The 55613-nt window shown below is 57.4% G+C and carries 61 protein-coding genes and 1 pseudogene (1 of these 62 running past the window's edge); 21 read left to right on the forward strand and 41 right to left on the reverse strand.

Going from position 1 to position 55613, the window contains the following annotated elements; translation table 11 throughout:
• Nucleotides 1–225: 225 nt before the first annotated feature.
• Entirely contained in the window at nucleotides 226–1425 is a 1200-nt protein-coding gene (gene tyrS, locus Q6A51_RS24710; RefSeq protein WP_201020393.1) for a tyrosine--tRNA ligase, read from the reverse strand.
• A gap of 202 nt (nucleotides 1426–1627) precedes the next feature.
• Here tyrS and Q6A51_RS24715 point away from each other — a divergent pair, with 202 nt between their 5' ends.
• Together Q6A51_RS24715 and Q6A51_RS24720 are read left to right on the forward strand one after the other, a co-directional pair.
• The gene (locus tag Q6A51_RS24715; RefSeq protein ID WP_201020392.1) at nucleotides 1628–3049 is read left to right on the forward strand and encodes a peptidoglycan DD-metalloendopeptidase family protein; all 1422 of its coding nucleotides are present in this window, start codon (nucleotides 1628–1630) and stop codon (nucleotides 3047–3049) included.
• 3 nt (nucleotides 3050–3052) lie between these two features.
• Entirely contained in the window at nucleotides 3053–4147 is a 1095-nt protein-coding gene (locus tag Q6A51_RS24720; RefSeq protein WP_201020391.1) for an anhydro-N-acetylmuramic acid kinase, read from the forward strand.
• Nucleotides 4148–4211: 64 nt separating this feature from the next.
• On the opposite strand, the gene erpA is transcribed toward Q6A51_RS24720, so the two are convergent.
• Entirely contained in the window at nucleotides 4212–4562 is a 351-nt protein-coding gene (gene erpA, locus Q6A51_RS24725; protein WP_025262070.1) for an iron-sulfur cluster insertion protein ErpA, read from the reverse strand.
• A gap of 184 nt (nucleotides 4563–4746) precedes the next feature.
• Entirely contained in the window at nucleotides 4747–5781 is a 1035-nt protein-coding gene (argC, locus tag Q6A51_RS24730; protein WP_201004840.1) for an N-acetyl-gamma-glutamyl-phosphate reductase, read from the reverse strand.
• A 134-nt stretch (nucleotides 5782–5915) separates the two neighbouring features.
• Here argC and hemJ point away from each other — a divergent pair, with 134 nt between their 5' ends.
• The 5 genes from hemJ to coq7 all read left to right on the forward strand — a co-directional run bounded on the left by hemJ (nucleotide 5916) and on the right by coq7 (nucleotide 9382).
• Entirely contained in the window at nucleotides 5916–6344 is a 429-nt protein-coding gene (hemJ, locus tag Q6A51_RS24735) for a protoporphyrinogen oxidase HemJ (protein ID WP_201004842.1), read from the forward strand.
• A gap of 71 nt (nucleotides 6345–6415) precedes the next feature.
• A complete protein-coding gene (locus Q6A51_RS24740) occupies nucleotides 6416–7321 on the forward strand; it encodes a DUF805 domain-containing protein (RefSeq protein WP_304575956.1) in 906 nt (301 codons plus the stop codon).
• Between the two features lie 81 nt (nucleotides 7322–7402).
• Nucleotides 7403–8179 carry an SDR family NAD(P)-dependent oxidoreductase gene (locus Q6A51_RS24745; protein WP_201020388.1) on the forward strand — a complete coding sequence of 259 codons (777 nt, stop codon included), beginning with the start codon at nucleotides 7403–7405 and terminating at the stop codon, nucleotides 8177–8179.
• 92 nt (nucleotides 8180–8271) lie between these two features.
• Nucleotides 8272–8610 (forward strand): histidine triad nucleotide-binding protein, encoded by a 339-nt coding sequence (locus Q6A51_RS24750; protein ID WP_201004848.1) that lies wholly within the window; start codon nucleotides 8272–8274, stop codon nucleotides 8608–8610.
• Between the two features lie 124 nt (nucleotides 8611–8734).
• The gene (gene coq7, locus Q6A51_RS24755) at nucleotides 8735–9382 is read left to right on the forward strand and encodes a 2-polyprenyl-3-methyl-6-methoxy-1,4-benzoquinone monooxygenase (RefSeq protein ID WP_201004850.1); all 648 of its coding nucleotides are present in this window, start codon (nucleotides 8735–8737) and stop codon (nucleotides 9380–9382) included.
• A 58-nt stretch (nucleotides 9383–9440) separates the two neighbouring features.
• Here the strand turns inward: coq7 and speD are convergent, their stop codons facing one another.
• Both speD and Q6A51_RS24765 read right to left on the reverse strand, forming a co-directional pair.
• Nucleotides 9441–10235 carry an adenosylmethionine decarboxylase gene (gene speD, locus Q6A51_RS24760; RefSeq protein ID WP_201004852.1) on the reverse strand — a complete coding sequence of 265 codons (795 nt, stop codon included), beginning with the start codon at nucleotides 10233–10235 and terminating at the stop codon, nucleotides 9441–9443.
• A gap of 240 nt (nucleotides 10236–10475) precedes the next feature.
• Nucleotides 10476–10898, reverse strand: a complete 423-nt coding sequence (locus tag Q6A51_RS24765) for an OsmC family protein (RefSeq protein ID WP_304575957.1) — start codon at nucleotides 10896–10898, stop codon at nucleotides 10476–10478.
• Nucleotides 10899–11108: 210 nt separating this feature from the next.
• Between Q6A51_RS24765 and crp the strand changes: the two genes are divergently transcribed.
• Nucleotides 11109–11753 (forward strand): cAMP-activated global transcriptional regulator CRP, encoded by a 645-nt coding sequence (gene crp / locus Q6A51_RS24770; protein ID WP_201004860.1) that lies wholly within the window; start codon nucleotides 11109–11111, stop codon nucleotides 11751–11753.
• A 12-nt stretch (nucleotides 11754–11765) separates the two neighbouring features.
• On the opposite strand, the gene Q6A51_RS24775 is transcribed toward crp, so the two are convergent.
• From Q6A51_RS24775 to Q6A51_RS24885, 23 genes are all read right to left on the reverse strand, one after another.
• On the reverse strand, nucleotides 11766–12461 hold the full coding sequence (locus Q6A51_RS24775) for a lipoate--protein ligase family protein (RefSeq protein ID WP_201020387.1): 696 nt from the start codon (nucleotides 12459–12461) through the stop codon (nucleotides 11766–11768).
• A 10-nt stretch (nucleotides 12462–12471) separates the two neighbouring features.
• Nucleotides 12472–13308 (reverse strand): indole-3-glycerol phosphate synthase TrpC, encoded by an 837-nt coding sequence (trpC, locus tag Q6A51_RS24780; RefSeq protein WP_201004863.1) that lies wholly within the window; start codon nucleotides 13306–13308, stop codon nucleotides 12472–12474.
• Entirely contained in the window at nucleotides 13305–14354 is a 1050-nt protein-coding gene (gene trpD / locus Q6A51_RS24785; RefSeq protein ID WP_201005188.1) for an anthranilate phosphoribosyltransferase, read from the reverse strand. Before trpD ends, trpC begins: the two co-directional genes overlap by 4 nt.
• Nucleotides 14355–14362: 8 nt before the next feature.
• The gene (locus Q6A51_RS24790) at nucleotides 14363–14971 is read right to left on the reverse strand and encodes an aminodeoxychorismate/anthranilate synthase component II (RefSeq protein ID WP_201004865.1); all 609 of its coding nucleotides are present in this window, start codon (nucleotides 14969–14971) and stop codon (nucleotides 14363–14365) included.
• 536 nt (nucleotides 14972–15507) lie between these two features.
• Nucleotides 15508–16017: a lysis system i-spanin subunit Rz gene (locus tag Q6A51_RS24795; RefSeq protein WP_304575958.1), complete on the reverse strand. Its 510-nt coding sequence runs from the start codon at nucleotides 16015–16017 to the stop codon at nucleotides 15508–15510.
• The gene (locus tag Q6A51_RS24800) at nucleotides 16014–16559 is read right to left on the reverse strand and encodes a glycoside hydrolase family 19 protein (RefSeq protein ID WP_201004869.1); all 546 of its coding nucleotides are present in this window, start codon (nucleotides 16557–16559) and stop codon (nucleotides 16014–16016) included. Before Q6A51_RS24800 ends, Q6A51_RS24795 begins: the two co-directional genes overlap by 4 nt.
• Before the next feature lie 141 nt (nucleotides 16560–16700).
• Nucleotides 16701–17123: a tail fiber assembly protein gene (locus Q6A51_RS24805; RefSeq protein WP_095068313.1), complete on the reverse strand. Its 423-nt coding sequence runs from the start codon at nucleotides 17121–17123 to the stop codon at nucleotides 16701–16703.
• Nucleotides 17124–17125: 2 nt separating this feature from the next.
• Nucleotides 17126–18382 (reverse strand): phage tail protein, encoded by a 1257-nt coding sequence (locus Q6A51_RS24810; protein WP_095068312.1) that lies wholly within the window; start codon nucleotides 18380–18382, stop codon nucleotides 17126–17128.
• An 11-nt stretch (nucleotides 18383–18393) separates the two neighbouring features.
• Nucleotides 18394–18993 carry a YmfQ family protein gene (locus tag Q6A51_RS24815; RefSeq protein ID WP_304575959.1) on the reverse strand — a complete coding sequence of 200 codons (600 nt, stop codon included), beginning with the start codon at nucleotides 18991–18993 and terminating at the stop codon, nucleotides 18394–18396.
• Nucleotides 18981–20021, reverse strand: coding sequence for a baseplate J/gp47 family protein (locus tag Q6A51_RS24820; protein ID WP_304575960.1), 1041 nt, complete (start codon nucleotides 20019–20021; stop codon nucleotides 18981–18983). The genes Q6A51_RS24815 and Q6A51_RS24820 overlap by 13 nt, the downstream gene beginning before the upstream one ends.
• Nucleotides 20011–20409 (reverse strand): phage GP46 family protein, encoded by a 399-nt coding sequence (locus tag Q6A51_RS24825; RefSeq protein WP_304575961.1) that lies wholly within the window; start codon nucleotides 20407–20409, stop codon nucleotides 20011–20013. The genes Q6A51_RS24820 and Q6A51_RS24825 overlap by 11 nt, the downstream gene beginning before the upstream one ends.
• Nucleotides 20409–20918, reverse strand: a complete 510-nt coding sequence (locus Q6A51_RS24830) for a phage baseplate assembly protein V (RefSeq protein WP_201020386.1) — start codon at nucleotides 20916–20918, stop codon at nucleotides 20409–20411. Before Q6A51_RS24830 ends, Q6A51_RS24825 begins: the two co-directional genes overlap by 1 nt.
• A 44-nt stretch (nucleotides 20919–20962) precedes the next feature.
• Nucleotides 20963–22012 carry a phage baseplate assembly protein gene (locus Q6A51_RS24835; protein ID WP_201020385.1) on the reverse strand — a complete coding sequence of 350 codons (1050 nt, stop codon included), beginning with the start codon at nucleotides 22010–22012 and terminating at the stop codon, nucleotides 20963–20965.
• Nucleotides 22013–22016: 4 nt separating this feature from the next.
• Nucleotides 22017–23414, reverse strand: a complete 1398-nt coding sequence (locus tag Q6A51_RS24840; RefSeq protein ID WP_201020384.1) for a DNA circularization protein — start codon at nucleotides 23412–23414, stop codon at nucleotides 22017–22019.
• A complete protein-coding gene (locus Q6A51_RS24845; RefSeq protein ID WP_201020383.1) occupies nucleotides 23398–25563 on the reverse strand; it encodes a phage tail tape measure protein in 2166 nt (721 codons plus the stop codon). Before Q6A51_RS24845 ends, Q6A51_RS24840 begins: the two co-directional genes overlap by 17 nt.
• Nucleotides 25564–25693: 130 nt before the next feature.
• The gene (locus Q6A51_RS24850; protein WP_201020382.1) at nucleotides 25694–25990 is read right to left on the reverse strand and encodes a phage tail assembly protein; all 297 of its coding nucleotides are present in this window, start codon (nucleotides 25988–25990) and stop codon (nucleotides 25694–25696) included.
• A complete protein-coding gene (locus Q6A51_RS24855; RefSeq protein ID WP_201020381.1) occupies nucleotides 25987–26334 on the reverse strand; it encodes a phage tail tube protein in 348 nt (115 codons plus the stop codon). The genes Q6A51_RS24850 and Q6A51_RS24855 overlap by 4 nt, the downstream gene beginning before the upstream one ends.
• Nucleotides 26335–26394: 60 nt before the next feature.
• Nucleotides 26395–27891 carry a phage tail sheath subtilisin-like domain-containing protein gene (locus tag Q6A51_RS24860; RefSeq protein ID WP_304575962.1) on the reverse strand — a complete coding sequence of 499 codons (1497 nt, stop codon included), beginning with the start codon at nucleotides 27889–27891 and terminating at the stop codon, nucleotides 26395–26397.
• Nucleotides 27892–27909: 18 nt separating this feature from the next.
• Nucleotides 27910–28095, reverse strand: coding sequence for a DUF2635 domain-containing protein (locus tag Q6A51_RS24865; RefSeq protein ID WP_095068307.1), 186 nt, complete (start codon nucleotides 28093–28095; stop codon nucleotides 27910–27912).
• Nucleotides 28092–28682 carry a phage tail terminator protein gene (locus tag Q6A51_RS24870; RefSeq protein ID WP_304575963.1) on the reverse strand — a complete coding sequence of 197 codons (591 nt, stop codon included), beginning with the start codon at nucleotides 28680–28682 and terminating at the stop codon, nucleotides 28092–28094. The genes Q6A51_RS24865 and Q6A51_RS24870 overlap by 4 nt, the downstream gene beginning before the upstream one ends.
• A gap of 33 nt (nucleotides 28683–28715) precedes the next feature.
• A complete protein-coding gene (locus Q6A51_RS24875; RefSeq protein WP_025262100.1) occupies nucleotides 28716–29054 on the reverse strand; it encodes a hypothetical protein in 339 nt (112 codons plus the stop codon).
• Nucleotides 29035–29424, reverse strand: a complete 390-nt coding sequence (locus tag Q6A51_RS24880) for a DUF3450 domain-containing protein (RefSeq protein ID WP_201004889.1) — start codon at nucleotides 29422–29424, stop codon at nucleotides 29035–29037. The genes Q6A51_RS24875 and Q6A51_RS24880 overlap by 20 nt, the downstream gene beginning before the upstream one ends.
• 492 nt (nucleotides 29425–29916) lie before the next feature.
• Nucleotides 29917–30375 (reverse strand): hypothetical protein, encoded by a 459-nt coding sequence (locus Q6A51_RS24885; RefSeq protein ID WP_304575964.1) that lies wholly within the window; start codon nucleotides 30373–30375, stop codon nucleotides 29917–29919.
• A 169-nt stretch (nucleotides 30376–30544) separates the two neighbouring features.
• On the opposite strand from Q6A51_RS24885, the gene Q6A51_RS24890 reads away from it, so the two are divergent.
• The 3 genes from Q6A51_RS24890 (at nucleotide 30545) to Q6A51_RS24900 (ending at nucleotide 31990) form a co-directional block, all read left to right on the forward strand.
• Nucleotides 30545–31156: a LexA family protein gene (locus tag Q6A51_RS24890; protein ID WP_183143743.1), complete on the forward strand. Its 612-nt coding sequence runs from the start codon at nucleotides 30545–30547 to the stop codon at nucleotides 31154–31156.
• A gap of 156 nt (nucleotides 31157–31312) precedes the next feature.
• The gene (locus Q6A51_RS24895) at nucleotides 31313–31585 is read left to right on the forward strand and encodes a DUF1654 domain-containing protein (RefSeq protein ID WP_201004891.1); all 273 of its coding nucleotides are present in this window, start codon (nucleotides 31313–31315) and stop codon (nucleotides 31583–31585) included.
• Nucleotides 31586–31747: 162 nt separating this feature from the next.
• The gene (locus Q6A51_RS24900) at nucleotides 31748–31990 is read left to right on the forward strand and encodes a pyocin activator PrtN family protein (RefSeq protein ID WP_198727696.1); all 243 of its coding nucleotides are present in this window, start codon (nucleotides 31748–31750) and stop codon (nucleotides 31988–31990) included.
• Nucleotides 31991–32096: 106 nt separating this feature from the next.
• On the opposite strand, the gene Q6A51_RS24905 is transcribed toward Q6A51_RS24900, so the two are convergent.
• Complete coding sequence (locus Q6A51_RS24905) at nucleotides 32097–32507, reverse strand: hypothetical protein (protein ID WP_304575965.1); 411 nt, start codon at nucleotides 32505–32507, stop codon at nucleotides 32097–32099.
• Nucleotides 32508–32635: 128 nt separating this feature from the next.
• Nucleotides 32636–33322, reverse strand: a pseudogene (locus tag Q6A51_RS24910) (lipid II-degrading bacteriocin); the annotation flags it as partial.
• 468 nt (nucleotides 33323–33790) lie between these two features.
• Between Q6A51_RS24910 and estP the strand changes: the two are divergent.
• Entirely contained in the window at nucleotides 33791–35719 is a 1929-nt protein-coding gene (gene estP / locus Q6A51_RS24915) for an esterase EstP (protein ID WP_304575966.1), read from the forward strand.
• 127 nt (nucleotides 35720–35846) lie between these two features.
• Here the strand turns inward: estP and Q6A51_RS24920 are convergent, their stop codons facing one another.
• Nucleotides 35847–37124, reverse strand: a complete 1278-nt coding sequence (locus Q6A51_RS24920; protein ID WP_122320504.1) for an acetyl-CoA C-acetyltransferase — start codon at nucleotides 37122–37124, stop codon at nucleotides 35847–35849.
• Between the two features lie 120 nt (nucleotides 37125–37244).
• Here Q6A51_RS24920 and Q6A51_RS24925 point away from each other — a divergent pair, with 120 nt between their 5' ends.
• From Q6A51_RS24925 to Q6A51_RS24955, 7 genes are all read left to right on the forward strand, one after another.
• The gene (locus tag Q6A51_RS24925; RefSeq protein WP_122320503.1) at nucleotides 37245–38600 is read left to right on the forward strand and encodes a 3-oxoacyl-ACP reductase; all 1356 of its coding nucleotides are present in this window, start codon (nucleotides 37245–37247) and stop codon (nucleotides 38598–38600) included.
• 27 nt (nucleotides 38601–38627) lie between these two features.
• Nucleotides 38628–39479, forward strand: a complete 852-nt coding sequence (locus Q6A51_RS24930; RefSeq protein WP_304575967.1) for a MaoC family dehydratase — start codon at nucleotides 38628–38630, stop codon at nucleotides 39477–39479.
• Between the two features lie 71 nt (nucleotides 39480–39550).
• On the forward strand, nucleotides 39551–39856 hold the full coding sequence (locus Q6A51_RS24935; RefSeq protein ID WP_201004898.1) for a MazG-like family protein: 306 nt from the start codon (nucleotides 39551–39553) through the stop codon (nucleotides 39854–39856).
• Nucleotides 39853–40602, forward strand: a complete 750-nt coding sequence (locus Q6A51_RS24940; protein WP_122320500.1) for a methyltransferase — start codon at nucleotides 39853–39855, stop codon at nucleotides 40600–40602. The genes Q6A51_RS24935 and Q6A51_RS24940 overlap by 4 nt, the downstream gene beginning before the upstream one ends.
• A gap of 18 nt (nucleotides 40603–40620) precedes the next feature.
• Nucleotides 40621–41247 carry a DUF4136 domain-containing protein gene (locus Q6A51_RS24945; RefSeq protein WP_201020370.1) on the forward strand — a complete coding sequence of 209 codons (627 nt, stop codon included), beginning with the start codon at nucleotides 40621–40623 and terminating at the stop codon, nucleotides 41245–41247.
• 18 nt (nucleotides 41248–41265) lie between these two features.
• Nucleotides 41266–41829, forward strand: a complete 564-nt coding sequence (locus Q6A51_RS24950) for a DUF4136 domain-containing protein (protein WP_304575968.1) — start codon at nucleotides 41266–41268, stop codon at nucleotides 41827–41829.
• Between the two features lie 116 nt (nucleotides 41830–41945).
• A complete protein-coding gene (locus Q6A51_RS24955) occupies nucleotides 41946–43991 on the forward strand; it encodes a pilus assembly protein TadG-related protein (RefSeq protein WP_304575969.1) in 2046 nt (681 codons plus the stop codon).
• Here the strand turns inward: Q6A51_RS24955 and Q6A51_RS24960 are convergent.
• Both Q6A51_RS24960 and Q6A51_RS24965 read right to left on the reverse strand, forming a co-directional pair.
• Complete coding sequence (locus Q6A51_RS24960; protein WP_201020367.1) at nucleotides 43988–46756, reverse strand: PAS domain-containing sensor histidine kinase; 2769 nt, start codon at nucleotides 46754–46756, stop codon at nucleotides 43988–43990. The genes Q6A51_RS24955 and Q6A51_RS24960 overlap by 4 nt on opposite strands.
• Nucleotides 46746–47201: a TadE/TadG family type IV pilus assembly protein gene (locus tag Q6A51_RS24965; protein WP_201020366.1), complete on the reverse strand. Its 456-nt coding sequence runs from the start codon at nucleotides 47199–47201 to the stop codon at nucleotides 46746–46748. The genes Q6A51_RS24960 and Q6A51_RS24965 overlap by 11 nt, the downstream gene beginning before the upstream one ends.
• Nucleotides 47202–47277: 76 nt before the next feature.
• Between Q6A51_RS24965 and Q6A51_RS24970 the strand changes: the two genes are divergently transcribed.
• Nucleotides 47278–47748, forward strand: coding sequence for a prepilin peptidase (locus Q6A51_RS24970; RefSeq protein ID WP_304575970.1), 471 nt, complete (start codon nucleotides 47278–47280; stop codon nucleotides 47746–47748).
• A 125-nt stretch (nucleotides 47749–47873) separates the two neighbouring features.
• Nucleotides 47874–48614 (forward strand): response regulator transcription factor, encoded by a 741-nt coding sequence (locus Q6A51_RS24975; RefSeq protein WP_304575971.1) that lies wholly within the window; start codon nucleotides 47874–47876, stop codon nucleotides 48612–48614.
• Nucleotides 48615–48663: 49 nt separating this feature from the next.
• On the opposite strand, the gene Q6A51_RS24980 is transcribed toward Q6A51_RS24975, so the two are convergent.
• The 8 genes in view from Q6A51_RS24980 to cpaB are tightly spaced (at most 28 nt apart) and all read right to left on the reverse strand, a layout consistent with a single transcriptional unit that may run on beyond the window.
• Nucleotides 48664–48936: a DUF3613 domain-containing protein gene (locus tag Q6A51_RS24980; protein ID WP_304575972.1), complete on the reverse strand. Its 273-nt coding sequence runs from the start codon at nucleotides 48934–48936 to the stop codon at nucleotides 48664–48666.
• Nucleotides 48933–49658: a tetratricopeptide repeat protein gene (locus Q6A51_RS24985; protein ID WP_304575973.1), complete on the reverse strand. Its 726-nt coding sequence runs from the start codon at nucleotides 49656–49658 to the stop codon at nucleotides 48933–48935. Before Q6A51_RS24985 ends, Q6A51_RS24980 begins: the two co-directional genes overlap by 4 nt.
• 28 nt (nucleotides 49659–49686) lie before the next feature.
• Complete coding sequence (locus Q6A51_RS24990) at nucleotides 49687–50574, reverse strand: type II secretion system F family protein (protein ID WP_304575974.1); 888 nt, start codon at nucleotides 50572–50574, stop codon at nucleotides 49687–49689.
• 1 nt (nucleotide 50575) lies between these two features.
• Nucleotides 50576–51460, reverse strand: a complete 885-nt coding sequence (locus tag Q6A51_RS24995; protein WP_201020360.1) for a type II secretion system F family protein — start codon at nucleotides 51458–51460, stop codon at nucleotides 50576–50578.
• A gap of 21 nt (nucleotides 51461–51481) precedes the next feature.
• Complete coding sequence (locus Q6A51_RS25000; protein WP_201004984.1) at nucleotides 51482–52738, reverse strand: CpaF family protein; 1257 nt, start codon at nucleotides 52736–52738, stop codon at nucleotides 51482–51484.
• Entirely contained in the window at nucleotides 52738–53928 is a 1191-nt protein-coding gene (locus Q6A51_RS25005; RefSeq protein WP_201004986.1) for a pilus assembly protein, read from the reverse strand. The genes Q6A51_RS25000 and Q6A51_RS25005 overlap by 1 nt, the downstream gene beginning before the upstream one ends.
• Nucleotides 53925–55178 carry a type II and III secretion system protein family protein gene (locus Q6A51_RS25010; RefSeq protein WP_201004988.1) on the reverse strand — a complete coding sequence of 418 codons (1254 nt, stop codon included), beginning with the start codon at nucleotides 55176–55178 and terminating at the stop codon, nucleotides 53925–53927. Before Q6A51_RS25010 ends, Q6A51_RS25005 begins: the two co-directional genes overlap by 4 nt.
• Nucleotides 55179–55197: 19 nt before the next feature.
• Nucleotides 55198–55613, reverse strand: the final stretch of a protein-coding gene (cpaB, locus tag Q6A51_RS25015; RefSeq protein WP_304575975.1) for a Flp pilus assembly protein CpaB. Its footprint extends 535 nt past the window's final position; the window shows 416 of its 951 coding nt (coding positions 536–951); its start codon lies off the right edge, out of view; its stop codon occupies nucleotides 55198–55200.

Raw genomic sequence — 55613 nt, forward strand, 5'->3', positions numbered from 1 at the left:
GTTGCTCGTTAGCGGGAGGCGAATTCTACAGCACCCGAAGGCAGTGTCAAACTCTTTCTCGAACCGCTATCGATCAGGCTGCGACCGAAGCACTTCCGAAGCCACTCCAGAACCTGATAAACACTTGTAAACTATTGATATACAAGGCTTTTTCAGTTCCGTCTGCGCCGGAAGTGGGGCGAATTATAGAGACATTAAATCGCCCGTCAACCGTTAATTTAAGTTTTATTCCAGATTAAGGGTAATACGCCCGAAAGCCTTCTTCCCGGCCTGGCAGACATGAGTAGCGCCTACCTTGAAGATAAAGCTGCGATCAACAACCTCACCATCTATACGCACACCACCGGAAGCCAGCAAATCGCGAGCGACTGCTGAGTTCTTCACGAGGCCTGCCTTATTAAGGACGGCTGCCACAGGCATATCTTCAGTCGCGCCGACAGAAATTTCCGGCAAGTCGTCTGGCAGCTCACCGTCTTTCATACGGTTACCCGCAGAGCGATGAGCAGTCGCCGCAGCTTCTTCACCATGGAAGCGAGCCACAATCTCTTCGGCGAGCTTGATCTTGATGTCACGAGGGTTTGCCCCCGCCTCGCACGCCGCCTTGAACTCATTGATCTCTTCCATGGAGCGGAAGCTCAGCAATTCGAAGTAGCGCCACATCAAGGCATCAGGAATGGAAACCAGCTTGCTATAGATGACACCCGGCGCTTCCTGGATCCCCACATAGTTACCCAGCGACTTGGACATCTTCTTGACGCCGTCCAGCCCTTCCAGCAAAGGCATGGTCAGAATGCACTGCGTTTCCTGGCCATAGGCACGTTGAAGCTCGCGCCCCATCAACAGGTTGAATTTCTGGTCGGTACCACCAAGCTCGACATCCGCACGCAACGCGACAGAGTCGTAGCCTTGCACCAACGGATACAGGAACTCATGAATGGCGATCGGCTGATTGCTCTTGTAACGCTTGTCGAAGTCGTCACGCTCCAGCATCCGCGCCACGGTGTACTGCGAAGACAGACGAATGAAGTCAGCCGGGCTGAGCTTGTCCATCCATGTGGAGTTGAACGCGACTTCGGTCTTGGCCGGATCGAGGATCTTGAAGACCTGGGCCTTGTAGGTCTCGGCGTAATCCAGAACCTGCTCGCGCGTCAGCGGAGGACGAGTCGCACTTTTGCCGCTCGGGTCGCCAATCATCCCGGTGAAGTCGCCGATCAGAAAAATGACCTGATGCCCCAGATCCTGGAACTGGCGAAGCTTGTTAATAAGGACGGTATGACCCAGGTGCAGGTCGGGCGCCGTAGGATCGAAGCCCGCCTTGATTCGCAGCGGCTGACCGCGCTTGAGTTTGGCGACCAGTTCGGCCTCGACCAGGAGTTCATCCGCGCCACGCTTTATAAGCGCAAGCTGCTCTTCAACCGACTTCATATCAGCCCCCAATTTAAAGGGAACCAACCATACAAGATCAGAGCCCAATTACAAGTTTTTGCCCGGCATACGGCCACGAATCGGAGACCGATACGTAAGCAGGGTTGCTTCGGGCTGGATTTGGTTATATTTTATACAGTTATTTCATCTTCATCATGTCATTCATCTTTTCCATTTCACCTTTTTCAAAGTCAAATTACTTATGATCGACACGCCACCGCCTAAAGCGCCCCCGCTTTATCCGAAGAGCCACCTGCTCGCTGCAAGCGGCATTGCTGCATTGCTGAGCCTGGCCCTTCTGGTATTTCCTTCCAGCGAAGTTGAAGCGAAACGAACCAATCTGGTTCTTGATCTGGAAACACCTGCTGATCAAACCGCACAAGACCAAGACGCTCAGCAAGACACCCAAGCCACACCTGAAGGCACTGTTTCACCATTTGCCCAGATCGATAACGGTGAGAATCAGTCCCGGGAAAACGCTTCTGCTCAGCCGCAATCCCCCGCTACAGACGTAAAAGGCCCCAACCACAGGGAAGTCGTAGTCGCCAAGGGCGATACCTTGTCCACCCTGTTTGAAAAGGTCGGGCTGCCCGCCACGACGGTGCATGAAGTGATGGCCAGCGACAAACAGGCCAAGCAGTTCAGCAAATTGCAGAACGGTCAGGTTCTCCAGTTCGAGCTTTCATCTGACGGCCAGCTCAACCAGTTGCATAGCAAGCTCAGCGAACTGGAGACCATCAGCCTCTCCAGAACGGATGCAGGCTTCACGTTCAACCGCGAAGTCAGCAAGCCGACAGTCCGTGACACCTATGCTCACGCTGTCATCAACAGCTCGCTGTCCTTGTCGGCCCAGCGCGCCGGCCTGTCCCACAGCATGACCATGGATATGGCCAATATTTTTGGCTACGACATCGACTTCGCCCAGGACATTCGCAAGGGCGACGAATTCGATGTGGTTTATGAGCAAAAAGTAATCAATGGCAAGACTGTCGGCACCGGCAATATCCTCTCTGCCCGCTTCACGAATCGTGGCAAGACCTACACCGCCATTCGCTACACCAACAAGCAAGGCAATACCAATTACTACACCGCTGACGGCAACAGCATGCGCAAGGCCTTCATCCGCACACCGGTAGACTTCGCACGCATCAGCTCGATGTTCTCCATGGGCCGCAAGCACCCGATCCTGAACAAGATCCGCGCTCACAAAGGCGTCGACTATGCCGCGCCACGCGGTACGCCCATCAAGGCGACTGGCGATGGCAAGGTCCTTCTGGCCGGACGTCGCGGCGGGTACGGCAATACCGTCATCATTCAGCACGGCGAGACTTACCGCACGCTGTACGGACACATGCAAGGCTTCGCCAAAGGCGTACAAACCGGCGGAACAGTCAAGCAAGGTCAGGTGATCGGCTATATTGGAACAACCGGCTTGTCGACAGGCCCGCACCTGCACTATGAGTTCCAGGTCAATGGTGTCCACGTCGATCCGCTGGGTCAGAAACTTCCGATGGCGGACCCGATCGCCAAATCCGAAAAACAGCGGTTCATGCAGCAAAGCCAACCGTTGATGGCGCGCATGGACCAGGAAAAGGCCACTACACTGGCCTCTAATAAAAGGTAATCCATGGCCTTCTTCTATATAGGTGTGATGTCCGGCAGCAGCCTCGATGGGATAGATATCGCCCTATTGGAGCAGGATGATCGTCCAAGACTCCTGGCGACTCATTACATTCCGATGCCGGAAGATCTGTATGCCGAATTGCTCGGCCTTTGCTCAAGCGGCGCGGATGAACTTGCACGCGCTGCCATTGCCGAGCAGAAATGGGTAAAGCTGGTAGCACAAGGCGTCGCGACCCTGCTGGAAGAGCAGAACATGGTTGCCGGCCAGATACGCGCTATCGGCAGCCATGGCCAGACCATTCGTCATGAACCGGGACGCGGCTTCAGCATTCAGATCGGTAACCCTGCTCTACTTGCCGAGCTGACTGAAATTACCGTGGTCAGTGACTTCCGCCGTCGTGATATCGCTGCTGGTGGTCAGGGCGCGCCATTGGTTCCCGCCTTCCATGAAGCATTGTTCGACGACAATAAAGATCGCCGCGCCGTGCTGAACATCGGCGGTTTCAGCAACCTGAGCATCATTGAGTCAGATCGCCCGGTTTCTGGTTTCGATTGCGGGCCAGGCAACGTGTTGCTGGATGCCTGGATACAGTCGCAGCGTAACCAGAGCTTCGATAAAGATGGCGCATGGGCCGCCAGCGGTCAGGTCGAGCCTGCACTGCTAAAAGGCCTGCTGAGCGATCAGTTCTTCCTGACCAAAGGTCCGAAGAGCACTGGTCGTGAAGTCTTCAACCTCGGCTGGCTGCATCATCACCTGTTCCAGTTGCCGAGCATTGCGCCGGAAAACGTACAGGCGACACTGCTTGAGCTGACCGCACTGACCATCACCGAGTCGTTGCAATCGGCACAATCCAGTACCAGCGAGCTTCTGGTGTGTGGCGGCGGTGCCCATAACGTGGCGCTGATGAACCGACTGGCAGCGCTGTTGCCGGAGACGAAAGTCAGCAGCACCGCAAAATTCGGTGTTGATCCTGACTGGGTCGAAGCCATGGCGTTTGCCTGGCTGGCGCATTGCTGCCTGGAAAGCGTACCGGCCAACCGGCCAACGGTAACCGGAGCCAGAGGGCTGCGGGTACTGGGCGCCATCTATCCCGCCTGACGGGATGGCAGAATGAAAAACGCCGCGCATATGCGCGGCGTTTTCATATGAAGCGATACACGGATCAGATCGAGAACGAAGAACCACAACCACAAGTGGTAGAGGCGTTCGGATTCTTGATCACGAAACGCGAGCCTTCCAGACCTTCCTGATAGTCCACTTCAGCACCAGCCAGATACTGGAAGCTCATTGGATCGACAACCAGGCTAACGCCTTCACGCTCGACGACGGTATCGTCATCCGCAACATCTTCATCGAAGGTGAAGCCATACTGAAAACCGGAACAACCACCGCCCGTCACGAAAACGCGCAGTTTCAGGCGATCATTGCCCTCTTCATCGACCAGGGTTTTCACCTTGTGCGCGGCTCCTGGGGTGAACTCCAGAGCTGTAGGAGTAAAGGATTCGACGCTCATGTCAGATATCTCCCGGCGTTAAGCCGTCATAATGCGTAATGACGGGCATTATCCGCTTCTCCTAGAAAACTGGTCAACTATTGAAGTGAAGAGCAGTAGCAAGCGGTCAAGCTACAAGCCGCAAGTGCTTGTAGCTTGTAGCTTGTAGCTTGTAGCTTGTAGCTTGTAGCTTGTAGCTTGTAGCTCAAGGCATCATTCCTGCGTGCGACAGACCTGCACGCTCGTCCAGACCGAACAGGATGTTCAGGTTCTGTACCGCCTGGCCCGATGCGCCCTTGACCAGGTTGTCGATGACCGACAGCACGACAACCAGATCACCGCCCTGTGGACGGTGAACGGCAATGCGGCAGACGTTTGCACCACGCACACTGCGCGTTTCGGGGTGGCTGCCTGCTGGCATGACATCGACGAAAGGCTCATCGGCGTAACGCTTCTCGAACAGCGCCTGTAAGTCCACCGACTTGTCGGCAACGGTTGCATACAGCGTGGAGTGAATGCCGCGGATCATCGGCGTCAGGTGCGGCACAAACGTCAGCCCCACATCGCCGCCTGCGGCGCGACGCAGACCCTGGCTGATTTCCGGCAGATGGCGATGGCCTTTGACGGCATAAGCCTTGAAGCTTTCGTTGGCCTCCGAGTACAGCGAGCCAAGGCTCAGACCGCGACCGGCGCCACTGACACCCGACTTGCAGTCGGCAATCAGGCGGGAGTTATCCGCAAGGCCCGCTTCCAGCAAAGGCAGGAAACCCAGCTGAGTTGCGGTCGGATAGCAGCCCGGCACAGCAATCAGGCGTGCATTCTTGATCTGCTCGCGATTGACCTCAGGCAAACCGTATACGGCATCCTTCAGCAGTTCAGGCGCGCCATGTGGCTGACCGTACCATTTGGCCCACTCGACCGGGTCTTGCAGACGGAAGTCTGCCGAGAGGTCGATAACCTTTGTGCCGGCTGCCAGCAGTTCACCCGCCAGAGCGTGGGCAACACCGTGAGGCGTGGCGAAGAACACAACGTCACATGCGCCAAGAGTCTTGACGTCCGGAGCGCTGAAAGCCAGGCCGTCGTAATGGCCTCGCAGGTTCGGGTACATGTCGGCTACGGCAAGTCCGGCCTCCGAGCGAGAGGTAATAACGACCACTTCTGCTTGCGGATGCTGTGCCAACAGACGCAGCAGCTCGACCCCGGTGTAACCCGTGCCGCCGACGATACCGACCTTGACCATAACCTGCCCTCAACGAAACAACTGGAAAGCCGTCGATGATATGGGCCTATCGCCTCTGCGACAACCGACAACGTGACGTATGGACACGCAACCCACTACTATTTGCCCACCGTGAACCTGGGGATAACTAAAAAATGCTCTTCTTATGGATCAAAGCGCTTCACATCGTATCGATGGTCTGCTGGTTTGCAGGCCTGTTCTATCTGCCGAGGCTGTTCGTCTACCACTCAATGAGCGAGGACACCGTCAGCAAGGAACGCTTCAGCGTGATGGAGCGCAAGCTGTACCGAGGCATCATGGGGCCTGCCATGATCGCCACGCTGATTTTCGGCGGCTGGCTGATCAGTTTCAGTCCGTCCGGGTATTTCAGCCAGGGCTGGATGCATGCGAAGCTGACGCTGGTTTTCCTGCTCATCGGCTACCACCACATGTGCGGCGCACAGGTAAAACGCTTCGCCCGTGGCGAGAATGGCCGCAGCCATGTGTTTTATCGCTGGTTCAATGAAGTCCCTGTAGTGATACTGCTGGCTGTCGTCATTCTGGTCGTCGTCAAACCGTTCTGATCAATACCGGGCGGCCATGCCTGTAGTGGCTGCCCGCGCTACACCCTGATACCGAGACAAGGAAGCCCTTGATGGCCGATACCCACTTCAAGATCATGTTTGAAGGGCAGTTGCGTAATGGCGTTGAGCTGGAAACTGCAAAACTCAACCTGGCCCAATTGTTCAAGAGTGAAACCTCGGCCGTCGAGAGGCTGTTCAACGGCACGCCTGTATCCCTCAAGCGCGGGCTGTCTCAAGCAGATGCCCAGAGGTATATCCAGGCGCTCAACGATGCAGGCGTCGAGGCCCGCATAGAGCCCGACCCGGCAATCAGCCTGAGCCTGGATGAAGTTGATGAGCCAAAACCCTATCGCGCTCCCGTAGAACCCTCCCCGGCAACCTCGCCCTACGCGCCCCCCAAAGCACCCGTCACTCCTGAGCTGCCCGAGCACTCGACGCTCAAGGTATTCAGCATCGAAGGCCGTATCGGGCGCTTGCGCTATCTGGCCTGGAGCCTGGTATTGATAGTCGCGGGCCTTGCGACAATAGGTGTCTGCATCTCACTCATGAGCGTTTCATTGATTGGCGGCGGGCTCTTGAGCACTGTAGCCTTCGCCGCATTCGTCATCCTCAGTGTGCAGATGGGCGTACAGCGTCTGCACGATGCGGGTTGGTCGGGCTGGCTCTTGCTGCTAAACCTCGTGCCCGTAATTAGCGGTATCTTTCCATTCGTGATGGTGCTCATACCGGGCACAAAAGGCCCCAACAAATATGGCCCTGCGCCACCACCGAACTCGAATGCCGTAAAAGTACTGGCGTGCCTGTGGATTGCCTTTATCGCGCTGTTCATCACAATCATGCTCAACAATGGTCTCGATGCCGTGAAGAATGAACTCGAGACCACAGCCAGCGAATATGAACAATCCCTGCCTTATGATGATGACTCCGACAGCGATGAGGCCCTGCCTGCCCCGTCAGTCCCCGGACAAAAGCTTTGATTTAAAGCAGACACTACGTAATACGTTGCTCATGACCCGACACCAAAAATGTCGGTTGCAATACGTTCAATGGAGAAATGCATGACCCGTTACGCCCTGATCACAGGCGCTTCCAGCGGTATCGGCCTGGCCATGGCCGAAGCTCTGGCACGTCGCGGGCACAATCTGCTGCTGGTCGCCCGCCATCGCGATCGCCTGGAAAGTATTGCCATCGAACTGACCCAGCGCTTTGGCGTCGAGGTGCTGTTTCGTGCGTGCGATCTGGGTGAGCCGCTGCGTCTTTCAGGCTTCCTGCTGGAGCTGGAGGATGGCGCCCATCAGATCGATCTACTGGTCAATAGTGCGGGCATCGGAACTTGCGGTCCGTTTCTGGCCCAGGAGTGGGCTGCCGAGCAGGACCTGATAGACCTGAATATCCTGGCCCTGACTCGCCTGTGTCATACCGTTGGCAACTTGATGGCGCTGCAAGGCGGTGGGCAGATTCTCAACGTGGCCTCGGTGGCAGCTTTCCAGCCCGGACCATGGATGAGCACCTATTACGCGAGCAAGGCTTACGTGCTGCACTTTTCCGAAGGATTACGCGAAGAGGTGAAGAAAAACGGGGTAAAAGTGTCGGTGCTTTGCCCTGGCCCGACTCGTACTCCCTTCTTTCGCACGGCTCAGATCAACGTGAACGACAAGAAGATGATGACCCCCGAAGAGGTGGCACTGTATACCGTACGCGCGCTGGCAAAAAACAAGGCTGTTATCATCCCCAGGCTGCGTAACAGGTTATGGGCATTCAGCCCGCGGTTGGGGTCGCGCTGGCTGGTTCGTCAAATCAGCGGCTTGATCAACAAGGCCTGCTGCCCACGCTGAGTGACAAAACGTTATCGCCCAGTAAACTCGACTTCATTGGCGCAGGGCTTTTGACCGGCCATGCCCCATCCACCCAAAAGGAGCAAACGGCTGTGGATACTTTGTTTACCAAGATCATCAACCGGGAAATACCGGCCAGGATCATCTACGAAGACGATCAGGTACTGGCCTTCCACGACATCGCCCCTCAGGCACCCGTGCATTTTCTGGTCATCCCGAAAAAACCCATTCGCACCCTCAATGACCTGACCGAAGAAGACAAAGGCCTGGCAGGCCATATCCTTTTCACGGCGCAACGGCTGGCAAAAGAACTGGGTTGCGAAGAAGGTTTTCGCGTTGTCATGAACTGCAATGAACTCGGTGGACAGACCGTTTATCACATTCACATGCATGTTCTGGGTCAGCGTCAGATGAACTGGCCGCCGGGCTGAGCCTGTTTTTCAATAACTTGCATCCTGTCGATGCCCTTGAGCGGCCCTGGCAGGATGATCCAGCTCAAGCCTGAAGGCTCTGATTGGGGTAAACTGGCCAGCATGGACCTATCCGGAGGTGCCCATGGCTACCGAACGTCACTACTCCCCCCTTGATCGTCTTCTGCTGCAGGCCGACAGCGCAATGCGCACATTGCTGCCCTCAAGCGGACATTCTCATCGGCCTTCACCTGCCATTCTGCGCCCCGAACACAAAATGAACGATGTCGACACTCGGCATGTAGCCGGCTTGATGCGCATCAACCATACCGGTGAGGTCTGCGCACAGGCGCTGTACCAAGGCCAGGCCTTGACCGCCAGGCTGCCCAAGGTGCGCAAAGCCATGGAGCACGCTGCTGAAGAGGAAATCGATCATCTGGTCTGGTGTGAACAGCGTATTCATCAATTGGGTAGCCACACCAGCGTGCTCAATCCCCTGTTCTATGGCTTGTCCTTCGGAATCGGTGCGGCTGCCGGCTTGATCAGCGATAAAGTCAGCCTGGGATTTGTGGCAGCGACTGAAGATCAGGTCTGCAAACATCTGAACGAACATCTGGAGCAGATACCCGCCGAGGACGGAAAGTCCCGGGCGATTCTGGAGCAGATGCGCATAGACGAAGAACAGCACGCTGAAACCGCGCTGGACGCTGGCGGCTTTCGCTTCCCTGCCCCGGTCAAGTTCGGCATGAGCATCCTGGCCAAAGTCATGACCAAGAGTACGTATCGGATCTGACATTCTGCCACACATGAAAAAGGCGCCTTGATCGGCGCCTTTTCTGTTTGCACTGAAATCAGACAGCCACGTTACGGCCGTAGAAGATTTCCAGCATTTCATGCTTCACCTTGGCGGTGACCTGCTCGCGCTGCTCGGCAGACAGGTTGCTGGTCGCGTCGCCGAACAGGTAGTTATCCAGTTCAAACTCCTTGAGCAGCATTTTGGTGTGGAACAGGTTCTCCTGATACACGTTCACATCGGTCATCTGGTAACCGTTGCGGGTGTCTTCGGAGAGGTAGTTCTGGATCGAGTTGATCTCGTGATCGATAAAGTGTTTCTTGCCTTCGACATCACGTGTGAAGCCACGAACGCGATAGTCGACCGTCACGATGTCGGACTCGAACTTGTGAATCAGGTAGTTCAGCGCTTTGAGCGGTGAAATCACGCCACAGGTCGACACATCGATGTCCACGCGGAAAGTCGCGATCCCATCGACCGGGTGAATTTCCGGATAGGTGTGAACCGTAATGTGGCTCTTGTCCAGGTGGGCCAGAATGGTTTCCGGCAGTGGACCTGGCGACTCTTCGATCTGGCTTTCGGTAGGTGTTACCGGTTGCTCGGAGATCAGAATGGTCACACTGGCGCCCTGCGGATCGTAATCCTGACGAGCGATGTTCAGGATATTGGCACCAATGATATCGACAACATCCGTCAGAATCCGCGTCAGGCGTTCTGCGTCGTACACACTGTTGATGTACTCGACGTAGGCCTGCTGGTCTTGCGGGGTTTCCGCATAGCAGATGTCATAGATATTGAAGCTCAAGGTCTTTGTCAGGTTATTGAACCCGTGGAGCTTGAGTTTGCTTTTCACCGTTAAAAACTCTCTATATATGTGCGGCGCCAGCCGCGTGATCAAGCATGCCCGTCAGATGAGACGCACTCAGCTGCGTAGGACGGTTAACACCTCTTCGCGTTGGCGATTTTGGTTGTCTGTTCTGGCGCAGCAGCAGAAAACCAATGCATGCCGCGCCTGAAAAAGTCGCGCATTATGCAGACGTCGGAAGCCGTCTGCCAGAGTGTGCGCCGTTTTTATGATCGTTGGATGTCTGTATCAGCCCAGCTCGACAATTTCATAATCGTGGGTGATCTCTACACCGGCATTGCCCAGCATGATCGACGCTGAACAATACTTCTCGGCCGACAGCTCGATGGCACGCTTGACCTGGGCCTCTTTCAGGCCGCGCCCCTTGACGACAAAGTGCAGATGGATCCTGGTGAAAACCTTGGGATCCTCGCTTGCACGCTCGGCCTCAAGAAAGGCTTCACAGCTTTCGACAGGCTGACGGGACTTCTTGAGAATGCTGACGACATCGAAGTTGCTGCAACCGCCCAGACCGATAAGCACCATCTCCATCGGGCGTACACCCAGATTGCGACCGCCGCTTTCAGGCGGGCCGTCCATTACCACTACATGACCGCTACCGGACTCGCCGAGGAACATGGCTTCGCCAGCCCATTGGATGCGTGCCTTCATCGCCAGACTCCACTGCTAAAAAAAGGGTAGCCAGCTTAGCACAGGCCCATGATTTCACTGGAAGTGCCTCTAAAAATGCTTTTTACGGACAATATGTAGGAAAAGTCTTAAATGACCTTAAACCCTCGTCGAAAAGCTGGCGAGAATGCCAGTGCAGCCGATACCTATAAAAGTGCCACTTGGCGAAGAGTCTTTTTTCGGAATACACGCATGGTCGCAATCACCTTGACACCAAAAATAAAGAGTCTCGAAAAGCTTCTCCCCTATGCCCAACGTCGTCGCTGTGCCGCCAAGAGCAATATCATCTGCGCTGGCGAGAAATCCGAGTCGTTGTTCATCATCCTCAAAGGCTCGGTGACGATCCTGATTGAGGACGAGGAAGGCAGGGAGATGATCGTCGCGTACCTCAACAGTGGGGATTTCTTCGGCGAACTGGGACTCTTCGAGCAGGCCGGCCATGAAACCGTACGCAGTGCGTGGGTTCGCGCCAAGACCGAGTGTGAAGTGGCCGAGATCTCTTACTGCAAGTTCCGCGAACTGACGCATCAGGAGCCAGAAATACTCTATGCCCTTGGCGCCCAGATGGCTGATCGTCTGCGTAATACGACGCGCAAGGTAGGCGACCTGGCTTTCCTCGACGTGACCGGCCGAGTGGCCCGCACATTGCTGGATCTGTGCCGGCAACCGGATGCCATGACTCATCCCGATGGCATGCAGATCAAGGTCACCCGCCAGGAAATCGGGCGTATCGTTGGCTGTTCGAGAGAAATGGTCGGGCGCGTGCTCAAGGCTCTGGAAGAACAACAACTGGTCGACGTCAAAGGCAAGACCATGGTGGTGTTCGGAACCCGCTGACCCCAGTGCAGCTCAGAGCCCGGCCAGCAGTTGCCGGTAAGACTGACTCAGGCGCTCAAGAACATTGAAGTCGCCCTCGGGAAAGGCCTCATACAGCGCAATATGACTTTGGGCACGTACCCGCGCCTCAAGCTCACATAGCTCATTGAAACGGTTGACGGCGGCCACCATCTGCTGGCGTTCGTCATTCAGCAGCAAGGCGCCATGGGCCAGCACCACAGGTCGTGTTCCACCCTGGCTTTGACGCCAGCGCTGGGCTGTACCGACCATCTTGCGTCCATCGAGGTTGACGTTGAAGCGCCCGTCACAGAATGCGCCGTCCACCTCACCCAACGAGGCCTGACCTCCCAGCTCAGTCAACAGATCCAGAATCGGCTGACACAAACGCCGGTAGGCGATTTCTATTCGGTCCCGATCGGCATCCTTGCTCGGTTGGGCGTAGACCAGGGCAATGTTCACGGTCGCAGCGGATTGCGGCACCGGCTCACCGCCTGTTTCGCGCAACAGGACAGGCCATCCGCTGTCTGCAAGGGTTTCACTGGCCTCGGTAAAGCCGGGCAGGCGACTCATCCGGCGTGGCATGACCAGCGCCTGATCAGTGGGGCGCCAGAACAGCAGCCCATGATCCGAGTCCCCGGCGCACACCGACGCCAGCAGGTCCTGCTCGGCCTGCAGGCCTTTTTCGATGCAGATGTCGACTACCGACATGATCTACGGCTCAATCAAGAGCCGAACCACTGACAGGTACGCCACGCTCCGGGAAGAACAAGCGCTGCAACTCGGCTCCAGGCTGCTCGGCACGCATGAAGGCCTCACCCACCAGGAATGAATACACATCGCTGATTTCCATCAGCTCAACGTCAGCCCGGTTGAGGATGCCGCTCTCGGTAATGACCAGTCGATCACGAGGAATACGCGGCAGCAGATCCAGCGTGGTTTCCAGGCTCACCTCGAAAGTATGCAGGTTGCGGTTGTTCACGCCGACCAGCGGCGTATCGAGCGTCTTGAGCGCTCGCTCCAGCTCATCGCCATCATGAACTTCAACCAGTACGTCCAGACCGACACCTTTGGCAACCGCCGCCAGCTCGGCCATTTTCACGTCATCCAGCGCCGCCACGATCAACAGGATGCAATCGGCGCCCAGAGCACGGGCTTCGATCACCTGATACGGGTCGATCATGAAGTCCTTGCGGATCACCGGCAGCTTGCAGGCTGCACGGGCTTCCTGCAGATAGGCATCGGCGCCCTGGAAGAAATCGATATCGGTCAAAACCGACAGGCAGGTCGCACCGCCGGCCTGATAGCTTCTGGCGATTTCGGCAGGCTGGAAGTCTTCCCGGATCACGCCTTTGCTCGGCGAGGCCTTCTTGATCTCGGCGATAACCGCCGGATGCTTGCTTCTGGCCTGTTCGATCAAGGCAGTAGCAAAACCACGAGGAGCATCGGCCACCGCCGCCTGCCGCTCCAGCTCTGCCAGAGTCACAATGGCACGACGAGCAGCCACTTCCTCGGCTTTACGGGCGAGAATTTTTTCCAGTACGGTTGGCACACTCATCCTTCATTCTCCTGCTTGAATACCGCCGTGAAAGCACCCAGTTCATCCAGCTTTTCCCGGGCAAGGCCGGTATGCAGGGAATCGTGTGCCAGTTCTACGCCTTCTTTAAGGCTGGAGGCATGATCAGCAGCATAGAGCGCCGCACCGGCATTGAGCACGATCATTTCCGAGGCCTTCTGCCCACTTTCGGTTTTGCGACGGCCCAGGGCGTCACGAATCAGCTCAAGCGAGGCTGCCGGACTTTCGACAGCCAGGCCATACAGGCTCTGGCTTTTGATGCCCAGGTCTTCGGGTTGTACAGAGTACTCGGTGATTTCGCCGTTCTTCAGTTCAGCGACAAAGGTCGGTGCCGCGAGACTGAACTCGTCCAGACCGTCCTGGGAATGCACCACCAGCACATGTTTGCTGCCCAGGCGGGACAGGACTTCAGCCAAGGGGCGGCACAACGCCTGGTTGAACACACCCACCACCTGATGGCGAACGCCAGCCGGATTCGTAAGCGGGCCGAGCATATTGAACAGGGTGCGCAGCCCAAGATCGCGCCGGGGGCCGGCCGCATACTTCATGGCGCTGTGATGCGACTGGGCAAACATGAAGCCGATACCCACGCTGTCGATGCAACGTGCGACCTGAACCGGATCGAGATTCAGATACACACCCGCGGCTTCCAGCAGATCGGCACTGCCGCTCTTGCCTGAAACGGCACGGTTACCGTGTTTGGCGACCGTACAGCCCGCAGCCGAAATCACGAATGCCGAGGCTGTGGAGACGTTGAAGATGTTTGCACCATCGCCCCCCGTTCCGACGATATCCACGACCTTGTCCAGGGACTGAAGCTCAACCTTGTTTGCCAGCTCGCGCATGACCGAGACGGCACCGACGATTTCATCGATGCTTTCGCTTTTCATCCGCATGCCCATCAGGAAGGCGCCTATCTGCGCTTCCGTGCATTGGCCTGTCATGATTTCACGCATGACATCGCGCATCTCGTCAGTGTTCAGGTCCAGATGATTGACGACGCGGTTAAGCGCGGTCTTGATATTCATTGGCGTACTCATGAAAAGTCCTCCTGACGACTGCCGCCGGTCTGCTTGAGGAAGTTGGCGAACAGCTCATGCCCCTGCTCTGTCAGGATCGACTCGGGGTGGAATTGCACCCCTTCAATATTCAGTGTCTTGTGGCGCAGCCCCATGATCTCGTCAACCGAACCGTCTTCAAGCGCGGTCCAGGCGGTGACTTCCAGACAATCAGGCAATGTATCGAGCTTGACTACCAGTGAATGGTAACGAGTCACGACCAGAGGGTGGTTCAGGCCATTGAACACGCCCTTGTCTTCATGGACGACAGGGCTGGTCTTGCCGTGCATGACCTGACGGGCGCGCACCACATCACCACCAAACGCCTGACCAATGGACTGATGCCCCAGGCAAACACCCAGAATCGGCAGTTTGCCCGCGAAGTGAGTAATCACCTCAAGCGAGACGCCGGCTTCGTTGGGAGTACAAGGGCCTGGCGAGACGACAATGCGCTCCGGGTTCAAGGCTTCGATCTGAGCAATGGTCAGCTCATCGTTACGAATCACTTTAACGTCGGCACCCAGTTCACCGAGGTACTGCACGACGTTATAGGTAAAGGAGTCGTAGTTATCGATCATCAGCAGCATGTTGCTATCAACCTTTTGAATTTACTGACTTTATTCACGCCTTCCGAATTCGGACCCGCTTGCGTATTCACCGCTGGTCATAGCGAAACACATGACCTGACGGCATACATCAAAGGGTTGGAGGCATATAGGTACAGGTCCGGGCTGGCCGGAAAAGAAATAGTCAGGCGCGCCAACGCCAACGGGCGTGGGCCTTGATAACGCGCATCAAGAGTTTGCTGACAATCGTCACGGGAGGAGTCTCATCTATACGTTTCGGGACATTAACTTACCGAATCACACGGCGCAATATGATTGTGCCGGGGAAAGCAGGTCATGTATCCGATCAGATGACTTTTAGCGGGGCAGATCAGTGTCTGCGGGGACGGAAGGGAGTGTGCCGCTTGCGCGGAGGTGGGAACGCTGTGAAGCGGGAAGTGTCTTGCCGGCGAGAACTGTGTGAAGTCGCTAAAAATGCTTTGACTTCACCGGCCCTGTCGCCGGCAAGCCGCCTCCCACGGCTGCGGTGCTCTCACATTGGGAAGGCGAGAGGAAAATCAACGGGCTATCTCGCGGACATAGGCCTGACAGGCCTTGAGCGCAATCAATCCCTGGTCTCCGTCATCGGTGATGGCGACAACTCGTTGAGCAGCCGTTGGGTCAAGTTCGGCTCTCGTGGCTCCATGAACCAGGCTGCCGGAGGAGGCAACGGCTGACTTTCCAGCGCCACTGGCGGGAGCGGCGAGGAGGACTGACAACCGCAAATCAGAGGTAGCCAGGCGACTACGCAACTGAGCCTGAAGTTTCTGTGCATCGCTCAATTCCTTGTAGTGAGTTGCATCGTTGGTTTGCAGGCGGGCCTCCATGTCCCGCCGCAGTTTCTGCTGAGCTTCCTGCCAGGCGATGACCGCCCTGGAAGCAAGCTCGCGTTCACGCAGATGAATCCCGGCCTGTTCGGCCAATTGCCGACCGTAACTGTGCGCCTGCCATTGCCACGCAGTCCAAAAGCCAAGCCCCAGGCCACACAACATCGCCAGGACCACAGAGCGGAGATCCAGAGTCGTCATGACAGCACCTTCAAAGCGCGCTGATACAAGGCTTCGCGATCCGCAAGACCATGGGTGCCGCCATTGATGCGCCTGGTGATCAACAGGAAATCCCCCTTGTCAGCCAAAGCATTCAGCCTTGCCCGATCCCAGAACCAGGCAGCGGACATGGCGGCATGCTCCGGTTGCTCGAGCAACTCGGGGCGATTGAGCAGATCCAGCCCCAGCGCCTCACCACAGGCGACATAGTTCGCCCGGCCCGTCACCTGAATAAGCCCCCGTCCACGATAGAACTGACCATCATCATCGTCTTCAGGCGTATTACCCAGGCGCAACGCCAGTTGCCCCGTGTCGTACCGCTTCAGGTAATCGTCACTTCCCAGCTCACGGACATACCGCAACTGGCCGGATTCGTGACCGATCTGTGCGATGAAAGCCGATACCTGCAACCGGGTGAGGATGCTGTACCGGGTCATGGCGGCATTGAGCGCGGAAATGAAAACGCCGGCTTTAGAGCCTGCGTTGGGGAGGATTTGCTGGAGCTGTTGTTGAGTTATGGGCATGTAACCTCCATCAACCATCCTTTGATGGCATAGCAAGACGCCCCTCACAACCAAGCGCATATGGAAACTGCGCAGAAGTTTGACCATGAGGGATAGCCATGCCAGAGACACTAAAGAAAACGCCCCGTCAGTGCGGGGCGTTCAGTTGGTTTCGAGCCAGGTCGGGGCGGTTGGGCGGAATAGAATATCGGGAAACTCCTGAGTCTGCGGCCAATCGCGCAAGGACTGGATATAAACCAGAAGCGCGGTGAATTGCTCCGCCTCCAGAGTCGTCGACAGATTCAACTCCAGTTGATCCCTGTGACGATCTCTTACACCAGATGCAGCCGAAAGCACCTGATCCCGCCACGCACGCTCTTTGTTCGCCAGTTGTTCGGCAGTCAAACCAGGGGGATTAACTGCCACAGGAAATCCGTCGGCATCAGCAGCAATAATCTTTCCAGCCGCATTCGCTGCCCGGAGCTCAACATGCTGCGCATCAGTAATTTCTTTGCAGTCCTTACCGACTGGCTGCATGCCTGACAGATAGAACCCGCCAGTTTCAGCGCAATAAAAAATAGCCATGATTATTTTCCTATACCTATAACGAAGACGTCCCGAAGAGTTGTAAAAACCAAACCATTATCTTGTCGATCAAGAATAACGCTGGTTTTAGTGAGGTTCCGATATTGCGGGGTAATGTCATCATCAACGCGCTCAAGAGATGAATGCACAGCACCGGCAATGCCATAACATGCATCCGGCCAGGCCAGAGGCCAAGTCAGCGTAGAAAAGGTATCGGGAGCCAAAGTCGCCCGGCCATACTGGATCAGCAAACCGCCCAGCCAAGTCGGAAACAAGACATAACCACTTGCAGGTGTGAAGCTCATTGCGAAGCCGAAACGCAGCTTTTTTGGAGTTACAACTGGGGCGTCATCCACACCGGCATTCACCTCGGCCTGAGTCGCGATCCTGCCCAATCCCCAATTGATTTCCGTGGCCTGTACCGCAAGCGCCTTTAGTGCAGCGATATCGATATTTCCCTGATTGGTCGGCGCATTCCAGGCTTTGATGCACCACATGACTGCCAGGTTGCGTGGACGTGTTTCAGTAGATGTCCTTGCTACCGTTGAAGCGTCAAAGAAAATAGTGTCGCTTCGAGCTGAAGTATTAGCATCACGAGTGATCGTATTAGCCTCTCCCCCCCAACCGAATGAGACAGACATCGCTCCGCTAGCTCCCCCCAGAGCCCCAGTACCTGCTGAGGTACCGCCACGAAGACCAAGAACGGCAGTGATATTCTGTAAGGCGTCAAGCTGAGAACTGCCTAAGGCCCGATTTGCATCCACACCCCGCCCATGATCCCATCCACGCAGAAACTCACCACGCGATTCAGGAAGACGGAAGTAACCCGCAGGATCACCTGCCTTGTTGTAGCTAGTGCCCAGATAAGCAGCCAGATCAGGATAAGCAGCAATACTCTGCAGGCTACCATCGACTTCAAGATACCCAGGCGGAATAGCTGCCTTTGGAAACGGCACCATCATTCCGACAGGAACCACGTTGTTACTTTTCAACAAGGCATCCATTTCTTCCTTGCTGTAAACGCGATTCTTGGTATACGCATCGTTCTGAACGATATAACGAATAGCCTCCAGCAACTGATCCACATCCTCCTCTTTCGGATCGATCTGGGCAGCCCGGATAACAGCTAGCAATTCATCGGTTACTGCGTTCCCCCAACTGGCGGAAATCAGAGATCCCGGCGCGCCGGAAACAGTATTTTCATCAACAAACTTTCCATTCACCAGCCCGACGCTGGGGACACTTTTTGGATAGTCCACGTTATTACTCCTCAGTTGAAATTAATGAATTCAGCGGTATGGGCCGGCGCTGCCCGGCGGATCAGACATTCGATAGCAGTGCCCGGGTTCACGCCGAAGCGTTCGCCCCAATAGCTCGCACCAAAGCGGCGACCCAGTCGCTTGCGGCCACCTGTGTTCAACACCCACATGAACTGCGCATTCCAGGTCCCGAAATGCGCCTTGCCGAAACAAGAACGCCCCATACGGGGCGCTCGATATTCAGTGACGGTGGCGTTGGGATAGCCCTGGCTGATGGCAATGTCGACGTAGAACGCAGGGTTCTGCCCTCCTACGGCTAGCAGCCGTTGTCGCACCGACAGACGCCGATCCTCGAACAAGGGGCTCAGGCCCAGACATGGATCGGGCAGGTTCATGACCCGCTCCCAGTCCGAAACCAGTTCACTGATACCCGCGGGGTCCATCTCGTTGAGCAGGTTGAAGGCCCGGCCATCGATACGGGCAAACTCATGGGATAACCCCGTGATCACCTGTTGCAACTCGGGAACCCTCTCAGGGTCCCAGGCTGGCCCCGATGGCAGCAGAGCCTGAAGTTGCTCGGCATACTGACTGGCAGTTCTCAGGACGCCCATAGAATCCCCCCGAATGTCAGCAGCTCATTGGAAGCGGCTTCCACATTGGCGACAGGGGACGTCAATACATGATCCGTTTCCCCCGTCGCGCCGCTTATAGACTCGGCGATATGGGTCAACAGCAGCGTCTCGCCAAGCCCAGCCTCACGGTTATGAAGATCCATCAGTTGCGCCTGAACAGCGGCACGTACGGCAGAGGTATCCGGCGTGAGCCTGATCGTGTAGACGACCGGTTTCTGTACCGGTGCCAACACATACAGCTCAGCCGTGACCGGACGTAGCGGTTCGATGTAAGCCGCTACCTGCGCAAGCTGTTCGTCGTCGGGAACCGGGGTGGCGTCATTGTCGCGCATGATGAAAACCGCCACGGTGCCAGGCCCCATATAACGGCGCACACACCAGGCACGGGTCACGCCCGCCACTTCCAGCGCCCAGGTGACGTAGTCATCCTGATTGCCTCCGTGGGGAATCACTCGATATGAGCGAACCACCCGAGCACGCAATGACTCGATACTTTCCTGGGCAACACCGCCGGTCAGGCCGTCAGCCAGCACAGTGAAGCTACTGTCGATCCCTTCAATGGGCTGCACGGCGGTCATGACCAGCCCGGCATCGGCGTTCCCCAGAATGCCTGCATCCACGGCTTCGACCGTGGTCACGTTATTGCCCGCCACGGTGGTTACACCTTGGGTGACCCGATAGGTTCGACCATCGCTGAACTGCAGCACAGTGTCGGCATCCAGCACTGCACCCGCAGCAGCCGTGAAGCGCACCGAGCCGCTGGCCGGTTGCGCAGCATTACGGGGTTGTCGGAGCCTGAGGATGGCTTGACGCTCCAGGGTTTCGTCATCGGCCGTGTCAGGCAGGATCTGGTCGGCGATCCAGCGCTGATAGCCATAGAGCCCATAGGCAGCACCGCTGTGGGCGCGGGACAACACCCGGGCATCGGATTGCCGAAGCGCTTCATCAGCCAGGTCGACCTGCGTACGGCTGATCAGCGCAGGCAATGTAGGAGTTTCAAACGGCATAGATCACCTGCCACTGTTCGGATGGATTGAAGCGCACGCTCTGGCCGTTCGAGACGACCAGCACGACGCCGAGATTCAAGCGATTGTTCTGAACGCGCTCGGTGAGGATTTCGATGTCCTGCACATGCCCGTCTTCGATCAGCCAGAGAAGCGCTTCGCGAGCGTAGAATTCGGCATCCCGTTGCGTCTGCGCAGTGAGTTTCACCCGCCGCAACAGCCACAGGCGCGAGCCGATACGATCATCCGTCACTGCCGGATAGGTATCGCCCCACCAGCCATAACGCTCGTCATCACCGGCCTGGTCATCCGGCCCGGCTCGACGCCAGGTGAACAGGCTGATGATGACCGAGCGCAACAACGAAGCTTCAAGAGAGCCTGCGATAATCATCAGGCACCTCCCACGGGTGGCCCGCTCTGGCCGTTGCCGCCTTGAACGCCGCTGTGCGTATGGCTGATCTGGCTGATGCCACCCGCGACCTGATCGCCTTGGGAAACGATCTTTCCGGTCTGGGTGATCTGGGGCGTTTCAAAGTTCACCGCCACGGTGGCCTTGACGTTCAACGTGTTGGTTTCGATGTCGATGACCTTGCCGCGCTTGAGGTGAATCTTGTCCCCCTCGTCGGTGTAGATCGCCACCTCACCCGACTCCAGAGCCTTGAGGCGATAGCGACGATCCGCGACAACCAGCAGCAGCCCGTGGGACCGGTCACCGCCGATAAACGCTGCAATGCCTTCGGCGCCAGGCAAAGGGTTGCTGGTGAAACCATAAGGCTCGAAGTGCTCCATATCGTCCTTGATTTCACCTGCGGTCAGATGCATTTGCAGCGCCTGCATCTTGCTAGTGGCCCTGGCGAGCACAACCGTGCCCCGCGCCAGCATGCGATTGAGAATGCTCATTAGGTTTTTCCTTTTCGGGGGAGGGCACGCATCGTTGCCGCTCTCTACTTTTTGCCAGCCTTGTGCGGATCGTCGGGTTCGGCTTCGTACATTTCAGGTGGGCCGACGACCAGGGTCGTCACTGTTCCTTTTTCGTCGAGCGTGTAAGTGATCTGCGAGATCAACATGTCCTGATCGACACCGATCACCCGGTCCACGACTCGCACCAGCGTGTTGTGACGCCAGAGATCGCCATTGGTCTGCCGCCATCCTTGCACCTTGTAGGTCGTGACCTGCGCCTTGCCCATGCGATTGCTGCGCTCCCAGTTCGCACGGCTCTGGGCAAGCTCGGTAGTCACTGGTGACGACTCATGGATGATCAGGACTCGGTTGCGATTGACTCTGCGATCAAATGCCTGCGCCGAGACTTCACTGGATTGCTTGCCGTACGTCTTATCATTGCCAGCGCGTTGCCCGATCACCCGGTACTCGGAAAAAGTACCGGAGAAATCGAGAGGCGCTGCCGCAGAAAGGATGTTCTGCCCCAGTTCCAGCCGATCCACTGCCCGTCCCTTGCTGCCAGGCTTGGCCAGTACCAGACGCCCCTGCTCATCGTCGGTGGAGAAAATCCGAAACCGCGTCAGGATCCGGTCGATGGACTTGAACACCGTTTCTGCAGGAACGATGGTGTGATCGGGAATCTTGCCGGTTTCAGCAATCTCACTCACCACACCCACCTTGTAGGGGGCCACAAGCGCCTGGATGATGCTGAACGCCCCTTGTTCCTTCCACTGACCGGGTTTGTTGACCGCGGAGCAATCAACAAGATCTGCCGTAAGAGAGCGCCCGGAGATACTCAGGGTGATCGTCTTGTCGTCATAGTTGATCGGCGTCGCAAAGACCCAACCCGTCAGGATCAAATCGCCCCCGATACGAACCTCGCATTTATCACCTTGCCTGATCGGTCGAGAGAAGTTCTGCCCTGGCCACTGCCAGGTAATACCCACCGTGAAACTGCGGGCCTGACGCTCGATACCGGCAGAGATCGAGATGGTTTTCCAGCCGCCATAATCCATGTTATCCACCGTCAAGGTGACAGCATTTGCCTTATCCATGGGGCTACTCCTGGGCGACTTTCAAAGTGCCTGGCGGCAAGAAGCCTGGATGCTGGACACGGTTACGCTGCACGACCTCGACCGAGCGTGTCGCATCGCCGAAGCGACGATAAGCCAGTACCAGCGCAGGCAACGGCTCGGCGACCTTGATGTCAACCAGACGCACCCCGGAAGCCGCCACGGCGTTCAGATGACGGATCAATGCCTGACGCAATGTGTTGAGCGCCAGGTAATGCTCCGGATCAGCTTTCAGCGAAGCCTCCCAGATTGCCGAACTGAGGGTGTCACGCAGCTCGATCACATCATCGGCGACAGGAACCTGAGCACGATCGACCGGCATCACCACTTGATGCTCCAGTGACGGCGTGGCAATGATCGGCACCGCAGCAGTGGCAACCGGCATGCTTGCCACAACCCTGGCAACCTTGACCAGCAAGGAGTCCTGAACCAGATTGGCCGTTGCCTGGGCCGCGGAGCCGGTATCGAGCCCGCCGCCCTGGTTGACCAGATTGATACTGGCAATCGCCTCGGCCTGCTGCGTGGCATCGGAAATCGTCGCCCTGTAATTGACGGACGAACTGCTGCTACTCGCACTTGTGCCTGTTCCAGCACCTGTGCCACTGCCCGAACCTGTGCCGACTCCACTCCCGGACCCGGTGCCTGCTCCATTCCCGCCCGTGCCTGAACCTGAACCCGTGCCCACATTGAAGCTTGCACCCGAGCCTGTATTGCTACTGCTATCCCCATCAAAGCTGGCAAAGAAACTGGAGAACATTGTGCTCAATGTAAGTGGCGCATTGACCAGCGAATGAACCAGACTGGTCACATCCGAGTAGATCGTCATGAAGGGGGTAAACTGCCGCTGAATCACGGCAAAAATCCCCGACAAAGCACTGCGCAGCGCCTGAATATTGATGCGCGCTGCATCCACTACAGACATGACCGCCCGATAGCGTTTGAGCGCCGAATCCAGCAGCCCGTCGGAGGCTTGCACGAGTTGTCGCCGGGTATTGACCGTTGAAGTCGGAAAGCGCAGCGGCTGATCCGGGTAAAACTTCAACGACAGCCTGACTACGCCACCTTCAGTCCGGCTGTGTTTCAAGATGCAACCGCCAACCTGCACCTGCATGCGCCCAAGCCACGGATGGACAAGCTCGCCAGCCCCATTGGCTTCAAGAGCCTCCAGCAATCTGTCACGACGCTCGAAACAGTCCTCGCCAACCAGAAGAGCTTCCATCGTATAAATTTGCGATTCCTTGCCCAGCGACTCGAAATAAGGCTCGTCGCGTTGCGGAAACTCGTGAAGCTGCCCCTTGCGGCCAACCGGGACACTGTCCGTTTCAATAAAGAAACCAATGCCGCGGAAAGAAGCGGGCATCAGTCTGTCACGCCATGTCGTCATATCCTGCTCCTCCGATTGTTCGATAGCCAACGCTTGGCGAGATCGTCAAGCCGGGCTGGTTGGTCCGCACTTCACCCGGACGCATGCCAGCAGGCGCATTGTCAAAACGGATGTTGAGTTCACCTTCCAGACGTCGATTAGCGGCTGCCCCTTGTAGAAGCAGGCTGCCGGGCTCAGGCAGGTTTGGAGCAGCAAGCAGTGCGCTGGTCGATGGCACGCCCAGCGCAGTGTTGAGACGCTGTTGATTCGACTGGCTGGTATTGACGGCATCTGCCATCACAAATGCGCCAGTACCGCCACCAGGACCTGCATTGCGCAGCCTTTGCCCTTCAGCAAACTCATTGAGCTTTTGGGTAGTGCCTTTAAGAATCCCTTCTTCTCCAAAGCCGAAAAAGCTCAATGCCGAATTGATGCCCGACTTCACATCGTCCCACAGGCCAGTGAACCAGCTTCTGATCGGCTCCCAGTGCTTGATGATGATCCCCAAGGGAGACCAGTCGAACATCGTTTTCAGAACATCGGCGAATACAAGCGCTGGAGCCTTGATCCCCTCCCATACCAGACCGAAGAATTCGCTGATCGGTTGCCAGTTCTCTACAACCATGCCCAGCGGTGTCCAGGAGAACATCAACCTCAGGAAGTCAAAGAACGGTGTGGACAGTGCTTTGATGACATCCCAGAGCGCCGAGAAAACCTCAGTCAAGGGCTGCCATATCGCCACGATCATGCCCAGTGGCGACCAGGAAAATATGGTTTTCAGTACGTCCCAGACGGCACTGGCCGCCCCCTGGATCGAAGCCCAGACTGCCGCAAAAAACGGTGCGACAGAGGACCAGTTGGCAATCAAGAATCCAGCAGCCAGGGCAATAGCGCGTACAGCGATTCCGACCGGCGACAAACCGATGACCATGCTGAACAAACGAGCCGCATTGGTCGCGGCCAGCACGGCCACTTGCAAGACGCCAAAGGCAACCGCAGCACCTACAACGCCCTTGATGACCTCAGGGTGTTCGGCCGCCAATGCAGCGACCATGGAAATCATCGGGCCGATGACGGCGATTGCATCGTTTATCGCGGGCAGGAAAATGCCGCCGATATTGGTACCAATCCGATCCATGCGGTTTTGCATAAGCTGAATGGCAACCGCAGTAGTGCGCGAGTTGTCGGCGAACTCCTGCTCGATTGAGCCCGCGGATTTAGCGCCTTCTGCAACCTTGCCGAAGTTGGCTTTCAGGTCATCGAGGTTCTTCAGCAACGGCGTTATGGCGCCCAGTGATTCGGCACCGAACAACTGCGAAACCACATCGCTCTGCCTGGCTGGATCAACCTGGGACAGGGTGCTCAAAACCTTCTCGATAGTCCCGGAAGGATCCGTCTGCATGCCCTGAGTCAGTTGATCGAGATCAAGCTGTAAATCCTTGAAAGCCCCGGCTTTCGCTGGCCCGCCTTCGGTCAGGGTTTTCATGAGGCTCTTGACGCCCTTGGTCGCCACATCAGCCGGCACATCCACACCAGCCAACGTGGCCGCCATGGCCGCGACTTCACCGCTGGCCTTCCCTGCCACAGCACCCAACGGCGCCATCGCAGTAACCATGGTTGCAATCTCTTTCTCCAGATCATTACCGCCCAGGGTATTGATCTGCTCGGCAAGCTTTTGGACTTCAGGCTGCGAGAGGCTAAGCGAGGATCGCCACTTGGCCATCATTTCGCCAGACTCCGCCCCCGTCTGGCCGAAAGCAACGCCCATCTTCACGGCGTCTTCCGCAAAGCCTTGCAACTCAGCACGCGGCACGCTGGCCTTGGCACCTGTCGCCACGATTGCCGCAATTCCATTGGCGGTTTCCGGGAGCCGTTCGCTCATGTCCAGAATATCGGTGCCCATTTGCTGGAATTGCTGCGGTGTCTCAAAAGCCACGACCTTTTTCACATTGGCCATGGATGTTTCAAAACCGATTGCTGCCTTTACCCCGGCAATCAAGGGGCCCGTAAAGGCATTCCCCTCGATCACGCCTGCAATGTTGATTTTCCCCAGACCGGACCCTTCGAGTCCGGTTTTGAAAGCGTCAACATTCTTGCGCATGTTAGCCAGAGTAGGAGACAGCTCATCGACGCCTTTAAAAAGCGCTTCAAGCCTGGATGGATTTGCCATCACTCCCCCTGCAGGATCTGATTGATACGCTGCGACTGCAAAATCGACTCGGTGATGATGTCCAGGGACCTGGACATCATCAGTTCGGGATCAACTTTCCAGAAGTATGCGAGGTCGTAGACGACGGCTATCAGGCCTTGGAGGTCTCTGATGCCGCTGCCATGAAAAAACTCGCGACCTTCCAGCTCAGCTTGTTGATATCGGAAAGATCAAGCTGATCGACCGAGGACGGAGGAATGCCTGCGCAGACCGCGATGTATTTCGCAGCGACTTCCAGGTCGAGCGACACCTCCTCGTGCTTGTCGATCTTGTAAGGCAGCGCCTTGATCGCTCGCGCTTCCTGCGCCGTAGGGCGGCGGAAAGTCAGTTGCGAAAGGGATTCCCCGTGAGCCTCGACCGGGCTCGCCAGTACGATGACTTCACTCATTGCCAGCTCCCCTGGTTACCGTCGAACTTCAGCTCGATGGTGCCCTCTTCGCCCTTGCTGGTCGGTTCATCAACCAGATAGGCACCCGACAGAACGTAGATCTTGCCGTTCTGGAATTCACAGGTGATGGTCATGTCCACACCGGTGGTGAGCGCTTTCAAGGGAAAGTCAGGGGTATGAACCGCCGTGAAGCTCAGCGACGGAGCCTTGTCCACTTCCTTGAAATAGCCCGGCACAACGGTCTCGCGCTTGATGTTCATCAAAGGGGCTTCACCGCCGCCAGTGATAGTCAGTTGAGTGCCGTCCACCTTGATGTAGCAGGTACCAGCTACTTTTTGAGCCATGTTCTTTATCTCCAGAATGAAAAAACCCGCACAAGGCGGGTTTGAATGTCGAGGTTGAATTTACGCCGCAGCGTCGTATTGCAGGCGGAACTGATTGAGCAGTGCGAACACGCGCAGACCGTTGATGTAATCCGGCGGGAACATCACGTTGATGCGGCTCGGGTCCTGGGTGTCGCGCTCGACGACCAGGTGCTCAGCGAACAGCTCTGCGTTTTCCACATGGCCTTCTTCTTCGAGCCTGGCGTACTGAGCGATCAGCTCACCACGAATGGTGCTTGGCGTGACGATCGGCTGACCGGCACCGAAACGGGTGCCATCGTTGGCCAGCTTGTGACGGCCATACTTGCTGGTGATCACGCTTTGCAGACGACGAATGATGAACGCCGACTGGTGCAGGGTTTCGCTGTCCAGGTACGAGTTGTCCGCCTGACCGTAGGCGTTCTTCTGGTACGTGGTGATCGAACGCTGAATACGTACGTAACCACCTTCGTAGTAAGCGGTGGCGATACCGTAACGCAGCAGCGACTCACGTTCGGTGAGCGTGAAGCGGGCACTGGCAGGCGCCGGGTCCAGGCCAGGCAGGGTGCCGGTCTGAGTCGGACGGCTGGCATCGGCAGAGATGAACACCGCGGTACGCGCAGCCAGAGCAGCAGCCTGCACCCACACCGGCTGTGGCACACCGATTTCGACGCCCTGGATCGTGACATGCTGATCGTTACGCAGTTGACCTGCGGCGACCAGAGTACCGACCGTGCCGCGCTTGGCGCTGTAGACGTGACCGTAGAGTTGCTTGGCCCAGCTCCAGCGACCGGTGCTGTCGTCCATTGCCGATTTCCAGGCATCCAGCGTGGTGGTATCGGACCATGGCACGCACAGGAACTCGAAAGGCTCATCGCCCAGCGCGGCCAGTGCAGCCACCTGATCCGGAGTGCCGACACCGCCGGTCAGGGCAGTGGCAACAACGGCCAGACCGGCCGGAGTGACCTCGCCATTGGTTTTACCCAGACGATTGAATTCCAGCTGGATGTCGTTACCGCTCTCACCGCTCCACTTCACGGACAGGGTTACAACACCCGCTTCGACCTCGGCCTTGACCGGCAGATCCGGCGTGGCATTGATCTTCACCGACAGCGCACTCGCTGCCTGGGCGGCGGTTGCGCCATTAACGATAGTGGCCTGCACTCGCACACCACCGACGTACAGGTTCAGAACACCGGACTCGGTGGCAGTGCCTGTAAGAGTGATGGTGGCACCGGCCTTGGCGCCCACTGTATTGAGCAGCGGCAGGCACCAGACTTCACCGGTAGGATCGGCCTTGCGCCAGGTTTCGTACATCGAGGCCAGCATGGAGCCCTGGCCGCCGATGTTCTTGGCCAGCGATACGCTGGGCACCAGTACCAGCGAACCGATTTCAGGACCGGTTGCATCGTCGTTGACCTGGGCAACGATCAGACGGCGCATGCTTGCCGAAGCGCTGTTGGCTGCAGAGTTGTCCATTTCCGCATAGAACAGCGGAACACGAACATCGGATGGAATGTTATTGAAACTGATAGCCATTGTTTGGCTTCCTCTTGATTACGCCGTGACGGCCTTGATGGTTGGGGATTGCTCGGTTGCAGTGGTGACATCGCCATCGTTGTAACGGCGCTGCCACCATGCGTTGAATCGGACTTCACGACCTTCGGCCGGCAACAGGTCGCCCGCCTCCGGATCAGGTACAACCCGGCCAGCGACCGGGATCACAGTGATGCGTTGAGTCATGGTGTTACGTCTCCTGAGAACTTCATTTCGATACGTCCATCGGGGCCGGGAGATTTCAGATTCGGATCTGCCGGATCGATACAGTCCATGTCGAAAGTCGCGCCGGTGAAACCCGGCAGACCATCCAGAAAAACCTCGTGCCAGGTTTCGGCAGGCTGATCGGATGTATTGCGACCCAGTTGAAACTGCGCCGCGAAACCAAAGCGCCATGCCACTTGCGAGGCATTGACCTGCAACAAACCGCCGCCTGTGTACTCCAGCGGCTCGTAGTCGCTGCCGGCGTTCCAGCCCACCAGCGCACGCCAGAGTTCGGCGCGAACGGCATGCAGTTGCTCGCTCGCCTCCTGGCCACGCTCGTCGCTGCCCGTGAGCACTACCACCACATCAATCCGGTCGGTGATGTTCTGGCGCACCGCGTTCTTGAGGTCATTGGCCGTTGCCGCATCGCCCGTTGCAATCACGTAGGCCGAGGGGGAACTGAGCGCCGTACTGTTCATGACGGCATTCCAGTAAATACCGGCGCTGATTCGCCCGGCAAAGGTCGGGCATGTCGCCTGCAAATGGGCAACAATCGGGGTTATCTTCATGGGTAAATCCAGAGGTGTCGGATATCGGTGGGATTACTGCCGGGCCTTGCTCAGCGCCGCATCGGCCTTGTCAGCCGCACGGCTTGCGGTATTCGCCGCCTCGGTCGCCGCCGAGGCGGCGCTTTCGGCCTTGTCTACCGCCTGAGTTGCGCTCTCTGCCAGCCTGACAAGACTGATATCGCGCTTACCCATGGCAGCGTCGTATGCCTGGCGTATCTCGGCCAGTTGCTTGGTGTGCTCGAAACTGGCCGACCATTGCCCGGCCTGAAAGCCCAGTGTCAGGCTCCCGGCCGCCAGCAGAGCAGCGATCACCCAGATCTCCACACGACGCCACCAGTGGCGGGCGATAAAGTTAATTGCGCATCTGTCCATCCGTGGGACCTCCTAGCTGAGAGCGAAGCCGGGCAATCTCGGCGCTTTGCGTCGTCACCTTGTCAGTGAGTTGAGCAATCTGGCTGGTGAGGACTTCAACCTTGCCCTCCATACGGCCAACCGCAGCGGCCAGCTCGTTACGCTCTTTTGCGAACTGATCCGCTCGGGCCTCAGCCTCCTTGCGAGCCTCGCGCTCTGAGTCGAGCAATTCATTCAGGCGCCGGACGGTACCGATATCGGCGTTATCCATTGCCCGGTCTGCGGCGTCTTTTGAAAGAAACTTGCGCAGCCATAAAAAGCCACCAAGCAGGATGGTGCCGGTCCCGCCCAGCCAGGTAGCTGTGCCTGGGCCAAGGTCAGTTGGGTCCATCGGTACTCCGGGAATAAAAAAAGCCGCACGAAGGCGGCCAGAAGGAACAAGAAAAGAAGCTGGCGGTATGTTGATTTGAGGTGTGTCCCGAGTTGTTGCCCCCAGACGCAAATCGCATATCGTGGTGCCTTTGTACCCCCCTTCGGAAAAGCTGGAAAGGGCCTTTTTGGGGGTGGGTCGAGTTCGACCAGACTTCAACCGGAGTTCAACCACGCTTCGACAATTGGCTCGGATAAACGGTATTTCGTTGAGCTTTTCGCGTCTGCTTTATTGATCCTTTCGCGAATGAATTCGCTCCTACCGGGAACCCCGTAGGAGCGAATTCATTCGCGAAAGCTTCCAGACAGATAAATAGGGCGGGATGGCGATGAGGACGTAAAAGAAGCGAGGAGGCAGCGTCCCTCTATAAAAACGGCCCAGGAAGGGCCGTGAAGAGTATGTTCGTTCGCCAGTACACGAAACAACTCTGGCGGACATGATCAAAGCAGAAACTCAACCCACCTTGCGGCCTGCCACCTCGGATGCCTGAGCCTTATCTCTTGCGCCACGACTCGCACTGCGGGCCGCCAGGATCGACAAAACCTGCTGATGCAGTTTTTCCACCCAGTTTCGGTAGGTCCTGTCAGCACCTTCATTGATACCAAGCAAACGCATCTGCTCACGGGCAGGCAGCAGATCGACGTAACGGTATTGCGCCAGTTTCGCCAACTCGGGGCCTCTGCCCTTGGCCGGACCACGGGACAGCTCTGCCACAGCGGCCTCGACTTCACTGCCGATGTAATCCATACCGCTTCCGTTACCGATCAAGGCTCTGGAGCCCGGAGTACGCCGGGGGATATAAGCGCCCCACTCCATGATGCCTGCCATCGGGCTGCTCAACCCGCCGCCCAGGCCCAGACGCATCCGTTGCTCTCCCCAATTGGCCATCACGGCCTCGACTTCATCAATCATTCTCTTTCCTCGCTGAAAGCAACCAATTAAACAAATTGTTTATTTTGCGAGTAAAATACATTTTGTATTGTAAATCCAGAAAAACCACTACACTGTGTCGATTGTCGAACCCCATACAGGCTGTAGTATTTCGCGCATGAATAAATGGTATGAAATCGCCAGAAAGGCCATGGAGAACCTGGAAATCAGCCAGGAAGACATGGCTGAGCGAATGGGTGTGACTCCGGGTGCCGTAGGGCATTGGCTGAACGGCAAGCGCGAACCGAAGATCGATGTGATCAACCGGTTTTTGAGCGAGCTGGATCTGCCCATTCTTGAAACATCGCTCCCCTCTCATGAGCCAGGGCAACAGAACGTTGCGCCTACCGCTCAACCCTCGCGCTTTTACCGCTACCCGGTAATCAGCTGGGTAGAGGCCGGTGGCTGGAACGAAGCTGTCGAGCCCTACCCGGCCGGCTATTCGGATACCTTTGAACTCACCGACTACAAGGCCAAGGGCCAGGCCTTCTGGCTGATGGTGCGCGGCGATTCCATGACCGCTACGGCAGGTCAGAGCATTCCGGAAGGCATGCTGATCCTGGTCGATACCGGGCTTGAGCCAACCCCCGGAAAGCTGGTGATTGCCAAACTTCCCGAGAGCAACGAGGCAACCTTCAAGAAGCTGGTCGAGGATGCAGGCCGCTATTTCCTCAAGCCCCTGAACCCCGCCTACCCGACAATCCCCATCACGGAAGACTGCAAGTTGATCGGAGTCATCAGACAGATGACGATGCGGCTCTAGCTCAACCCTTCCAGACCAAAGCCCCGAATTTTCGGGGCTTTTTTATTTCCGCCATTCGAGCCCTTCCCTCTTATTGCAAGCCGGACACATTTCACTGTTGCGTAGGAAAAAGACCTGAATTACTGTATGCACATACAGTAAAAAAGGAATTGAAGCATGCCTGCCTGGACACCTGATATGTCGCAACACGATGCTTATCTGGCGTTGGTCCAACGTATTCAAGCACTCATCAGCAGCCCTCAGGCTCAGATCGAGCACCAGATACGCCTTCATCGAGAGCCTGGCGAATCTCTTCTTCATTGGGAACAGATCGCTGAACACCTCATGGAAGCCGAAGGCGTCACCGTCACTCGCGACCACACAAACGACACGATCCACCTCGCCTGGTACGTGGAATTCGAGGACGGAGAAAATACAAATCGTATTTAAAGATACAAAACGTATTGCAGGTTCAAAATACATATCGTATTGTTGGTTCACGTCTCTCATCACCGATGACCGAGCCACCCAGCAGCAACGTTCAAGACCCGATGGCCCGTGGGAAGGAGACGAAACATGACTCAGACTTTTACCCACAGGGAGTAATCGCCAATGACCAATACACTGGATCTGCTTCGCAAGGAATTCGCCACCCCATGCCCGACACTGAGCGCGGTCAGGGAGCGTTATTTCTCGCACATCTCGAACGATCGCAATCTGCTGCGCAAGATCAACGCAGGCCGTATCGCGTTGAAAGTCAACCGCACCGGCGGCACACGACAGGGCCACCCCTTCGTGTACCTGCACGAACTGGCCGCCTATCTGGATGCAATCGCACACGACCAGGCGGCATAAGGTGAAGAGAAAACAGACCGTCAGCGGGGTTAGTGATAAGCCAGCCCCGCTGCGTTATTTAAAAAATACAGGGAGCGCGAAAAACGGTGCGGCCACAGATTTGAGGTTAGCGCTGAGAACGTTTAGGCAATGCCGATATCACTAGAGCGATGACGGCCAGATAAAGAAGAATACCGACAAGCCCAAGCGTTTTTTCAAACAAGAAAAATCCAATGACAAAAACACCTACAATGGAAGTAAGTAAAAGGCATATATTAAAAATCGAAAAAACAGCAACTCTTTTCCCCCACGAGCTTGATTCAAACCTTGCCGAGACTACAAACCCAATCGTTGCGAGAAGTAAGGCAACACCACTGATGGCTTGGAGCATAACCGTATAAATGGTAACCGCAGGCAAGCCTCGGGTATCTGACAGGTCCGAAGAGTTCTCTGGAACTCCATCCCCAGCAAAAAACAAACAAACCCAAGCCATGACAAACAATAAAATGGCCACCAGCAAACGATAGCTAATTCTCATATGTTCCCTCCCCGCACATCAATAAAAACCGCACCAATCTTAAACACAACAACACCAATGGAGTACCGTTTTTTTTGCACCTGCGCAGACAAGCGCTTCCAAAAGGGAACTCCATCACAGTCCAGACTTTATTGATTTGAATAGCTTATAGGAATAGAACCTGGCATTTTTATTTCATAAGGCACTGCACCGGATACGCGCTCCATTTCCCTTAAATTTGTAGTAGCTCGTTCATCAAAGTCATTACGATACTGGCTTCGATTAGCATCATACACATCATTATATGCCCGAACCTCACCCACAAAGCTAATCACTCCAGATGCTGTATGTATTACCTCACCCGTGATACGTATTGTAATAGATCCTAGATACATACGAGCAGTAAACGAGTCCTGCCCGGTATAGTAAGGCACGGTCAGATCAACTGAGGTTTTTCCGATACGGGCAGTCCTGATGATTGCCATCAAATCGGGAATCTTATCAGCAGCAGGCTTAATACCCGTGCGATTCAACGGCACAGTGGCTGGAGTTCCTTCAGCTTGAAGAAAATGCATCAAGGCTTTAATGGGTGTAAAAATCCCACCGGAAAACTCAGGTGTCGCCAAGACCTGCGCTTTCTTTCTCAGCCCATCACTTCGTCCAGCGGCCAAGGCATCCTCATTAGAAACACCAGGATTAACAGTCTTAATAAAATCGGCATAAGCAACCGAATGAAAATCATCCGCCATCATACCTGCCAAGCAATAAGGCGGTCGATTAGACGCTATCATTTTCAACTGACTGTTAACGATCGACCACCAATTACCAGCTAAATATGCAACATCTCTTTAAGCACGCGCTTGCATCAGCGCCTGCATTCCGCCCATTAGCGGGTTAATTCGTGTAACGCCCGAAACAGTGCCATAGTCATCTGGATACACATAGATATTGGGTAGCTCTACAGTCATATCACACCTTTGAAATCATAAATTTTTCAATATACATACTTACACCACCAAAACAGCAGGAAGCATTGCTATGCACTGAACAGCACTCCCAAGCCTCAAAGGTGTTACATGGTTATGGGTAAGTATTGCGAAAAACCTGTATATGAGCCGCCTACATTTCTATTGTCAGCATCATCTTGAGCGGTAGCTCCCAACCTCTGTAACCCCTCGGACACAGACCTATCAATCCTTTCGATCGGTTCTACAACCGCTGGGCGGTAAGTTCTTTTAGTTCTGGAAGTGACGGGGATGCTTGCTAGGGTCCCTACAGGCAGAACAATAAAAAGGGCTTTTTTCATGACCGAAACATCACTGCGTCGGCCTCTGGCAGCATGCTTGCTCACTCTGGCCTGCACCTCGACATTCGCGGCTCCAGCCCCTTACTCCACGATGGTCGTGTTTGGCGACAGCCTGGCCGATGCGGGGCAGTTTCCGGATCAGGACGGGCCGCCCGGAGCAACGTTGCGCTTTACCAATCGCGTGGGGCCTACCTATCAGGATGGCAGCGGCGAGATCATCGGGCTGAACTCCTCGACTCTGCTGGGCACGCTGCTCAATGTTCCGGGCAGTGAACTGAATGCCTCCACGTCTGCAGTGAATGCCGCACTGGGGATACCGGACGGTAATAACTGGGCAGTGGGAGGTGATCGCACGGACCAGATCTACGATGCCATCACCTCTGAATCCCGCGTGGTCGATCCCAATACCGGCACCGTGCTACGAACCCGGACCGGCTATCTGCCCGGCAACAATTTTCAAGCGGACCCGAACGCGCTGTATTACCTGACAGGTGGCGGTAATGACTTCTTGCAAGGCCGCGTACTGAGCAGCGGTGACGCTGCGGATTCTGCCGACAATCTGGCTGACAGCGTACAGGCCCTGCAACAGGCAGGGGCCCGCTACATCATGGTCTGGCTGCTGCCGGACATTGGCCAGACACCCTTGCTGAGCGGGACCATCCTGCAGCCACTGACGTCTGCACTCAGCTCCGACTTCAACGAGCAACTGGTCAGTCGTCTGGAACAGATCGATGCACAGATCATCCCGCTCAATGTGCCCCTCTTTATCAGTGAGACCCTGGCCGATCCCGGTCGCTTCGGCTTCGCAGCCGACCAGGATCTGGTAGGAACCTGTTTCAACGGCGCAGGCTGCGATGAAAACAGCACCTATGGTCTGGACAGCGCTACGCCGGACCCGAACCGGCTGTTCTTCAATGATCGGGTCCACCCGACCGTTGCAGCTCAGCGCCTGTTTGCCGACTACGCCTATTCGTTGCTGGCTGCCCCTTGGGAAATCACTCTGCTGCCGGAAATGGCCAGTGGCACATTACGCGCCCAACAGGACGAACTTCGTTCCCAGTGGCTGAACGATTGGGGCAATTGGCAAGGTGTTGGCCAGTGGCGCAGCATCCTTGCCGCAGGCGGTCAGAAGATCGACTTCGATGCCCAGAACACTTCAGCCCAGGCGGATGGCCACGGCTATAACCTGACCCTCGGAGGCAGCTACCGTTTCGCCGAACACTGGCGTGCCGGGCTGGTTGCCGGGGCTTATCGGCAAAACCTGGAGGCAGGCGCACAGGATTCGCAATACAGGCTCAACAGCTACATTGCGACGGCCTTTGTGCAATATCAGGCCAATCACTGGTGGGGTGACCTGGCAGCTTCTGGCGGGCATCTGGATTACGACAAGGCCGAGCGCAAGTTCGCTCTGGGCGTCAGCGAAGGGCAGGAAAAGGGCGACACCGATGGCAAGCTCTGGGCTGCAAGTGCGCGCATTGGTTTTGATGTTGCGGGGGCCGCGAGCCGCTGGCATCTGTCACCCTTTATCAGCGCCGATTACGCTCATATCGATGTGAACGGCTACTCGGAGCAAGGCAACCGCTCGACAGCCTTGACCTTCAGCGATCAGACCCGCAAATCCCGGCGCGCAGGCGTTGGCTTGCAGACCGCATTCGAGCTGACGTCTTCGACCCGGATATGGGGCGAGTTCGCTCATGAACGGGAGTTTGAAACGGACCGGCAGAACGTGACCATGGCACTGAACAGCCTGCCAAGCCTTGATTTCACCCTTGAAGGCTACACGCCACAACGTAACCTCAACCGCGCCAGTCTGGGCCTGAGCCAGAAACTGACTCGCGACCTGACACTGCGCGCAGGTTACAACTGGCGCAAGAACGATGACACGACTCATCAGGGTGTCAGCGTGGCATTGAGCCTGGACTTTTGAGGCCTTAAATCCGTGGGAGGGGCTTTGGCCGCGACAGCAGTTGAAGGCGCTGAAAATGTGTTGCCTTTCAGTTGTGTCGTCGCGGCCAAGGCCCCTGCCACTTCATGAGATATACGACTGACCTTTTTCAGCGCTCCAGAATCGCGGTAACGCCCTGCCCGCCCGCTGCGCAGATCGAGATCAGACCGCGCCCCTGGCCTGCAACCGCCAGCAGTTTGGCCAGGTTGGCAACGATCCGGCCACCCGTTGCAGCAAAGGGGTGGCCGGCCGCCAATGAACTGCCCTTGATATTGATCTTGCTGCGGTCGATGGAACCCAATGGCGCCTCAAGCCCCAGGCGAGTCTTGCAGTATTCGGGATCTTCCCAGGCCTTGAGCGTACAGAGCACCTGAGCCGCGAAAGCCTCGTGAATTTCGTAATAATCGAAATCCTGCAGCGTCAAACCGTTGCGTGCCAGCAGACGCGGCACCGCATAGGCAGGAGCCATCAGCAGGCCTTCTTCGCCATTGACGAAATTCACGGCTGCCGTTTCGCCATCGCGTAAATACGCCAACACTGGCAGACCCCGCTCTTTGGCCCACTCTTCACTGGCCAGCAGCACCAGCGAAGCGCCATCGGTGAGCGGTGTCGAGTTGCCAGCCGTCAATGTACCCTTGGCGCTGCGCTCGAATGCGGGTTTGAGGCTCGCCAGCTTTTCCAGCGTCAGGTCAGGACGAAGGTTGTTATCACGGGTCAGCCCCAGATAAGGCGTCACCAGATCGTTCTGCCAACCATCTGCATAAGCGGCTGCCATTTTCAGATGACTCTCCAGCGCCAGTTGATCCTGAGCGTCGCGCTCGATCCCCCAATGCTGTGCCATCAGTTCGCAATGCTGGCCCATGGACAAACCTGTGCGCGGTTCGCCGTTACGAGGCAGCTCCGGCTTGAGGTGCTGGGGCCTCAATTTCAGGAGGGCCTTGAGCTTGTCGGCGCCGGTCTTGCTGCGATTGATCTGCAACAGGATATTACGCAGCTCTTCATTGACGCCTATCGGCGCATCGGACGTGGTATCCACGCCTCCGGCAATGCCGCATTCGATCTGTCCCAACGCAATCTTGTTGGCCACCAGCAAGGCAGACTCAAGGCCGGTGCCACAGGCCTGCTGTAAATCGTAAGCAGGTGTTTGCGCCGACAGACGCGAACCCAGCACGCATTCACGGGTCAGGTTGAAGTCCCGGGAGTGCTTGAGCACCGCTCCGGCAACCACCTCGCCCATACGCAGGCCATGCAGGTTGAACCGCTCTATCAGGCCCTCCAGCGCAGCTGTCAGCATGTCTTGATTACTGGCAGTGGCATAGGCGCCGCTTGAGCGGGCAAATGGAATCCGGTTACCGCCGATGATGGCGACACGACGTAGCTGCGTCATGAAAAACTTCCTTTTCTTCAAGCATTGTCTGGGCGGGTGATGAACAGCGTGCTGAAACAAGAACAAATGTCGCTTCAGTGTGGTCCATGTCTTTGAACCCCGATTCAAGGAGAGTGTTCCATGTCGTCAGATCGCTACATAAATTTCGCCAATTCCGACATGGGTCGTCGCTTGGTGAAAGCCGTAGGTCTTCCGAGCCCGACGCATCTGGAGCGTTGGCAAGCCGGACGCTTGCGGCCTGTAGAGGGAACGCTGCTGATCAGCGCCGGGCCACTGGCGGATCACATCAGACTGTTCGCACAACGCCTGACCGACTCGCTCTACAGCTTTGGCAGCGATATCCCCGGCGCAACAGCCTGGGCCGCCGAACAAGGCCCGAAACTCAAGGCCGTGGTATTTGACGCCAGCGTGCTCGTACACGCTGAACAGCTCAAACAGTTACGGGATTTCTTTCAGCCGCTGCTGCGCAATCTGGATCAATGCGCCCATGTGGTGATCCTCGGGCGTGCCCCCGCGACACTTGAAGACCCTCTGGCAGCCAGTACCCAGCAGGCCGTTGAAGGCTTCAGCCGTTCACTGGCCAAGGAAATGCGCAACGGCAGCACCGTTCAACTGTTACAGGTGGACGAAGGGGCTGAAGACCAACTGGAAGGCGCGCTGCGCTTTTTCCTGTCCCCCAAGAGCGCATTCATCTCGGGGCAGGTCATCCATCTGAGCCCGAACACCGCACAGGTTCAGGACTGGAGCCGCCCCTTGGCCGGGCGCAAGGCGGTAGTCACGGGTGCCGCGCGCGGAATAGGCGCTGCGATTGCCGAAACCCTCACCCGCGATGGCGCCGATGTCGTGCTGCTGGATGTGCCGCAGGCTCGGGCAGATCTGGAGGCCCTGGCTGCAAGGCTCGGCGGGCAAGCGCTGGCGCTGGATATCTGCAGCCCGGATGCCGCCGTCCAGTTGCAGGAGCATCTGCAAGGTGGCCTCGACATTCTGGTGCATAACGCCGGTATCACCCGCGACAAGACCCTGGCCAACATGTCGGCGGATTTCTGGGACTCGGTATTGGCGGTCAACCTCGAAGCCCCGCAGGCACTGACTCAGGCATTGCTGGATAACGGCACCCTGAACGACAACGCACGAGTGGTATTGATGTCGTCTACCAGCGGGCTGGCCGGCAATCGCGGACAAACCAATTACAGCGCCAGCAAGGCTGGCCTGATCGGTTTTGCCCGGGCCATGGCTCCGTCGCTCAGGCAGCGCGGTATCAGCATCAATGCCGTAGCACCCGGATTTATCGAAACCCGTATGACCGCCGAAATGCCTTTCACCTTGCGTGAAGCAGGTCGACGCATGAGTTCTCTTGGCCAGGGCGGCTTGCCGCAGGACGTCGCCGAAGCCGTTGCCTGGCTGAGCCAGCCGGGTAGCGGCGCGGTGACCGGCCAGGTCTTGCGTGTCTGTGGTCAAAGTGTGATTGGGGCTTGAGCCCGCATTCGTTCAAGGAGATGGATAATGACTGCTCACTGGCGCTACCTGGACTCCCTGCAAACTCTGCCCAACCTGTTCATGCAGGCGGCATTGAGACGCAAGGTCACCGGGACGCAACTACCTGATGTGGGTCTGCGCAGCTGGATGTCGGTGGACGCCGACAAGCTGGCAGCCTATCGCAGTGTCTGTGGCTTCAAGGATGACAGCCTCCTGCCACCCACTTACCCGCATGTCCTCGCCTTTGCGTTACAGATGCAGTTGATAACCTCACGGGAGTTTCCCTTCCCGCTGCTGGGCCTGATCCACATCACCAACCGCATCAGAGTTCATCGCCCGCTCGGCGGCGTCAGCCAGTTGTATATCAGTGTCCAGGCGACAAACCTGCAACCCCATGCCAAAGGCGCGACATTTACTCTGATCACTCAGGTTGAAGACGGCCTTGGGCTGCTCTGGGATGAAGAAAGCACCATGCTCTGCAAGGGCGTGAAACTGGAAGGCGAGATCAGCGGCGATTTCGAGCCTGCCCCCATGGCAATGAGCGAACTGGCACGCTGGCACGCCTCATCACTTATCGGCAGGCAATACGCCAAGGTGTCCGGCGATTACAACCCGATTCATCTGAGTGCGCCCAGCGCCAGGCTGTTCGGTTTCCCCAAAGCCATCGCTCATGGCATGTGGCTCAAAGCCCAGACACTGGCGACCCTGGACGACCATTTGCCCGCGTCGAACGTTGAGGTCAGCGTGCAGTTCCAGAAACCTATCCGCCTGCCCAGCGATGTAGTGCTGTCAGCCAGCGCAGCCGGTTCCCATGGTCAACTGCGGGTCGAGGGCGAACAAGGCATCGTACACATGATCGGAAGCTGGCAACCGCTGTAGGTGAATTCATTCGCGAATGACTTGCCTGAAGCCCCGTTCCCCCTGAAGCTATGCGCCTTCAGGAGAGCATCATGAACCTCGACGAGTTGACCCGGCGTCTGCACCGCATTCGCGATCAGAACGACTGGAAACAGTTTCACAGCCCCAAGAACCTGGCCATGGCCGCCAGCGTGGAAATGGCCGAGCTGGTAGAAATCTTCCAATGGCTGCGCGAAGACCAGTCTCGGGAATTGCCACCCGAGAAACTGGCCCATGCCGGGCAGGAAGTAGGCGATATCGTTCTTTATCTGCTGCTTCTGTGCAGCGAGCTTGGCCTGGACATGGAAGATGTCGTGCGCAGCAAGCTGGCCGACAGCGAGCGGAGATTCGCCAAGTGAGTGATCGTCATTTCGACCAGTTGGCCACCCGCTTCGCGGAAAAGATCTACGGCGGCGCCAAAGGTGCCATTCGTCTTGCGGTGCTGCAGGCCGACCTTGCCGAGACGCTGCCCGAGCGGCCTCTGCGCGTTCTGGATATCGGCGCCGGGCTTGGGCATATGTCGTTATGGCTGGCGGAACGTGGCCATGAAGTCACCCTGGCCGAACCAGCCGGGCCGATGCTCGAAGGCGCGCGCCAGCGTTTTGCCGATGCCGGGCAAAGCGCGACGTTCATTCAGTCGCCCTGGCAGGATATACCGGAGCAACTGAGCGAGCCTTATGACCTGGTATTGTGCCATGCCGTGCTGGAATGGCTGGCAGAACCTCATGCCATCCTGCCAGTACTGCATCGACTGACCAAGGCCGATGGCTGGTTATCGCTGGCATTCTATAATCGTGATGCGCTGATTTATCGAAATTTGCTCAAGGGGCATTTTCGCAAGATGCGCAAGAACGACATGGCTGGCGAAAAACAGAGCCTGACCCCGCAACAGCCCCTCGACCCAAGGGAATTGGAAACGCAACTTGAAGGCCTGTGGCAGGTCGAAACCCGCAGTGGCGTGCGAGTGTTTCACGATTACATGCCGGTTGAATTTCAGGCCCGGGCCGAGCTTGAGGACCTGCTGGAAATGGAACTGGCTCACCGACGCCATCCGGGCTTTGCAGGTTTGGGTCGTTACCTGCACTGGATATGCCGTCCGGTCTGAAACCACGCGGAGATCATCATGAAACGCCGCCTCGCCTTGATCGCCATCTGCCTGAGCGTGAGTGCCTGCCAAAGCGACAACCCGTATGTCGCCAGCTCCGCACCCATGCCACCCGCTCCGCCGCAAGCGGCCAACACACTGGACATGAGCGCCTATCCGGCAGCGCCACGAGATTATGGCCGCTATCGAAACTGGGCCTGGCTCAACGGGCATCTGCCGCCGGGCACGGCGTGGATGGATTCGGCACAGGTCGCCGATGCGGTCAGCAATGGCCTGGATCAACGCGGGCTGCGGCCTAACCGCAACGGCCAACCGGCAGACGTCTATGTCAGCGCCTCGATTCGCCAGGAAACCCGAATGCGTCAGGTGCGTGAAGACTATTCAGACCCGTACTATGGCGGCGGCGTGGGCTATGGCCGCTACAACGGTTATCGTAATGGCTACGGCGGTTATGCCAGCGTCCCCATCGTGCGTACCTATCAGGAAAAAGTGATGGTGGTGCAGATCAACCTGTTCGATGCCCGCACCGGCCAGCCGGTCTGGAGTGCCAGCGCGGACACCACAAGCGGCGTCGATGAAGCCTCGCGCAGCAAAGCATTGCGTCAGGCGGTGCAACAAGCCTTGACGGCGTATCCCCCTTCGTAACCCTTTCGGAGAACTGCCATGTTTCGCCGCCTAGCCTTGCTGTCACTGGCCGTACTACTCACAGCCTGCCAGACCAATCAGATCAATCGTGACTTCGATGCCCAACGGGATTTCGGCGGCTATCGCAGCTGGAGCTGGAAAGAGCCAGGCGTGCAATATCAACCCGAAGATCCACGCATCAAGAGCGACCTCACCGAACAGCGCATCCGCCAGTCGATCAGCGACCAACTGGACCAGCGCGGCCTGCGCATGGCACCAGGCGGTGCCCATGCCGATCTGCGGGTGCAAGCCTGGTTGATCGTCGAAAACCGCCAGCAACTGGTCAGCACCAATAACAATGCCGGTTGGGGACCGTGGGGCGGTTATGGCTATTGGGGCGGCCCGTTCACCACAGAAACCCGAAGCGTGGATTACAAGGTCACGACCCTGCAGATCGACCTGTTCGACGGCAAGGACGGCAAACTGGTCTGGCGCGGCAGCACCGAACGTATCCTGAGCGAAAACGCCGTCAACCCAAGCGCCCGCGATACCGCCGTGCGCAATACCGTGGCCAGAATCCTGGAGCAGTATCCGCCGCGCTGATACGTCTTCGCGGATGAATCCGCACACTCAGAGAACCATCCGGCAGCCTCCCCGGGCCTTGTCTACACTCCTTTGCACACAGGCGAGTAAGCGACGGCTTGGCCGAAGGAGTGCTGATGTCTCCCCTGAATCGTTATGTCGCGTTACCGGCACGGCAACGCGGCGCCATTAGCTTGCTGGCTGCATTGACCCTGGGTATTGCCCTGTTATGCACGCTGCTTGTCATCGACAGCGGCAGGCTGTATCTGGAAAAGCGTTCACTGCAACGTGTAGCGGACATGGCGGCACTGGAGGCGGCCAGCCGCAAAGGCACCTGCACCTCAGGAACAAGTGCTTCCACCTACGCCAATCAGAGCGCCACCCGCAACAGTTTCGTGGTGGGCAGCGACAGCCGCACGCTGACGGTCAACTGCGGCACCCTGGCGCTGGACGTCAACAGCCGGCGCACCTTTACCGCCGATGCAACCAAGCCCGAAGCCATCAAGGTAGTCGCCACTCATGCCGTCCCCCGAAGCATCGCGGCGGGCATCGCGGCGCTGTTCGACAGCACACCGACTCCGGCAAACATTCAACTCAGTGCAACAGCGGTTGCAGCAAGCACACCGCCCCTGGCGGCATTGACCATCCGCAGCGCCGCAATGACCATCGACAGCGCCAAGGCAGCGCTCCTCAACCCTGTTATCGGTAGCCTGCTGGGCGGAACACTGAACCTCAGCGTCGCCAACTGGCAAGGAATCGCAGGCACCGAACTGAGCGTGCTCAATTACCTCAACCGGCTCAAGACCGACCTGAACATCAACGCCGTGGGCTACACCGATGTACTGAACACGAATGTCGCTGTCAGCCAGTTGATCCAGACGGCAATCAATGTGCTGGACCCTGCCGGAACCTTGAGCGCTACTGCGACCATAAGCGGCCTGCGAGCCTTGAAGATTGCGGCTGGCGCGACCACGGTGCTGCTGGGTGATTTGCTGTCGGTGCAGGGCAGTACGGATATCGCAGCGCTCAATACCAACCTGCGCCTGTTCGATCTGGTGCAAGGTGTCGCGCAACTGGCCAATGACAAGAACGGCATTTCGGCTGCTGCACAGATCAACCTGGCCGGGCTGGCGCAAGTCACGACCAGGGTTCAGGTAGTCGAGCCACCACAACTGTCGGCCATTGGCGACCCGAGCAAGATCGATCCGCTCAACCCCAGGACCGGAGCGAACAGACTCTATGTCCGCACTGCCCAGATGCGGGCACTGGTTTCGATCAATCTGCCAGTGCTCGGGGCGATCACTCCGCTGGTCAATACCGCCACGTCGCTGGTCAGCAGCCTCACCCCGGTCATCAACAGCGCCCTGAGCCTGAACCTCGCCGGGCTGCTGGGCTCGACCACATGCGCCATCGGCCTGACCAGTTGCATGGTTTCGGACATAAAACTGCTGACTTCAAGTGCATCCTCAAGCGCCGGCCCCAGAATCGATATCAGCATTTCAATGGCCAGCGCTGACACCTATGTCACCGGCTATACCTGCACCAGCAACACCAACAAGACGTTGACCGTTCATACCGATACGGCGTTGATCAGCACCAAGATCGGCCTGATCGACAGCGCAGGAGCCTTTCCAGCCAGCACCGACCCTTCCGCAATTACCGCCATCCCCATCCCAGTGATCGATATCGGCACCCAGACCTGTCAGAAAATTCTTGGCCTGCTGGGCAGTTGCACCGCACGAGTGCCCTTTGGCGGTGGGGGCGTCGGGATCAGCTTTGATCCTGTCAGCCAGTCGCCACTGGGAGGAAGTTCGTCCTCGACCAACAGCACCTTCAGTTCACCCAATCTTCCAGAGGTCAGCAGTTCGCCCTACTTTCCTCTGGACCCCGCCGCCGCGGTTCTGCCCAGCACATTGCTCGACGGCGTCATCTCAGGGGCAAAGGTCAGTGTCTACAGGCCTTCGACCACCAGTCCCAATGGCCTGGGCAATGTGATAACCGGAGCGGCGTCCATGCTGGCGGCCATTACCACCACACTGGACGGTATTGTCGCTGGCACCCTGAGGCCACTGCTGCAATCGGTCGTAGACCCGCTGATCGACGCGTTAGGCCTCAGCCTGTCGCCCGCCGAGGTGGGCGGTAACCTCAGTTGCAACTTCGGTCAGGCCACACTGGTCATTTAGGAGTGCTTGAAAATAGGTAACTCGATCTGGAACCTGGCACCCTCATCGACATTGCTGACGCTCAGTTGCCCGCCCATCTGATCGACGATGCCATAGCTGACAGACAAGCCCAGGCCGGTGCCGACACCCACCGGTTTGGTGGTGAAGAACGGCTCGAAAATACGCTCCAGCAGACGCGGGTCGATACCGCCGCCGTTGTCTTGAACCGACAGGCGAATGATGTTCTCGTCCTCTTCCACCTCAAGGCCGATCCAGGGCTCGAAGTCACGGTCCTTTTCCCGACGCGAAAGCAAGGCGTCCCGGGCGTTGACCATCAGATTGATCAGCACTTGCTCCAGTTGATCCACATGCCCGCGTACTTGCACTGACGCGCACATTTCACCGATACGGATCTGCACGCCCTTGCCCTTCATGCCCTCAGAGAGCATCGAGATGGTGCCTTCCACGGCCTGAATCGGATTGAACAGTTGCTCTTCGATCTCGGAGCGGCGTCCAAATACCCGCATATGATCCACCACACGGGCTGCGCGCTGAACCTGGGTGTCGATGCGATTGAGCTTTTCGGTGAGGTAGTCGATATCGATATCGCCCTTGCCCAGACGCTTGAGAACGTTGACCACCGCCATGCGCATGACATTGAGCGGCTGGTTGATCTCGTGTGCCAGACCGGTCGCCATCTCGCCCAGCGTCGCCATTTTCGCACTCTGGTTCAGTTGCATCCGTGAGCGGCGCACATCGGTGTTATCGCGCCCGACCGCCTGGATCTCGATCAGCTTACCCTCTTCATCGAACACGCCCCGGTCGGCCCATACCCACCAGGCATATTCCCGTCCGGGCAGCTCGATGCAGATTTCCTCTGTACTCATGGGCGCTTCAGGGGTCAGCAGTGCAATACGCTTTTTGAAGGCTTCACGCTGCTCATCCGAGAGCCAGTCCCCCAGGTTGATGCCCGTCAGTTGCTCCGGCGTACACTCCATGTAATTGGCCAATGGACGGTTGCCGAAGCTGAGCACCAGATCCGGGGTGTAACGGCAGATCATCGCCGGCGAGTCTTCCACCAGAATCCGGTAACGCTCCTCGCTCTTGCGCACCTGTTCGGCCGCCAGGGTGGCATCGGTGACGTCAAGCCACAGCCCCACAGCTTCCACGGGCATTCCGAGATCATCACGCAGCAACCGCGCCTCATCCAGCAGCCAGTGATAATCGCCCTTCTTGTCGCGCAGCCGGTAACGGCGGCTGACAAAGCCTTCGCGCAGTAACTGCCGGTTGCGATCGAACCAGATATCCTGATCGTCGTGATGGATGTACCCGGCCAGTTGCCCGTCGACACACTCGGCCAATGTCCAGCCCAACAGAGGCTTGAGGCTGTCGCTGAAAAAGCTCGGTTCCAGATTGCCCTGGTCATAGCGCTGGACGTAGATCACCGCTGGCGAACTGGCGATCAGGTTATCCAGCCGCGCATGAGCCGCCGCCGCATTGGTTTCCTGATTCTTGATATCACTGACATCAAGCATGAAACCCAGCACGCGCTGTACCTGGCCACTGATCAGGGCCTGGCCCTGAATGCGGAACCAGATATTTTCCTGTGCAGGATCGGTCTGAAGCAGGCGCACACACAACAGCATCGGCGTGCCCTTGTCACGCAACTGGACAAGACGGGTGGATAACTCCTGCCGGTCGGCCGGATGAATCATCGCCAGCCAGTCCTGACGAGGCAGACGATCGACCCTGTCATTGAGGCGCAAACTGCGCGCCAGTTGCGGGGCCAGCAGAATCTCATCGCTGCTGGGCAGCAACTCCCACCAGCCGGTACCCAGCAGATCCTGAAGCACCGCCAGACGCTCGACATGGTGACGGTTATGCTGCTCCGACATACGGAACAGCACAGGCCCAGCCAGAGCCGAGCACAGGTTCAGCCACTCGCGTTCGCCCAGGTCCGGCGCTTGCTGCTGCGCGTTGTAGAAGCCGAACATCAACCAGGCCTTGGCAACGCTGTCACGGCTGTGAGGCATGACAAATCCATCGGCATTGCCGAAGGCACTTTGCAATTGCACCAGATCAGTACCGGCGCCAAACGCCAGTTGATGGCTGATATTGGCATCCAGCCTGTCCAGTTCAACGCCAAGCCGTTGCCCGACCTGCCATAACTCAGGCGCGGTATGAGCGTGGTATTGGGCATAGACTCGCCAGCCTATGCCGTTGATCTCCGGCAGCACCAATGCCACGCAGGGGATGTGCCAGAGCTGTGCCAGCTCCTCAAGCTGTTCGGCTACCACTGCGGCCAGCCGGTCAACGTTGCAAACCCGTATCCTTTCGGCTATCTGCCCGGCAATACGCAGGCATTGCTGACGACTGCGGGCGGCGCTGGCCTCCTCCATCAGGTCGCTGATGTCCATCAGTTGCAACAGCCAGTCCTTGCCGTGGGCCTGGACCCAGCCACGGGCATGCAGGGTGTGGGCATCTGCACTCTTGAAGTCCAGATCGAGCATGTGCCCCATCCAGTCCGACGGCACGCCTTCGATCACCAGGGCACTGTTGGGCAATAGCAGGCTCATCAGTCGCTGCATCGATACGTACTGGGCGGTGATTCCCAGACGCGAGAGCAAATGCGGGCTGACGCTCTGCACCCGCCCCTCGCCATCGAGCAGCAAATAGAGATCCGCGCCAATCGTTTCCGGCTCGACTGTCGCAGGTACGGGTTGCGGGGCGGCCGGCGTGTCGGAGCGGCCCAGCCAACGACTCAAACGTGTTTTATCAAGGGACAAGTTGCAAACTCGCTTGGGCAGAAAGGTTGGTCGGCAGGTTCGGAACTTCGCCGATTCCTGGCAGGGTCAACACCGGCAGAATTCTGGTCAGCTTGCTCTTGGGGTAGTGAATCCTCACCGTCAGGACGCCAGCCGTATAGCTCACGCTCATGTCGGAGGCAGTGAAACCCAGCGCGGCAGGCATCCAGGCCAGTTGGGTGGTCAGGACTGCACTGGCCTGGCTGACCAGCAAGGTGTCGTAGTTGGCGACCGTCGGGCTCAACGCCACACTTCGGCGCACCGCCTCGCTGACGGCAGCATTGAAAGACTGCACCATCAGCAATGGGAGGCTATAACTCACTACGCCATAGAAAACAGCAAAGAACACAACGAACACCACCGCAAACTCGATTGCAGCGGCGCCCTTCTGTTTTCGACGGGAGGATTTATGAAAGGCTGTTGGCATGTCGACGTCCACCCTGACATTTACTACCGTTAAGACAGCATAGGTTCTTTCAGGAAAACAGGATGTTTTTTATACAATGGAATTACTTTTCCTACTCGCCTGGTTCGCCATATGTGCGGAACAGGACGCCCGGCAACGACTGATATCCAACTGGCTGACATTAGGCGGTTTTACCCTCGCACTGGCTTATCTGTTGTACAGCGGCCATACATGGCTGGGGTTTGAATCTGCCGATGCTGGCTGGGCGCTTTTATTGGCGGTGGCGCTGACGCTACCCGGTTATGCCCTTGGCAGACTGGGCGCAGGCGATGTGAAGCTGCTGGCGGCGCTGGCTCTGGCGAGCAGCAGCCTGCACTTGCTGGGCACTTTTATCGGTGCGGGACTGGTCATGTTGATATGGTTGATCATTCGTCAAAAAGCCTGGCCCCTTATAGGACAGAGAGTTACGCAGCGTTATACCTACATGAATGCCGAAGCGACAAATAAACAACCCTTCTCGCCTTTCCTGTTCACAGGCTTTTTATTGACGGCTCTGTGCATCCACTAGTCGAATCACACCTTAGCGCTATGTACATAGCCGGAAAGTACGACTACGGTAAATCGTAAACCTTGTTTTGCTGATATGGACCGGGCATCTGTCAGTTGTTATGACTCGTCGGCATGGAGTAGCGAGTGAACAAGTATTCGACCGTCAAAGTTCTGGTTGTCGATGACCAGCCTCTTATCGTTGAAGAACTGAGCGATTTTCTCGGGAACAACGGCTATCACTGTATCCCTTGTCACTCAGGCAGCGAGGCCATCGAACAGTTTCGCAACGACGACAGCATCGGCATCGTGCTGTGCGATCTGGACATGCCGGGCATGAACGGAATCGAGATGGTCGAAGCCATGAAGCTGGTTGGCGGCAAGAAACACCTGTTTGAAGCCATCATGCTGACTGGCCTGGCCGAGAAGAAAGACGTGATCAAGGCGCTGCGTGCCGGGATCGCCGACTACTATCAGAAACCCGTCAATCTGGACGAGCTGCTTCAGGGTATCCAGACTCAGGAACTGGCCCTGCAAGAGCGGCAAAAGAATCTTCAGCAGTTGGGGCTGCTCAACGAAAAGCTCCAGTATCTGGCGGCCTCCATCGACGACTTGTACAAGAACCTGGATAAAAAACAGAGCACGCTGGAACAAGACAGCCTCGACGCCGAGAACAAGCTTTTCGCCCAGCTATCCCCCAGACAACTCGCTGTCGCCAGGCTGGTCAGCAAAGGCCAGACCAATTACCAGATCGCCTGCGAACTAGGCATCACGGAAAACACCGTCAAACTTTATGTCTCGCAGGTTCTGCGCCTGACCCACATGCATAACCGCACCCAGTTGGCGCTGGCACTGTCACCGAATCGGCAACGAATATCAGCCATGTAGGAGCGAATTCATTCGCTCCTACCCGACTTTGAAGAAGGGCACGGGGCGATTATTTCCCGCCCGACGAGATACTTCCTCCCTTCTTCTGCTCATAAAAATCCGGGATCTCATGCTTGTAGGTTTCAAGCCAGCGTTGCAGGCTCAACTCGCGTTCGACGGGAGTGAGGGTTTGCGGAGTGGGCGAAGCCGCACTGCCACCAATCTGCAGTTGCAGCCAGGCCTCGGTCTGCTTCTGCGGAGCCGATGAAGGTCCTTCATCAATGGCCCATGCGTCTGCGCACAAGCCGAACAGCAGAATACCGCCGAAGATTATGCTCCTCATGGATGTGCCTCCTCTGATTGGTCACGCATGGCCGTTACCTGGCCATTCGAGATAGAACGGCTGGCAGCAGGCGTTTTCAGTTTTTCTGCCCGGACCTGCGCGTCACTGACCTGCTGTGCCGTCAGTCCTGCCCTGGAAGCCAGTTCTGCGGCCTGGGTCCAGTTATCCTGATAGATCAGCAGCGTGACCAGATTGGCGGCCGCCAGGGTGTCGGACTGCCGGAGTTCGATGGCGGTAAGGAACTGGAAGCGGGCCTGCTCCAGATTCAGCTGGTTGAGATAAACCACACCAAGATCGTTGCGGATTTTTTCATCGGTTGGCGCCAGTTTGCTGGCCCGGAGCAAATGCTGCTGCGCCTGGACATTGTCGCCACGAGACGCCGCCAGCTGCCCAAGACCATGCTCGCCTTGCGCAGCCCGGCAAGTGCCCAGCAGGCTGCGGTACAAAGGCTCGGCTTCGCGACTGCCCAGCAAGCGCAATACCCGTGCCTTTCGCAGCCGCACTTCATCAAGATTGTCGGGCAGGCTTTCCAGGTTGGCCAGGCTGGCATGCAAACGCCCTTCATCGGCCATGTTCTGTGCCAGATTCAGGGTGAACTCCTGGTCGGATGTCGGTTTGGGGCAAGTGCCCGTTCCGGCCGACGACTGCATCCAGGGCGCAGTGCCGTTGGTGGCGCATCCACCCAGCATCAAAAGCCCCACGAAGATCATCACTGCTTTCATTGCAACACGTCCTTCATCCATGCACGTTTCACCGGCCGCCCAAGGCATGACCGATGGCGGTAAATCCTGGCCCGGCCAGCACAATCAATAACGCCGGGAACAAAAAAACCATCATCACCACCGACATCTTGGCCGACAGTTTGGAGATGTATTCCTGCAAGCGCGTCAGGCGGCGGTCGTCGAGCAACTGCTTAAGGGCCAGCAAGGACCGCAAAGCCCCACCGCCCTGATGAATCAATTGATTGAGGATCACGCAGGTGTCGCTGAACTCGTCCACGGCCAGCAGGGCTGCGGACTTTCTCAACTCATCTCCCAGCTCCAGCCCGGAATCGACCCGCACCAGAATCACGCGGATTTCCTCGGACAGCACCGGCAGCAAGTCCTTGCCCTCGTTGCTCAGTACCCGCAGCGCCTGCTCCACAGCCATACCGGACTCGAAGAGGATGCGCAGCAGTGGAATGAAGGTCGAGATCTCTACCACCACTTGCTTCTGACGATGCTGGGCGAAGGCAGCCAGCGCCCGTTTAGGGATCAGATAACCCACACCAAACGCAAAGACCGGTGCAATAAAGGGCTGCTCGACAGAATTGAAAAACAGCACCTGGAGCAGAATGACCAGAACCAAAAGCCCGATGGGTATGCCAATCTGGCAAGCCGCATACAACGAACGCTTGCTGGCCCGACGCCAACCGATACGGTTGAGCAGGACCTGGGTTTCGTTATCAAGGCTGATCGAGCGCTGCCCAAGGCGTGTATCGCCCAACAAGCGCAGCCAACTGCCGATACGGCTTTCGCGCACCATCTGCCCCTTGAGACGCAAGGCGACCTGACGCTCGTTGCGGCGCTGGCGAGCCAGGTTGGACAGCAGCAACAAGGCTGCCGCCACAAACATCACCGCACTGATGGTCAGGCCCATTTCATACACTCCGCAACATGCGCCACAACGTCAGGCAACCCATCACCTGAAAGGAGAACGCGACAATCAGCATTCGCTGCCCGCCGCTGTCGTTCCACATGTGCATCAGGTAATTGGGATTGGTCAGCATGAAATAACCAACCATCGCAATGGGCAACAGCGCCAACACGATGGCGGTCATGCGCGTTTCGCCGGTCATGGCACGCAACTGACGGCCCGCCTGCTCGCGCTCGCGGATCAGCTTGATCAGGTTCTCCATCAGTTCGCTGGCATTGCCGCCATAGCGATGGTTGACCTTCAGCCCAAGCGCAAACAGGTGAAATTCATCGCGCTCGTACAGCTCGGCAAAATCCCGTGCAGCGTCGGGCAGGCTGACGCCCATTTGCACGTTTCGCTCGATCCGCAGCATGCCGTCGCGCAACGGCTGGTCCGCCGCCTCGATACCATGCAGCACCGCATCGGCCAGGGTCCGGCCTGATTTCAGGCTGCGTACGGTGTGATCGAGCATCTGCGGCAATTGCTCGATCATGCGCCGCACCCGCTTGCGATAACGCCAGGAAATAAACATGCGCAGCGTCAGTGGAGCGGCTACCAGCCCGACCCCGAAACCGAACCAGTCGCCCATGAGGTAACCCAGCAGTATCGATAGCGTCCATAAGGTAATCGCCAGGCCAATACGCTCTGTTGGCTTGCCCAGCCCGGCGCGCAAGAAGGCGCGTTCCAGCCATTCAATACCGGGCTTTTCTTCGATCGCTATCGGCTGCCCAACCTGCAAGCGCTGCATCACTCGCTCGCTCGCCCCCCGATTCAGCGCCAGATAAAACATGTAGAGCGCAGCACCCAACAGCAGCACAAAAATGATCGCCAGAACCAGTGATGCTTTCATGGGGCAGCCTCCCTGCTCGCGTCAGTAAGACGGCCGCAATTTGTCACCTGCGGCATGCACGGCCTCGCGATGAAAGCCGATGCCAGTACGCCGGTCGAGACGAAAAAGAGTGTTGGTGACATAAATGTCGTCGCGGATACCCACCACCTCCACCACTTCGCTGACGCAACGACGGCCATCGGGCAGGCGAGCCAACTGGATGATGACGTCCAGCGCCGCGCATATCATTTGCCGCAGGGTTCTCTCGGGGATCTGCCGTCCGGTCAGGCCGACCAGGGTTTCCAGACGCAACAGCGCATCCTGAGCGTTGTTGGCGTGTACCGTGCTCATGGAGCCATCGTGGCCGGTGTTCATGGCAGTCAGCACATCCAGCACTTCCACGCCACGAATCTCCCCGAGGATGATGCGGTCCGGGCGCATCCGCAGGGAGTTGCGGATCAGGTCGCTGGCACGGACCTCACCATGGCCTTCGGCATTGGGCGGTCGGGTTTCCAGGCGTACCACGTGGGGGTGAATCAATTGCAGTTCGGCAACGTCTTCGATGGTCACCAGCCGCTGGTGCGTGTCGATCAACTGACTGAGCACGTTGAGCATGGTGGTCTTGCCGGTACCGGTACCGCCGCTGACCAATACGTTGCAACGCTTGCCCACCGCCTCCTGGAAAAAGTCGAAGATCGATTGATCGATGGTCTGCATCGCCACCAGGTCGGTGCTCTTGAGCATGTCCTTGCGAAACTTCCGGATCGACAGACACGGCCCGTCCAGGGCAATCGGCGGAATGATCGCGTTGACCCGGCTACCGTCGGGCAGCCGCGCATCCACCATGGGCGAGGACTCATCCAGCCGGCGGCCAAGAGGCGCCAGGATGCGCTGCATGACCCGCTCGACGTGGTGCGAGTCGATGAAGCGCAAGTCGGTGTGGTGCAATACGCCGTCACGTTCCACAAAGACCTTGCCCGGCCCGTTGACCAGAATTTCCGTCACGGCGCTATCGCGCAGCAACACCTCCAGCGGGCCGAAACCGGTCAGTTCATCGACCAGTTCCTCGGCAAGACGCTCCATCTCATAACGAGAAATGGCCAGCCGCAGCCGGGCGACATATTCGGCCACCTTGTCGATCACGAACTGCGCCAGCACCGGTCGCGAACCTTCGAGCAGGTTCCTGCCGCTCTCCTCGATGCCATCGATGATGTAACGGTGCAGTACCAGCTTGAGCCCCTGCCCGTCATCCGTGCTGCCCTGAGCGCGCGAAGCAACGCCAAACAGTTTTTCCGGCATTATTTATTCCCCCATAGCCGAGTGAAGAAGCCTTCATTGGGTTTTTCATAAGCGTCGGAATGACGGACCAGGTGATCGCCCAGGCGACGCAAGCCCGTACACAACGATTCCCTGGGCGCCAGATCGAACAACGACACGCCCTGATTCTTGGCGTTGAGTCGCAATTCCGGGCTGAGCGGCAAGACCGAAATCACCGGCAGGCCGAAGGTTTTCCCCACCGTTTCCGAATTGGGTGCCACCGAGCGCAAATAACGATCGATCAGCAACCCGGCGTGCTGCATCTTCATGCCCTTTTCCCGCCACAGATTGAGCACCGCCAGATTGCGCCGGCACTCGATCACGCTCTGGTCGGCGTACCACAGCAGCTGGTCGCAGTGACTTACAAAGGTACGCAGGGCTTCGCTGTCCGGCTGGCCCACCAGATTCACGATGACGTGCTGGAAATGCTGGCGCAGGGCACTGAGCAGCATGTACAACTCGGCCGCACTGGACTGTTCCAGATGATCGTCGGCCTCGGTGTAGGCCAGGATGCGCAAGCCGTTTTCGGATGTTGTAAAAGCACTGTCGATAAGGGTCGCGTCCAGCCTGCGCAAATGGCGCAGTGCATCACCGAAACTGAACGTCGACTCAAGACCGAGCATCGACAGGCTGTCACCACGGGGCAAGCCCAGATCCAGCAACAAGGTACGTTGCCCGGCCTTCTGCACCACCATCGCCAGGTGAGAGGCTATCAAGGCTCCGTCGCCATCGCATTGAGCGCCATACAGCACCGTCAGACCGCTCATGTTGGGGTTGGGCGTCACCGCAGGCAGGCGTTTGCTCAAGCGCCTGACCAGACCGGCGACTTCACTGGAACGCGAGCCATAGGCCACGAAATCCCTGGCACCGGCGCGCATGGCATTGAGCACCAACTGGTTATCCATACCGTCGCCCAAAGCGACAATCGCCAGCATCGGCTTGGCTTCCAGAGCACCCTCGATCAGCGCGCTCTGGTTCATCAAATGTTCACGATCCAGCCCCACGAACACCACGCTGGCGAAGGTCACGTCCACCAGCGCCAGCAAATCGTCCAGGCTGCCGCTGCCGGCACTCACCACCTGCCCCAGCGAACCCAATGCACCCTGCAACCATTCAAGATCGGTGGGGTTGCGGGTAATCGCCAGGAATGTCTGACTCAGGCTCTGGCTCATTGAGATAACCCGCTACGGCGCTCGAAATCGCCGTTCTCAAGGAAATACATACGGAAGAAATTCGGGTCGTAATTACGCAGGCCTTCACCGGGCAGCGTGGGCAGTTGCGCATTGACCGCCAGTGGCTGGACCAGATGCGGAGTGACGATCATCAGCAGTTCACGCTCATCGCGCTGAATCTGCGAATTGCGAAACAGAGCCCCCAGAATCGGGATATCGCCCAGGCCGGGAAACTTGTCCACAGAGGCAATATTGCTGGAGCTGATCAGGCCACTGACAACAAAGCTTTCCCCATCGGCCAGAGAAATGCTGGTATCGGTACGCCGTATATTGAGTGCAGGCACAGTGGTGCCGGAGATAGTGATGCCGGCCGAAAAATCCAGTTCGCTGACCTCGGGCGCAACCTTGAGCAGTATCCGGTTACGTCCGACCACAGTGGGCGTCAGGGTCAGACGCACGCCGTACTCCTTGTATTCAATGGAGATGCCATTTCCATCCCCGCTGGGCACCGGCACCGGGAACTCACCACCCGCCAGAAAGCTCGCGCTTTGTCCGTTCAATGCCACAAGGCTCGGACGCGCCAGGGTGTAGGCAAAGCCGCTGCCTTCCATGGCATTGATCATGCCCAGGACCTTGCTGCTGCCACCGCCCCACACGATATTGAAGTTGTTGTTATTCAAACCGATGGCGGGCCGCGTGGAGCCGACCGTACCAGGCGAGACCGTGACGTCGGTTACGGTGCCGGGAGAACCAAACAGAAAGTTGTTCGAGCCAGTACCGAAGATCGAAGTACTGGCCTCCTTGAGTTTGCTACGGCTGACTTCAATGAAACGAATATCGGTCTGGACCTGACTGGGCAACTGAGGATCCAGAGAAGGCACCGGCAAGGCATCGACCAGCGCGGAAGCATCTCCTCCGCGTACGAATACCATGCTTTGACGAGGAGAGGTCGAGCAGGCCGTCCAGACCATCAAACTGGTAGCGCCACGTGCAATGCCGGTCAACAGAAAGCCCTGATTGCCATTGACCAGTACATCGGCAACCTTGGGATCACCCACGGCAATCCGGGTAATGGCCACCGGCGAACGTACATCCTGCTGCATGCCCTGGCTGACCTCCAGCACCGCTGGCAGGGCAGCAAGATTCTTGCAGCCATTGCCGGAAGCCGCCCAGCTTGTGTTCACGCCCAGCCCGGCGAGCAGCAAAAACAGCGCGTGACGTTTTAAAACCGGTACGAAACAACGGTTCATCAAATGCTTCCTTGCTCAATCAGGGGGTTTGTTGCGTAACCTGGTTGCCGCGAATCACCTCAACGCCACGAGATCCGCGAGACGCACCGATATGACTGGTGGCCGGAGCACTCAGAGCCAATTGGCTGAACTGCACCAGATTGCGCCTGGCAGAATCCAGGCGCACGGCAACATCGGGACGGCTGGCATCGCCGCTCCAGTAATCTTGAAGGTTGCCCTCATCGGCACTTCGTACCGCCAGGCGCATCACGCCGGTCTGGGTAGCCAGTAACAAGCGCACCAATAACGATTCGGGCACAGCCACCACCACCGATCGGGCGCTCAGGCGCTGCTGCTCCAGCCTGATGCGTTCTTCGATACTGATATCTTGTGCGGGCTTGCCATCACGGGTCGGACCAAGAAGCTCACCGACGCTCAGGACTCTCAAGGCAGGCA

Origin of the sequence: Pseudomonas serbiensis, from assembly GCF_030580745.1 — a bacterium.
Classification (GTDB): Bacteria; Pseudomonadota; Gammaproteobacteria; order Pseudomonadales; family Pseudomonadaceae; genus Aquipseudomonas; species Aquipseudomonas serbiensis.

Coding starts and splice junctions, on each gene's coding strand:
- Q6A51_RS24900 (WP_198727696.1), top strand. CDS start 31,748: ATGACCAATACACTGGATCTGCTTCGCAAGGAATTCGCCACCCCATGC.
- crp (WP_201004860.1), top strand. CDS start 11,109: ATGGTCGCAATCACCTTGACACCAAAAATAAAGAGTCTCGAAAAGCTT.
- Q6A51_RS24875 (WP_025262100.1), bottom strand. CDS start 29,054: ATGGACAGATGCGCAATTAACTTTATCGCCCGCCACTGGTGGCGTCGT.
- Q6A51_RS24995 (WP_201020360.1), bottom strand. CDS start 51,460: ATGAAAGCATCACTGGTTCTGGCGATCATTTTTGTGCTGCTGTTGGGT.
- Q6A51_RS24985 (WP_304575973.1), bottom strand. CDS start 49,658: ATGAAAGCAGTGATGATCTTCGTGGGGCTTTTGATGCTGGGTGGATGC.
- Q6A51_RS24920 (WP_122320504.1), bottom strand. CDS start 37,124: ATGACGCAGCTACGTCGTGTCGCCATCATCGGCGGTAACCGGATTCCA.
- Q6A51_RS24950 (WP_304575968.1), top strand. CDS start 41,266: ATGTTTCGCCGCCTAGCCTTGCTGTCACTGGCCGTACTACTCACAGCC.
- Q6A51_RS24895 (WP_201004891.1), top strand. CDS start 31,313: ATGCCTGCCTGGACACCTGATATGTCGCAACACGATGCTTATCTGGCG.
- Q6A51_RS24870 (WP_304575963.1), bottom strand. CDS start 28,682: ATGAAGATAACCCCGATTGTTGCCCATTTGCAGGCGACATGCCCGACC.
- Q6A51_RS24850 (WP_201020382.1), bottom strand. CDS start 25,990: ATGAGTGAAGTCATCGTACTGGCGAGCCCGGTCGAGGCTCACGGGGAA.
- Q6A51_RS24935 (WP_201004898.1), top strand. CDS start 39,551: ATGAACCTCGACGAGTTGACCCGGCGTCTGCACCGCATTCGCGATCAG.
- Q6A51_RS24800 (WP_201004869.1), bottom strand. CDS start 16,559: ATGCCCATAACTCAACAACAGCTCCAGCAAATCCTCCCCAACGCAGGC.
- Q6A51_RS24790 (WP_201004865.1), bottom strand. CDS start 14,971: ATGCTGCTGATGATCGATAACTACGACTCCTTTACCTATAACGTCGTG.
- Q6A51_RS25010 (WP_201004988.1), bottom strand. CDS start 55,178: ATGAACCGTTGTTTCGTACCGGTTTTAAAACGTCACGCGCTGTTTTTG.
- coq7 (WP_201004850.1), top strand. CDS start 8,735: ATGGCTACCGAACGTCACTACTCCCCCCTTGATCGTCTTCTGCTGCAG.
- tyrS (WP_201020393.1), bottom strand. CDS start 1,425: ATGAAGTCGGTTGAAGAGCAGCTTGCGCTTATAAAGCGTGGCGCGGAT.
- Q6A51_RS24990 (WP_304575974.1), bottom strand. CDS start 50,574: ATGGGCCTGACCATCAGTGCGGTGATGTTTGTGGCGGCAGCCTTGTTG.
- Q6A51_RS24890 (WP_183143743.1), top strand. CDS start 30,545: ATGGAGAACCTGGAAATCAGCCAGGAAGACATGGCTGAGCGAATGGGT.
- trpC (WP_201004863.1), bottom strand. CDS start 13,308: ATGAGTGTGCCAACCGTACTGGAAAAAATTCTCGCCCGTAAAGCCGAG.
- Q6A51_RS24970 (WP_304575970.1), top strand. CDS start 47,278: ATGGAATTACTTTTCCTACTCGCCTGGTTCGCCATATGTGCGGAACAG.
- Q6A51_RS24965 (WP_201020366.1), bottom strand. CDS start 47,201: ATGCCAACAGCCTTTCATAAATCCTCCCGTCGAAAACAGAAGGGCGCC.
- Q6A51_RS24835 (WP_201020385.1), bottom strand. CDS start 22,012: ATGGATAAGGCAAATGCTGTCACCTTGACGGTGGATAACATGGATTAT.
- Q6A51_RS24860 (WP_304575962.1), bottom strand. CDS start 27,891: ATGGCTATCAGTTTCAATAACATTCCATCCGATGTTCGTGTTCCGCTG.
- Q6A51_RS24820 (WP_304575960.1), bottom strand. CDS start 20,021: ATGCCGTTTGAAACTCCTACATTGCCTGCGCTGATCAGCCGTACGCAG.
- Q6A51_RS24905 (WP_304575965.1), bottom strand. CDS start 32,507: ATGAGAATTAGCTATCGTTTGCTGGTGGCCATTTTATTGTTTGTCATG.
- Q6A51_RS25000 (WP_201004984.1), bottom strand. CDS start 52,738: ATGCCGGAAAAACTGTTTGGCGTTGCTTCGCGCGCTCAGGGCAGCACG.
- estP (WP_304575966.1), top strand. CDS start 33,791: ATGACCGAAACATCACTGCGTCGGCCTCTGGCAGCATGCTTGCTCACT.
- Q6A51_RS24930 (WP_304575967.1), top strand. CDS start 38,628: ATGACTGCTCACTGGCGCTACCTGGACTCCCTGCAAACTCTGCCCAAC.
- Q6A51_RS24830 (WP_201020386.1), bottom strand. CDS start 20,918: ATGAGCATTCTCAATCGCATGCTGGCGCGGGGCACGGTTGTGCTCGCC.
- Q6A51_RS24925 (WP_122320503.1), top strand. CDS start 37,245: ATGTCGTCAGATCGCTACATAAATTTCGCCAATTCCGACATGGGTCGT.
- Q6A51_RS24715 (WP_201020392.1), top strand. CDS start 1,628: ATGATCGACACGCCACCGCCTAAAGCGCCCCCGCTTTATCCGAAGAGC.
- Q6A51_RS25005 (WP_201004986.1), bottom strand. CDS start 53,928: ATGAGCCAGAGCCTGAGTCAGACATTCCTGGCGATTACCCGCAACCCC.
- Q6A51_RS24765 (WP_304575957.1), bottom strand. CDS start 10,898: ATGAAGGCACGCATCCAATGGGCTGGCGAAGCCATGTTCCTCGGCGAG.
- Q6A51_RS24840 (WP_201020384.1), bottom strand. CDS start 23,414: ATGACGACATGGCGTGACAGACTGATGCCCGCTTCTTTCCGCGGCATT.
- Q6A51_RS24855 (WP_201020381.1), bottom strand. CDS start 26,334: ATGGCTCAAAAAGTAGCTGGTACCTGCTACATCAAGGTGGACGGCACT.
- Q6A51_RS24845 (WP_201020383.1), bottom strand. CDS start 25,563: ATGGCAAATCCATCCAGGCTTGAAGCGCTTTTTAAAGGCGTCGATGAG.
- Q6A51_RS24955 (WP_304575969.1), top strand. CDS start 41,946: ATGTCTCCCCTGAATCGTTATGTCGCGTTACCGGCACGGCAACGCGGC.
- Q6A51_RS24815 (WP_304575959.1), bottom strand. CDS start 18,993: ATGGGCGTCCTGAGAACTGCCAGTCAGTATGCCGAGCAACTTCAGGCT.
- Q6A51_RS24775 (WP_201020387.1), bottom strand. CDS start 12,461: ATGTCGGTAGTCGACATCTGCATCGAAAAAGGCCTGCAGGCCGAGCAG.
- Q6A51_RS24865 (WP_095068307.1), bottom strand. CDS start 28,095: ATGACTCAACGCATCACTGTGATCCCGGTCGCTGGCCGGGTTGTACCT.
- trpD (WP_201005188.1), bottom strand. CDS start 14,354: ATGAATATCAAGACCGCGCTTAACCGCGTCGTCAATCATCTGGACCTG.
- Q6A51_RS24880 (WP_201004889.1), bottom strand. CDS start 29,424: ATGGACCCAACTGACCTTGGCCCAGGCACAGCTACCTGGCTGGGCGGG.
- Q6A51_RS24740 (WP_304575956.1), top strand. CDS start 6,416: ATGGCCGATACCCACTTCAAGATCATGTTTGAAGGGCAGTTGCGTAAT.
- Q6A51_RS24795 (WP_304575958.1), bottom strand. CDS start 16,017: ATGACGACTCTGGATCTCCGCTCTGTGGTCCTGGCGATGTTGTGTGGC.
- argC (WP_201004840.1), bottom strand. CDS start 5,781: ATGGTCAAGGTCGGTATCGTCGGCGGCACGGGTTACACCGGGGTCGAG.
- Q6A51_RS24805 (WP_095068313.1), bottom strand. CDS start 17,123: ATGGCTATTTTTTATTGCGCTGAAACTGGCGGGTTCTATCTGTCAGGC.
- hemJ (WP_201004842.1), top strand. CDS start 5,916: ATGCTCTTCTTATGGATCAAAGCGCTTCACATCGTATCGATGGTCTGC.
- Q6A51_RS24720 (WP_201020391.1), top strand. CDS start 3,053: ATGGCCTTCTTCTATATAGGTGTGATGTCCGGCAGCAGCCTCGATGGG.
- erpA (WP_025262070.1), bottom strand. CDS start 4,562: ATGAGCGTCGAATCCTTTACTCCTACAGCTCTGGAGTTCACCCCAGGA.
- Q6A51_RS24825 (WP_304575961.1), bottom strand. CDS start 20,409: ATGATTATCGCAGGCTCTCTTGAAGCTTCGTTGTTGCGCTCGGTCATC.
- Q6A51_RS24745 (WP_201020388.1), top strand. CDS start 7,403: ATGACCCGTTACGCCCTGATCACAGGCGCTTCCAGCGGTATCGGCCTG.
- Q6A51_RS24945 (WP_201020370.1), top strand. CDS start 40,621: ATGAAACGCCGCCTCGCCTTGATCGCCATCTGCCTGAGCGTGAGTGCC.
- Q6A51_RS24980 (WP_304575972.1), bottom strand. CDS start 48,936: ATGAGGAGCATAATCTTCGGCGGTATTCTGCTGTTCGGCTTGTGCGCA.
- Q6A51_RS24885 (WP_304575964.1), bottom strand. CDS start 30,375: ATGATTGATGAAGTCGAGGCCGTGATGGCCAATTGGGGAGAGCAACGG.